Genomic DNA, 57,671 nt, shown 5'->3' with positions numbered 1-57,671 from the left:
AGCTGTTCGACGACCGGCCGGTCGTGGCGTGCGACCCGCGGCGGCTGCCCGCGGAACGACCCGGCCTGGCGATGGTGGGCAGCCTCGCCGAGGCCGCCGCCCTGCTCGACCCGAGCGACACGGTCGCGCACGTGTGCACACCGCCGTCCGTGCGCGCCGAGGTGATGGCCGAGCTGGCCGAGCGCGGCTTCCGCAACGTGATCGCGGAGAAGCCGCTGGCCGTGGACACCGACGACCTGGCCCGGGTGATCCGGCTGCGCCGCAAGCACGGCCTGCGGATCGCGGTGGTGGAGCCGTGGCTGACCAGCTCGCTCACCGTGCGGCTGATGGAGCTGGTGCGCGGCGGCACGCTGGGTGAGCCGCGGACGATCTCGATCGTGCAGAACAAGCCCCGCTTCCGCCGGTCGCTGACCAGGCCGAGCCACCAGACCGCGTTCGACGTGGAGCTGCCGCACGGCGTGGCGCTGGCCCTGCGGCTCGCGGGCAGCGCGCGGGTCACGCACGCGGCGGGCCACGACCTGACCGTGGGCGACGTGGTCGTGCCGCGGATGGGTGGCGCGCGGATCGGGCTGCGGCACAACAGCGGCGTGCGCACCGAGATCAACTCCGACCTCACCTCGCCGGTGCGGGAGCGCCGGATCACCGTGGAGTTCGAGAAGGGTCGGGCGGTCGGCCACTACGCGGTCAGCGACGACGACGACCACTCGCAGCTCACCGTCACGCTCAACGGCCGGCGCGAGCACGAGGTGCTGCGGGACGACTCGCTGACCGAGTGGGTGCTGCGCGCCTACCGGCTGTTCCACGCGGCGGGCGACCAGCACGCGCGCGGTTTCGCGTTCGCCACGGACGTGGTGCAGCTGCTGGCGGTGGCCAAGAACATCTGCGCCGAGCCGGTGATACCGGCGGCGCGCGGCGAGACGGCGCCCGGCTCGGTGGCCGCGCATGTCCGGTAGACCGCGGCCGGTGCTCGCCGGCATCACCGACGAGGCCGCGCCGGACCTGCCGGGGCAGTTGGCGGTGCTGGCCGAGCTGGGCTGGTCGCACGTCGAGCTGCGCACGGTGGGCGGGCGGGCGGTCGCGGACCTGGACGACGACGGGTTCGCGGTGGTGGCGAAGGAGCTCGCGGCGCGCGGGGTGCGGGCGGTGTGCCTGGCCTCGCGGATCGGCGGGTGGGCACGGCCGATCAGCACGCCGTTCGAGGACGACCTGGCCGAGCTGGACGTGCTGCTGCGCCGGTGCGCCGCGCTCGGGACCCGGTTCGTGCGGATCATGTCGTACCCGAACGCGGGCCTGTCCGAGCGGCGGTGGCGCGACCGGGTGATCACGCGGGTGTCGATGCTGGCCGAGCTGGCGGAGGCGGCCGGCGTCGTGCTGCTGCACGAGAACTGCTCCGGCTGGGCCGGCACGAGCGCCGAGCGGGCGCTGGACCTCCTCGACGCGGTGGACAACCCGGCGTTGAAGCTGCTGTTCGACACCGGCAACGGCGTCGCGCACGGCTACGACGGGTACGCGATGCTGCGCGAGGTGGTCGCGCACGTCGAGCACGTGCACGTGAAGGACGCGACGGGCGACCGGTTCGTGCCGCCCGGGTCGGGTGACGCGCGGGTGGCCGACTGCGTGGAGCTGTTGCGAGCCCACGGGTACCGGGGCGCGTGGTCGTTGGAGCCGCACGTGGCGCTGGTGCCCCACCGGTCGGGCGCGCTCGCCCCCGACGCGCCGGCCGCGTTCGTCGCGGCGGGCCGGGCGATGGCCGGGCTCGTGCGGTGATCGGGGAGGACCGCGACCTGCTGCTGGAGCTGCTCGCGCTGCCGACCGCCGGCCCGCTGGAGACGACCGACGAGGTGTGCCTGTGGGAGGCGGCGCACGCGTACTCGGAGGCGGCCGAGTCCTTCGGGATGCGGACGGTGCACCTGGGGCCCGCGCGGGAGGTCGACGTGCTGCGGCACGACGTGCCCGCGGTGGTGCGCGAGGCGATCGCCGAGGACCCGGACTTCCTGGCGCGGCAGCCGAACCTGGTGCTGCGGGTCGGTCGCGCCGAGCCCGTGGTGATGTTCAACGTGCACCTGGACACGGTCGCGCCGTTCGAGCCCGCCGGGTTCGACGGCGCCCGGTTCCACGGTCGGGGCGCGATCGACGCCAAGGGGCCCGCGGTGGCGCTGCTGGCCGGTGTCCGCGCCGCGATGGCGGACCCGGCGGTCGGGCGGGACGTGAGCGTGCTGATCCAGGCGGTGTCCGGCGAGGAGGGCGGCGCGATGGGCGTGTTCGGCACCCGTCCGCTGGTCGAGGCCGGGTACCACGGCAGCCTGAACGTGTTCTGCGAGCCGACCGGGCTGCGCTACCTGCCCCGGTCGACGGCCGCGATGACGGCGTGCGTGCGGGTGCGGGGCGAGGACGCGATCGACGACCGGCCGCAGGCCGGGCACAACGCGTCGGTCCTGCTGGGGTTCCTCGCCCAGCACCTGGCGGGCGCGTTGGCCGGGCGGGTGCCGGACGGCCGGGTGTGCGTGGCCGGGCTGCACACGGGCCACATGCACAACCGCGTGTACGGCAGCGGCGAGCTGCTGCTGAACCTGTCCTACGGCAGCACGGCCTCCGCGCGGGCTCTGGCCGCAGCGCTGGACGTGGCGCTGCGCGAGGGGCTCGCCGAGTTCACCGCCCGCTTCCGCGGCGTGCCGCCGTTCCACCGCACCGCCGTCGACGCCGCCGCCATCACCCGGCTGGAGTGGCGCAAGCGGGGACTGCCCGCGTTGCCGCCGCAGGACGTGCCGCTGCTGGACGCCGTGGCGCCGCGCTGGCCCGCGCACGAGCCCGCGTTCACCTGTGACGCGATCTGGCTGGCCGACGTGCCGGGCGCGCGCACCGCCGTCCTCGGCCCCGGATCGCTGGAGGCCAACAACGCCCACGCGCGCGGCGAGCACGCCGACGTCGCCGACCTCGACCGGTTCACCGACGTGGTCCGGGACATCGTCGTGCGGTTCGCGCGGAACGGAGGAACATGACCGTCCTGGTGCCCTACCCGACCCTGCTGGACACCGTCACCGGTGTGTTCCGGGCGCGCGGCGTGCCGCCGGACCGGGCGGCGACCGCGGCGGAGGCGTTGTGCCACGGCGACCTGACCGGGACGAGCACGCACGGGCTGGTGAACCTGACCCGGCTGTACCTGCCGCTGTTCGACTCAGGGCGCGCCGAGGCCGCGGCCGACATGGCGGTGCTGGCCGACCGGGGCGCGTCCGTGCTGGCCGACGCGCGGCGCACGCTCGGGCTGTGGTCGGCGTCGCAGGCGGTGGAGCTGGCCTCGGCGCGGGCGGCGCGCTACGGGGTCGGGGTCGTGGCGCTGCGCGGGGCGACGCACATCGGGTGCGCCGGCTACCACGCGGCCCGCGCGGCGGCGCACGGGATGGTGGGTCTGGTCGCCTCGAACTGCGGCGGGCAGCGCATCGCGCCCGCGCCGGGTGGCCGGGAGCCGCTGCTGGGCACGAACCCGTTGGCGGTGGCCTGCCCGGCGGGCGACCGGCCGCCGTTCGTGCTGGACATGAGCACCACGGTGGTACCGACGGGCCGGGTGCGCGCGGCGGCGCGGGCCGGTGAGCCGATCCCGCCGGGGTGGTTGGCCGACGAGGACGGGACGCCGGTGACGGACCCGACGGCGTTCGACCGGGGTGACGGGCGGCTGCTGTGGTTGGGCGGCGCGCCGGAGACGGGTGCGTACAAGGGTTTCGGGTTGGGGCTGCTGGTGGAGGTGCTGGCGGCGTTGGTGCCGGGCGCCGCGACGGGTCCGCTGTCGTCGGTGTCGCGGGACGACGACATCGGGGTGATGGCGCTGGTGTTCGCGCCGTCGGCGCTGCGCTCGGGCTTCGGCGCGGACGCGGCGGCCCTGTTCAGCGCGATCACCGGCACCCCGCCGCTCGACCCGCGCCGGCCGGTGACCTATCCCGGGTGGCGCGAGGGCGAGCGGGCCCGCTGGCGACGCGTCCACGGCGTCCCGCTGCCGGACGACCTGTACGAGGAGTTGCGCGGGATCGCGCCGGGCCTGCAGGCCGTCGGGTGAGCGGCCCCGTGGGGTCGGGACCGCAGCGGGACCGGGCGCAGCCGGATCGATCGGGGTGGCGCGGACCGTCGGGCACCGACCGGTCCGCGGTGATCCGGCTCGGGGTGGTGGGGCTGGGCGTGATCTCGCGGTTCTACCTGGCGGCGATCGCGTCCTCGCCCCGGTTCGCGCTGGCCGCCGTGTGCGACCTCGACGAACGCGCGTTGACCGACCACGGAGTGCCCGCTTTCCGCTCGCACGAGGCGATGCTCGACGCGGGCGGGATCGACGCGGTGGTGGTGACGGCGCCCAACGACGTGCACGCGCGGGTCGCGATGGACGCCGTCGAGCACGGGCTGCCGGTGTGCGTGGAGAAGCCGCTGGCCACCTCCCTGCGGGACGGGTTGGCGGTGGCCGAGGCGGCGCGGCGCCGTGACGTGGCGCTGTTCACCGCGTTCCACCGGCGGTACAACGCGAACGTGCTGGCGCTGCGGGACAAGCTGGCCGGTGCCGCGCCCGTCGCCGAGCTGACCGTGCGGTACCTGGAGCGGATCGAGGAGCACGTCGGCGCGGACCGGTGGTACCTCGACCCGGCGCGGTCCGGCGGCGGGTGCGTGGCCGACAACGGGCCGAACGCGCTGGACCTGGTGCGGCTGTTCCTGGGCGAGGTGACGCTGGAGTCGGCGCGCGTCACGCGCGTGGACGGCATCGACCGGCAGGCGGTGCTGCACGTGCGCGGCTCCGCGCCGGCGGTGGTGGACCTGGACTGGTCACACCCCGGCGAGACCAAGGACGTGACCGCGCGACTGGCCGACGGGACCGTGCTGCGGGCCGACGTGCTGGCGGGCTTCGACGGGTTCAAGGGCTCGCTGTGGCACGAGTACGACGGCGTGCTGCGGGACTTCGCGGCGGCCGTGACGGCGGGGTCGGGGTGGCGCGACGGCGGGTTGGCCGCGCTGGACCTGGTCGACGAGGTGTACCGACGAGAGGGTGCGTGATGCTGGAGGACGGCGAGAAGCGGGCGGTCGGCAGCCGGGTGGTGAAGGTGCTGGCGCACCGCCGCGACGACCGCGGCATGAGCCTGGAGCCGTTCGCGAGCCGCTGCGTGCGCCGCGGTGAGGTGCACGAGCTGGTGACCACCGACCACGACGACACGGCGGCCGGGGCGCGGATCGACCGGGTGGCGTTCCTCGGGTTCGTGGAGATCGGCAACGCGGGCGTCGTCGACCGGGGCGACGAGGTGTGGTGCGACGGCGAGCTGGTCGGCACCGTGCTCGGGTTCGACGCCTGCCACCACCCCAACCACTACAACATCCTGATCAGCACCCCGGTCCCGCGCACCGGGCCGGAACTCGGCCTGCGCCCGGAGGTGGAGGTGGTGTTCAGCCCGGCGGTCGTGCCGGCGCGGTGACCACACGACGACGACGCCCCGGAGGAAGTCCTCCGGGGCGTCACCGTCGTCAGGTCAATGACCGAGCAGCGGCACGTCCAGGGTGCCGAAGTGGTAGGCGCGCACCGCGGCCACCAGTTCGTCCACCGTCAGCGTCCCGTTGCCGTTGGTGTCGATGGTCCGGAACGACTCGACGGCGGACGAGTCGTCCACGCCGATGGCGTTCAGCCACTTGCGGAACTCCGACGGGTTCACCTCGCCGTCGCCGTCGGTGTCGGCCAGCCCGACCATGGCCGCGACGGTCGGCCGCACCACCCGGTTGAACCCGGCGTCGCCCTCGGCGAACACCTGCGCCTCGGCCACGTCGAGGAACTCGTTCTCGCTCATGGAGCCGTCCGGGCCGACACCGGCCTTGGTGGCCAGGAACTCGAACATGGACGTGTAGGCGTCGATCAGCGCACGAGCGCTCGGCAGCGACGGGTCCGCGCCGAACGCCGCGATGATGCGGTGCGCCTCGGCGATGTAGTCGGACTTCTCGATGCGACCGTTGCCGTCGACGTCCCACTTCTCGAAGCGCTTCTTGAGCCGATCGCTCTTGACCGGCGTGGACATGACCATTCGGACACTCCTATGAGTAGTGAGGTGGTTCCAGCGAAACCTGCGTTGGTCCGGGGTCCCCCCGCGTCGGGGGGTCTCAAAGGCGCATGACCTCCCCTCCCGGCACGCTGCCCGTGACGTCGAGCAGGCGCCGCGCGTTCCTGGCCAGGCGGCCGGGGTCGTACCCGCTGTGCGCGACGAGCAGCACGGTGGCGTCGCTCGTGCGCAGCGCGGAGTCCAGGTCGGTGGCGGGCGGCCCGAGCGCGGGCACCTCGCCGGCCACCGGGTCGTGGTGGACCACGTCGGCGCCGAGCGCCCTCAGCTCGGCGGCGATGCGGAAGGCGGCGGACTCCCTGGTGTCGGGCACGTCGGCCTTGTAGGACACGCCGAGCAGCAGGACCCGCGCGCCGGCCACGGGCACGCCGTCCCGGGTCAGCAGGCGCACCGCCCGTTCGACCACGTAGGAGGGCATCGCCGAGTCGACCCGCCGGGCCGCTTCCACCACGCCCAGTCGCGCGCCTTCGCGGTGGGCCTTGTCCAGCAGGTAGCGCGGGTCCACGGGGATGCAGTGCCCGCCGACGCCGGGGCCGGGCGTGAACGGCTGGAAGCCGAACGGCTTGGTGGCCGCGCAGTGGAGCACGTCCCACACGTCGATGCCGAGTCGGTCGCAGAACACGGCGATCTCGTTGACCAGCGCGATGTTCACGTACCGGTAGGTGTTCTCCAGCAGCTTCGCCATCTCTGCCTCGCGGGTGCCGCGGGCCACCACGACCTGGTCGACGAACCGGCAGTAGAAGGTGGCGCAGTGCTTGGCGCACAACGGGGTGTGCCCGCTGACGACCTTCGGGGTGTTGCGGATGCCGAACCGGCGGTTGCCGGGGTCGACGCGTTCGGGCGAGTAGCCCAGCGGGAAGTCCTCGCCGGCCACGAGGCCGTGCCGCTCCAGGATCGGCCGCACCACCTCGTCGGTGGTGCCGGGGAAGCTGGTGGACTCCAGGACCACCAGGGTGCCGGGCCGCAGGTGGTCGGAGACGGTCCCGGCGGCGGCGCGGACCGCGTCCAGGTCGGGTCGCCCGTCCGGGCCCAGACCGGTGGGCACGCAGATGACGACGGTGTCGGCGTCGGCGATGACCGCCGGGTCGGTGGTGGGGGTGAAACCCCTGGCGCGCAGGGCCCGCAGCTCGCTGTGCGGTACGTCCAGCACGTGCGAGCGGCCCTCGGTGAGGGTGCGCACCACGTCCGGGTCGGTGTCGTACCCGGCCACCGCCATGCCCGCGGCGGTGGCGGCCGCCGCCAGCGGCAGCCCTACGTAGCCGACTCCGACCACGACCAGATCGAACGACACGTGCGCCCTTTCCACGACATCGGTTGGGGTTGGGGGCCAAGGCGGTCAGATCTCGAACGTCCCGAGTGGAGTGACCTCCGCGGCGCTGAGCGGCACGCCGATCACGCGTTTCATCGTCGCCTCCTCACTGGATGTCATCACTGTCCGGAAACTAACAGTCACCGAGAGCAAGAAGCAGTAGTTGAACCGAACACCACTCGGGCAGGTTGCGTCACCGACCGGCTCGTTCATCCGGTCGGTCATCACAGCCGTGGCATGGGTGGGTGTCGGTGATCCGGGTACGGTCCGGATTCACGAGTTCGAGCGAAACCCCCGGTCGAGCCGACGGGTTAAGACGCGTTCCAGAAGCACGGCGTGACGAACCCGCAGAACGACGGTCACTGCCACGCACCTCACCGCACGGACGAGCACCCCACCCCGGACGCGCCGACGCCGCTGAGCGATCCCCGGTGTCCGATCACGAGAAGTGAGGGGTTTGGCCGACAGCACTCCACATCGGACTTGACGAGGGTGACGGGCCGCGGGGTCAGACGAGGGTGGGCAGCACGTCCGACGCCACCGCCTCCAGGAGCGCCTCGTCGCCGGCGAACGGGCCGTCGCGCCTCGGCCACGGCGCCAGCACGTCGGTGAAGCCGAGCTCGCCCGCCCGACCGAGGAAGTCGCGGTAGCACTCGACGCTCGACAGCGAGAACACCGGGGCCGCGTCGGTCTGCAGGAAGCGGCGGACCGCGGCGCGGTCGCGGGAGGCGGCGGCCAGCGCGTCGTCGAAGCGGGCGGACAGCTCGGCCAGCGACGCCCACCAGGACTCCAGCGAGTCGCGCGCGGTGCCGACGGTCACCCAGCCCTGGCCGTGCCGCGCGGCCAGGGCCATGCCGCGCGGGCCGTTGGCGGCCAGCACGAACGGCGTGCGGGGGCGTTGCACGCAGCCCGGCGCGGTGCGGGCGCCGACGGCGGTGTAGTACTCGCCCGAGTAGTCGACCCGGTCCCTGGTCAGCAGGGCGTCCAGCAGCTCCACGAACTCCAGGTACCGACGCGCCGGGCCGGCGACCCCCGCACCGCCGAGCACCCGCACGTCGTACCCGCCCATGCCGCCGGCGCCGATGCCGACCGTGATCCGGCCGTCCGACACGTCGTCCAGCGCCGACACCTCGCGCGCGAACGGCAGCGGGTGGCGGACGTTCGGGGAGGCGACCATGAAGCCCAGCTCGATCCGGGACGTCGCCGCCGACGCCGCGGTCAGGGTGGGCACCGAGCCGTACCAGCGGTGGTCGACCAGCGGACCCCAGCCCAGGTGGTCGAACGTCCAGGCGTGCGCGAACCCGTACGCCTCCGCCGCCTGCCACCGCGGCTTCGCCTCGGCCCAGCGGTACTCCGGCAGGATGGTGACCCCGGCCCTCATCGTCCCCCTGTCCGAACACGGCGTGAGTTCATTCGAACAGAGGGTGAGTGAGAGGTCAACTCCGGACCGGGCGGCCCGCTCCCCCGGCGCCCGCGCGAACGCCCGCCCTCCAACCCCCGGGCGAGGGTCGAGGACGGGCGTCCGGTGTGCTCAGCCCCAGATCGTCGCGGCCCACTCCGGGTGGTCGATGAAAGGGTTGCGGTTGCGCTGGAAGTTGTCGTAGATCACCTGGTTGCGTCGCTTCTCGAACGCGTCCGGCGGGTCCTGCGCGTGCCACTGCAGCAGCACGGACAGCTTGCCGTGGTAGGGCGCGGTGCCGTTGCCGACGCTGTTGTTCAGCTCCAGGTTCGGATGGCCGTCGTTGCCCTCGTACCGCACGGCCATGTAGAAGAGCATCCGCGCGACGTCGCCCTTCACCGCGTCGCGCGGCTCCCACGAGTCGGCGTCGGTGTAGTTGCCGGGCGCTTCGCCCACCGGCGAGCCGCCCAGGTCGAAGTCCTTGTTGCCGCGCGTCGCGTTCACCGACACGTCGGTGGGCCGCAGGTGGTGGACGTCGGTGCCGGGACCCGTCGCGGTGCCGAAGTCGCCGTGCGACTTGGCCCAGACGTGCTCGCGGTTCCAGTCGTCGGGGTCGCCGCCGTTGGTGGTCTTGCTCTGCGAGCGGCCGGTGTAGAGCAGGATCACGTTGGCGCTGTTGTCCGGGTCCTGGTCGGTGACCTTCAGCGCCTCCCACACCTGGTCGTAGGACAGCTTGGTGTTGGTGCGGATGATCCCGTTCAACGCGGTCTTCAGGGACGCGCCGGTCTTGCCGAGCGCGTTGCGGTAGTACGTGTCGTCGTAGTCGCCGCCGGGGGCCGTCGTGGTGCTGGTGGTGGGCGCGGTGGTGGTCGACGTCGGCGACGTGCCGGCGTCGGCGAACGCGGTCGGCGACGTGAGGCCGGGGTGGGAGAAGTACGCGCCGAGCGGGCCGGTGACGTCGATCCGCCTGCCGAGCAGGCCGGGGTTCGTCCGCAGGCCCCACTGGGCCCGGAACGCCGCCGTGATCTGCACGTACAGCATCCGGCCCGTGGCGGTCTGGCTCGGCGAGTCGGCCAGGGCGAGCGCGTGGTCGGACGGGAAGTTCGACCGCACGACGGTGGTGGTGGCGGTGGGCTGCCCGACGACGTAGCCGCGCACGGTGGCGGACGCGCCGTTCTGCCGACCGATGGCCTGGTCGACGGTGATGGGCGTGGCGCCGGCGGCGGTGGGGACGAGCAGGGCCGCTGCGACGGCGAGGACGGATACGACGACGGCGAGGGGGTGCAGCAGGGGTCGTAGTCGCACGATGGGGTGTCTCCTCCCGGGTGCGGCGGCGCAGGGTGGCCGCACGCAGGCAGGATCGCACGAAAGATCACTCGTCAGAGTGAATGATCACGGAACATTCGTGGTGGACCGGGACAGTTCTTCACTTAACACCGAGGCCGGACGCTCACCCGTCGGTGACGGTGGTGGCGCGCGTGATCAGCGCCGCGTCGGCGTCGCCGAGTCGTCCGGTCGACGCCGACAGGAGGTCGGCGATCTCGCGCTCCTCGTGGGTGAAGTCCCCCAGCGCGGCCACGCCGTCCACCTCGCGCGCCGGCGCCTCGGAGACGATCCGGTGCTCGCGGCCGAGCTCGTCCAGCGCGGCGCAGAGCGCCAGGCAGTGCGTCCGCAGGTGCACGACCCACGCGCCGTCGACCGGGCCGTCCCTCAGCTCCTCCAGCCGCTCGCGCAGCGCGATGCGCGCCTGCACGGGCTGGTTGCCGAACAACACCACGCGCGACGAAGGTTCGATGACGTGCTCACCTCCGGCCCCAGACCGCGATCGCGGGCATGGGGATCACCAGCCGGCCCGTCCCGTCGGAGAACCGCGCCGCGGTCTCCCGCACCCGTTGTTCGATCTTCTCGCGGTCGGCGTCGCTCTGGCCGTCGAGGAGCGCGCCGGTGCGCACGGTCGCCTGCCGGTAGGCCGGGAACAGCTCGTCCACGCTCTCCAGCCGCCAGTCCAGGTGCAGCACCTCGGCCCCGGTCTCGGCGAACCCCGCGTCGGCCAGCGCCGCGCGGCAGTTGTCCGGCTCGCTGTAGTGGTAGAAGTCGGGGCCCTCGGGCAGCGCGACGGGCTCGCCGAACTCCATGATCGCGTCCGAGAGCAGCGAGAACCCCACGGCCTCGTCGGGCGAGGCCCACACCGTGAAGCCGAACGCGCCGCCGGGCGCCAGGACGCGGAACGCCTCCCGGATCGCGCGTCCGGGGTCGCCCAGGTGCAGCAGGCCGAAGTTCATCACGGCCCGGTCGAACGCGCCGTCGGCGAAGGGCAGGTCGAGCGCGTCGCCCTCGCGGAAGTCGACGTCGGGGAAGAGCAGGCGCGCTTTCGCGATCATCTGCGCGGAGAAGTCCACGCCGACCGCCGCCGCCCCTCTTCGGGAAGCCGCACCGGCGACATATCCCGGCCCGGTCGCGATGTCGAGCAACCGCGTTCCGGGCGGCACGCCGATCGCGTCGAGGAGTCCCGAACCGGCCGAACCGGTCAACTCGCCCCAGGAGCGGTGATATCTGTCGACCACGCGTTGCCAGCGCGACAACTCGAAGGCGTGGAAATCCCGCGCATGCTGCGACAAACCCCCGGACAACGTGCCTCCCCAGTACCCGCACGACCATTACGACCACCGGTCGATCGGGTGGCCAAGGGTGCGTCGTCGGGATGCTAGCGGATCGCGCAAGTCCGACGGCGAGCCGGTGCATGCCACTTGACCTGGCCATATAGAGGGCGTATGCACGTCGTTGGGACAACCGGGTGAAGTATCGGACGGCGCGGTGTTTCGGATTTATTAATCTGCGTTAATCCCGATCTTCGCCGCTGGGCCGATACAGTGAACGTGCCCGACGACGTCGTAACGAAGTGCGACCGATCGGCGCATCAAGCCGTCCGATCGGCCGAGCCGGCCGCAAAAGTGCGGTCGCCGAACTTCGGGAACCGAGGTAATGTCCCCGACCGCGACATCATCTGTTGACTAGGGGGAACCGGTGTCTGTCGTTCGCGAGGAGTCCGCCTGTCCCGTCGATCGGGAACCGGACGCCGCTTACCCGGAAATTGTTCGGGCGGCGGAGAATGTGCTCGCGCCGCACGAGTCGGATTCGGCCGCGCTCGGTCTCGAGTGCGGCGCGGTGGTCCGCCGCGCCGCGGACCTCGCGGTGGGCGACCTGCTGGCGCTGGCGCGGCGGGACCCGGCGAGCCTGGGTTCGTGGCAGTACGTGCTGGAGGCGTACGCGTGCTTCCAGGCGGTGCTGTCCTACCGCGTCGCGCACGAGGTGCTGACCGCGCCGTGCGGCGACCCGTGGCGGCAGCGCGTGCTGGCCCGCAAGATCTCCGAGGCGGCGAAGGTGCGCACGGGGGTGGAGATCCACCCCGGCGCGACGATCGGGCCCCGGTTCATCGTCGACCACGGCATCGGCACGGTGATCGGCGAGGACGCGACGATCGGCGCGGACTGCTACATCCTGCAGGGCGTGGTGCTGGGCGCGCTGGGCATCGCGGACAACGCGGCGGGCAGGCGGCACCCCACGCTGGGCGACCGGGTGCAGGTCGGCGGGTTCGCCCGCGTGCTCGGGCCGATCACGGTCGGCGACGACGTGATGATCGGCAGCCACGCGCTGGTTCGGGCGGACGTGCCGGCCGGCGCGCAGGTGGCCGTGCTGCACCAGTACCAGATGGTCGCCGGGCCGCGGCCGATCACGGTCTACGGCGTGGAGGGGCTGGGTGAGTACCGGTTCCGGTTGCACGGCAACGACCTCGACCGCCCCGGCCTGGAGGTGCAGCTGCTCGGCCCGACCCAGTTGCCGCTGGCCGCGGGCGACTGGTCGGTGCTGCAGAACAACGCGAAGTGCCTCACGTTCCAGATCTCGCCCCGGGCGCGCGGGTTGCGCTCGGTGGCGCACATCCGGGTCCGCCACGGCGGGTCCGAGGTGACCGTCGGCATCCCGCTGGCCCGCAAGTCGCGGGTGGCGTCGCTGCCGCGCACCGCGGCGGGCTGAGCCGCCGCGGGTCCGCCGTCGCCGCACGACCAGCACACCCTTAATCAGTCTGGAGATCCCGCTCCATGTCCGCTCCTGAGATCGAGGCGTCGCGGTCCGCGGCCGCCGCCTCGACGCCCGGTCGTCCCCGCCAGCTGAAGGCGTTGGTCGCGGTGAGCTTCGCCGCGGTCGTGCTGATCTGGGGTTCGACCTGGATCGCGATCAAGCTCGCGATCACCGACATGCCGCCGCTCACCGCGTCCGGCCTGCGCTTCGTCGTGGCCGGTCCGGCGTTCATCGCGGCGTGCGTGGCGCTGCGCAAGCCGCTGCGCTACCCGCGCGGCATGGGCTGGTTCTTCGTGTTCATGGTGGGCTGCTACTTCACCGTGCCGTTCTTCCTGTTCAACTACGGCGAGCTGTACGTGTCGTCGGGCCTGGCGTCGATCTGCGTGTCGTCGGTGTCGATCCTGATGATCGTGTTCAGCGTGCCGATCCTGCGCACCCGCATCACCACGACGCAGGCCGCGGCGGTGCTGGTCGCGTTCGCCGCGCTGGGCACGCTGATCGTGCACTCCCAGGGCGTCGCGGTGACGAACGTGATCGGCGTGGCGGCGCTGCTGGGCGCGGCGGTGATCCACGCGCTGGCCTACATCATGATCAAGAAGCACGGCGGGAAGATGCCGGCGCTGACGCTGAACACCCTGCCGATGGCCGTGGGCGGTGTGCTGCTGACCGGGTTGGGCCTGCTGGTGGAGCGACCGGGTGCGGAGGCGTTCACCGCGCGCAGCATCGGCGCGACGATCTACCTGGGCATCGTGGCGTCCGCGATCGGGTTCGCGGTGTACTTCTGGCTGTTGCAGCGGATGGACACGGTGCTGGTGTCCTTCGCGTTCGTGCTGTTCCCGATCATCGCGCAGTTCCTGGCCGTGGTGATCGAGGGCGCGTCGTTCGGGTGGGTGGACCTGCTGCTGACGCTGGTGATCCTGGGCGCGTTCGGCGTGACGCAGTGGAACCAGCGCAAGGTGCTGCCGCCGCCCGCGACCCCGGCGGTCGTGCCCGCGGTCGACGAGGACGGGCGGCCGTCCGAGGCGGCGCTGGCCGAGGTCTACCGGCACGTGCTGGCGCGCTACCCGTCGGAGGCGTGCGGGTTCGTCCGGGCGAGCGGCGTGACGGACTGCGCCAACGCCATCGAGGACCGGCCGGAGGTCTACGACCGGGAGAGCCGGACCGGGTACGCGTTCGGCGTGGCGGACCTGCGGGAGCTGGAGGACTCGTTCGACGGCGACGACCCGGTCCGCGTGATCTACCACTCGCACCCGGACGCGGGCGCGTACTTCAGCGACGAGGACCACCGCTTCGCGGTCTACGAGGGCACGCCGGTGTACCCGGTGCGCCACCTGGTCGTGGACACCTCGCGGGACGAGGTCCTGGGCTCGCGGCTGTTCGACTTCGACGCGGCCCTCGGCCGCTACACCGCGATCGCGACGTTCGGCGCGCCGCGCGAGAAAACCGTCCCCCCGCACGTCACTCAGGAGTGAGCATGGGCAAGGGCATCGCCGACTCGGTCTTGGACGCGATCGGCGACACGCCGATCGTGCGGCTGTCCCGGCTGGAACCGGACCTGGACCGCGAGCTGCTGGTGAAGCTGGAGCTGCTCAACCCGGGTGGCAGCCACAAGGTGCGCATCGCGTTGAACATGATCCTGGAGGCGGAGAAGGACGGTGAGCTGGTCCGCGGCAGCGGGCAGACGATCATCGAGTCGACCGGTGGCAACACCGGCATCGGGCTGGCGATGGCGGCGGCGATCCTGGGCTACCGGCTGGTGCTGGTGATCCCGGACAACTACAGCCCGGCCAAGCAGCGGCTGCTGCGCGGCTACGGCGCCGAGGTGCGGTTGTCCGACCACACGCTGGGCAACAACTCGCACGCCGACATGGCGTTGGGGCTGCTGTTCGACAACCCGGACTGGGTGATGCTCAACCAGCAGGCCAACCCGGCGAACCCGGCGATCCACGAGCGGACCACGGCGGTGGAGATCATGGACGCGCTGGGGCCGCGGCTGCCGGACGCGCTGGTCGCGGGTGTCGGCACGGGCGGGCACATCACCGGTGTGGGTCGGGTGCTGGCGGAGCACCAGCCGTCGCTGCGGATCGTGGCCGTGCAGCCGGAGGGGTGTTCGTTGCGGGAGAACAGGTTCGTCACGCACCCGATCCAGGGGTTGGCGGTCGGCCTGGTGCCCGCGGTGCTGGACCTCGGCCTGGTGTCGGACGAGGAGCAGGTGTCGTTCGAGGACGCGCGGCGGATGATGCGGCGGGTGATGCGCACCGAGGGGCTGGCGGTCGGGATCTCGTCGGCGGCGAACCTGGTGGCGGCGTGCCGGGTCGCGCGGGCGCTGCCGGCCGGGTCGCGGGTGCTGACGTTCGCCTACGACGGCGTGCACGACTACCTGGACGCGCTGCCGGACGAGGACGTGGCGTTCGCCGAGGGCTCGCTCGCCGGGGAAGCGCGGTGACCCTGTTCCTGGACCCGGATCGGACGGTGCGGCCGTTCGCGCAGCACCGGCCCAGCGAGGGCGCGCGGTCGGTGCTGCCGGCGGTGCTGGGCGCGGACCTGCAGGTGCCGCTGGGTTCCGGGGCGACGGCGTCGTTCGCGAACTTCGACCACGCGGCCACCGCGCCGTGCATGGTGGCCGTGGCGGAGGCGGCGCAGGCGTTCCTGCCGTGGTACGCCAGCTCGCACGAGGGTTCGGGCACGCTGGCCGCGATCTCCACGGCCCGGTTCGAGGAGGCGCGGCGGGTGGTGCGCGCGTTCGTCGGCTGCCGGGACGACGACTACCTGGTGTTCACCCGCAACACGACCGACGCGGTGAAGCTGCTGGCGATGGCCGTGCCGGAGGGGACGACGGTGGTGGTGTTCGACAGCGAGCACCACGCGCTGCTGCTGCCGTGGCGGGATGTGCGCCGGTTGCCGATCCCGGCCTCGGTGGAGGAGATGCTGGCGTCGCTGGACGAGGAGCTGCGGGCGCTCGGCGGTGACGTGCTGGTGGCGGTGAGCGCGGTGCTGAACGTGACCGGCGAGCTGATGCCGTTGGAGGACGTGGTCGCGTTGTGCCGCCGGCACGGGGCGCGGGTCGCGGTGGACGCGGCGCAGCTGGCCGCGCACCAGCCGATCGACATCGCCGGGCTGGACGTGGACTACGTGGCGTTCAGCGGGCACAAGATGTACGCGCCGTTCGGGATCGGGGTGCTGGCGGGGCGGCCGGACTGGTTGGAGGCGGCACGGCCGCACCTGGCGGGGTGTGGCGCGACGGTGGACGTGGGCGACGGCGCGGTGACCTGGGCGTCGGGCGCGGCGCGGCACGAGGCGGGCGGGGCGAACGTGGTGGGCGCGGTGGCGCTGGCGGCGGCGTGCCAGACGTTGCGCACGGCGTGGAACTCGGTGATGCCGTACGAGTCGGTGCTGCTCAACCGGTTGCGCTCGGGGTTGGCCGAGGTGCCCGAGGTGGTCGAGGTGTCGTTGTTCGGCCCGGCCAGCGAGCGGGTGGCGATGGTGGCGTTCACCGTGGACGGGGTGGACTCGGCGTTGCTGGCGACCGCGTTGTCGGTGGAGTACGGCATCGGGGTGCGGCACGGCGACTTCTGCGCCCGGCCGCTGGCACGGCACCTGTCCGGCGAGCGGACGGCGGTGCGGGCGAGCCTGGGGCTGGGCATCGGGGTGGACCACGTCGACCGGTTGGTGGACGCGGTGCGCACGATCAGCGAGATCGGGCCGCGGCTGTTCTACGTGGCCGAGGACGGCGCGTGGTGGCCGAGCACGGAGGCCACGGGGTCGCGCCTGCACGTGCCGCCGACGCGGTAGTCGGAGTCAGCGCGCCGACGCCGTGACCTCCAGCGCGGTCCGAGCCGGGGTGGGCGCGGGCGTGGCGGGTTCCCGATCCCGCGCCCACTCGGCCAGGCGCGGGGCCAGCAGCCGGTACACCTCGGGGTCCAGGCCCATGCCGGTGTGCGAGCTGCTGACCTCGACGCAGTCGGCGCACGGGTCGGCGCACAGCTCCCAGGGCGCGATGAGGTCGTTGCGGGAGAACACCGCGATGGCGGGCACGGTCAGCGGCGCGGCCATGGCGGTGGAGTTGGTGTCGTAGCAGGTGCCGGCGAAGCAGTCCTCGTTCAGCAGCCCGGGGACGCCGGCACGGGACAGCCGCGCCAGGGTCCGCGCCACCCGCACGACGCTCGGGTGCGCTCCCAGTTGGTCGAGCACGGGGCTGGCGAGCATGACCAGGCCGCGCACCAGTTCGGGCCGGCGCACCGAGAGCAGGCGGGCCAGGCCGCCGCCGCGGCTCTGCCCGAACAGCACCACCGGGCCGCCGGTGGCCCCGACGTGCGCCTCGAGCCTGCGTTCCAGCCGGTCCACGAGGTCGGAGGTGCAGCCGACGTTCATCCCGATCCGGGCCCCGGTGGGCACGTAGCCGCGCTTGCGCAGCCAGGTGGCGGTCAGCCGCAGGCTCCAGTCCCCGAAGCCGAAGCCCGGCACCAGCAGGACTCCCAGTCCCCGTCCCTCGTCCGGGTCGGTGGCGCGCCACGCCCGGTCGGCGAGCAGGCTCGGTATGCCGAGCGCCATCGCGACCAGGACCTGTTCACGGGCCACCGCACGGGTCGCCTCCACCACGCGCATCCGACCTCCCTGCGTCCGGACCACCGGGGTTCCCCGTTCGGTGCGGATCGATTCCTGTCGTTTGCGGGCCGTGCCTCCGGGAACCACAGTCCTATGTGGTTGTTGAGGCCGCCGGGCGTGTACCGGCCCCAGGAAGACACGTGGCTGATGGCCGAGGCGCTGGCGCAGGCCGGGATGCCGCGCGGTGGTCGGGTGCTGGACGTGTGCACCGGCACCGGCGCGTTGGCGATCGCCTCGGCGGTGGCGGGCGCGGGTGAGATCACGGCCGTGGACCTGAGCAGACGGGCGTTGGCGGCGACCTGGGCCAACGCCCGGTTGCGCGGGTTGCGCGTGCGGGTGCGGCGCGGTGACTTCGGTGACCTGGTGGGTCGGGGCGAGTTCGATGTCGTCACGGCCAACCCGCCGTACGTGCCGAGCACGGGTGTGCCGGACCGGGGTCCGGCGCGGGCGTGGGACGCCGGGCTGGACGGGCGTTGCGTGCTGGACCGGCTGTGCGCGGTGCTGCCGTTGCTGTTGGCCGACAAGGGCATGGGCCTGATCGTGCACTCGGCGTTGTCCGACCCGGACGTGACGTTGCGGCAGTTGCGCGGCGGCGGGTTGAAGGCGTCCGTGGTGGCGCGCCGCACGGTCCCGTTCGGGCCGGTGATGCGCGGCCGGGCGGAGTGGTTGGCGCGGCGCGGGCTCATCGAGGACGGTCAGGAGCACGAGGAACTGGTGGTGATCCGTGCCGACGCGGCGTGAAGCCCGGGTGGTGACCGTGGTGCCCGGTGGGCCCGTCCTGGTGGAGGGGCCCGTGGAGCTGCGGGCGGACGACGGGACGGTGGTGTGCTCGGACCGGTTCGTCGTCGCGGTGTGCGCGTGCCGCCGCAGCAAGCGTTACCCGCTGTGCGACACGAGCCACCGCAAACGACGGTGACCGATGGGTCCTAGAGGGGCAGGCGCAACGCCGTCTGCCCCTTTTCCCACGCTCCGAGCAGGTGGTCGCCGAGGCGTTGTTCGAGCAGTTCGGTGGCCTGGACGCCGAACACGACCGACTCGGTCAGCTCCGGTTCGCGGGCCAGCAGGTCGCCGATGACGTCACGGCGCATCACCTGTTCGTGCACGGCGTCGGCTTCGATGTGCTCGGTGAAGAACTCGACGCAGTCGGGGTGCGCGTCCAGCCGCTGCAGGGCCTTGGCCATGCGGGTGGCGCTGGGGGCGGTGGTGATCTCGGCGGCGGCGAAGTGCCCGACCAGCGATCCGCGCAACGACCGGTGCAGGCCGCACAACGACATGAGGTTCACCGTCGCCAGCATCACGGCGGGCGCGTGCTCCAGGTAGCCGAGGTAGCGGTGGTCGAGCCCGGCGCCCACGAGCAGGTCGGCGAACAGCCGGGAGTGCATGCGGTCGCCGCGTCCGCCGCCGAACTCGTCGAACTCGACGGCCACGAGCGCGGCCTTGGCGGTGCCGCGCAGCCGCGGGATGACCCAGGCGTGCGGGTCTGCTTCCTTGAGGTGGTAGATCGAGCGCAGCGCCAGGTACTCGCGCATGTGCCACCACTCGCCCTCGTCCTTGAGGAAGTGGCTCACGCCGACGCCGTCGACCGGTTCGACCAGCAGTTCGTCGAGCACGCCGTCGAGGTCGGCGCCGCCGGGCACGTCGGCGCGCAGCGCGTCGAGGAAGACCCGTTCCAGGGCGGCGCGGAACCTCAGCAGCTCCGGGTCCCACTCCCAGTCGTCCGGCACGCCCGCGAAGCCCTGGTAGTGCAGCTCGTAGCACACGTGCAGGGCCAGTTGCAGGTCTTCGCCGTACGGGTCGGCCGACGCGATCGCGGGCAGGCCGGTGGCCGGCGGGTCGCCGCGCAGGGCGTCCAGGACGGCGGCGGACAGGGGGCCGCGCGCGGCGGGCAGCACGGCGCGGTCGAGGGCAGGGTCCACTGTGGTCATGGCCGTGGACTACCCGTTCCGGTGCGGGTGCACGCGAGCAGGTCTACGGCCGCCTCGGGTGATCCCGCCCTCAGTTGCCGTTGCGCGCCCGTGCCGTTGTCCAGCACGTCACGCACGAGGGCGTGGACGAGGTCGCGGTCGTCGCCCAGCGCGTCGGAGACGTGGTCGAGCAGCGCGTGCACCAGGTCGACGGCGGGCACCCGGCAGGCGCTGAGCGGGTCGACGCCGGGGCCGGACAGCCCGTGGCGGGCGGCGGACCAGACGGCGGCGGCCAGCACCTGCTCGTCCGGTTCCGGTGCCGGGGTGTCCCCCGCGGCGGCCACCAGCGCCATCGTGAGCCCGGCCTGGAGCAGGGCGTGGTCGACGGTGGCGGCGGTGTCGGCGACCCGGACCTCGACGGTCGGGTACCGGGGTGAGGGCCTGGCCAGCCAGAACGTCTGGCTGGCGTCGACCAGCGCGCCGCAGTCGACCAGCCGGGCGACGCGGGCGGCGTGGTCGGCGGCGCTGCGGCACACCGGGGGTACGCCCGAGCCGGGGAACCGCGCCTGGTCCATCATCCGCCAGCTCGCGTAGCCGGTGTCGCGGTCGTGGTCGAACGGCGAGTTGCCGCCCAGCGCGAGCAGGGTCGGCAGCCAGCGCCGCAGGTGGTTGACGACGTGCACGGCGGTTTCCGGGTCGGGCACGCCGACGTGGACGTGGCAGCCGCAGCATTGGTAGGCGTCGACCTGGCCGCGGTAGAGCGACTCGATGCGGTCGAACCTCTCCCCCGCGCTCAGCTCGGGTCGCGGGTCGGCCAGCGGCGGGGTGCCGGAGGCGACCAGCCACAGGCCTTCGGCGTGGGCGGCGTCGGCCAGCGCCTGTCGGCCCGCGGTGAGCTGGTCGCGCAGTTCGCGCAGGTCGGCGCACACGCCGGTGGCGAACTCGACCTGGACGCCGCTGAGCTCGCGGTGGACCCGCGCGCCGGCAGGCAGGTCGCGGACGCCCGCGAGGACGTCGGCGGCGCGGGCCACGGGGCGGCGGGTCTCCGGGTCCACGAGGAGGAACTCCTCCTCGACGCCGACCGTCATGAGGGGTCGCGTCGGGGCAGCGGCTTGGTCGCGGGCCCTTCGAGCACGGCGCCGTCGACGTCGAACCGCGAGCCGTGGCACGGGCAGTCCCAGCTGCGTTCGGCGGGGTTGAACCGGACCAGGCAGCCCAGGTGGGTGCAGCGCAGCGACACGCCGTGCACGCCGCCGGCCTCGTCGCGGTACACGCCGGCCTTGCCGGTGCCGTCGCGGACCACGCGCGCCTCGCCCGCGGGCACGTCCGCGACGGAGTCGACCTCGGCGTGCTTGAGCCGGTCTCCGACCAGGTCCGCGGCGACCTTGGCGTTGAGCTTGGCCAGCTTGGGCGTCGCGCCGAGGGTGAGCCGGTGCGGGCTGAACCGCGCCGCGAGGGGGTTGTCGCGGCCGACGATGAGGTCGGTGAGCAGCTCGGCGGCCATGGTGCCGTTGCTCAGGCCCCACTTCATGAACCCGGTCGCGCCGTAGAGGGTGGTCGAGCCCGGGGTGTAGGGGCCGATCATGGGCAGGTTGTCGTAGGAGGTGGGGTCCTGCGCGGACCAGCGGTGGGTCACCTCGGCGACGTCCCAGTGCTCGGCGGCGAACTTGGTCAGCTCCTCGTACGGCTCGCCGGGGGGCGAGCCGGTGGCGTGGCCCTGCCCGCAGACGATGAGCAGGTCGCCGGAGCTCGACAGCGACCAGGAGGGGCTGCCCGTGCTGATGGCCAGGCCGGTGGGCGGTGTGCCGGAGGCGAGGCGGACGGCGACGCAGTAGGACCGCATGGGTTCCAGGCGGGCGAAGTACAGGCCGCGGTCGAGGATCGGGTAGTGGGTGGCGACGACGACGCGTTCGGCGACGACGGTGCCCTGGTCGGTGTGGACGCGGCTGGGTGTGCCGTCCTCGATGCGCAGCACCCGGCCGGCCTCGTGGACGCGGGACCCGTCGCCGTCGACGGCTTCGGCGAGGCCGCGCACGTACTTGACCGGGTGGATCGCGAGCTGGTCGTCCAGCCGCACGGCGTCGGCGACGGGGAACGGCACGCCCATGAGCTCGCCGTGGTCGCGCGTGACGGGCAGGCCGGCCTTGGCGGCGGCTCGGGCTTCCCGCTCGACGGCGTCGCGGGACTCCCCGTCGAACGCGAAGGTGTAGGCGGGCAGCCGGCGCAGGTCGCAGTCGATGCCCAGTTCGGACACCAGCGAGGCGACGCGTTCGACGGCGGCCATGTTGCCGTCGGCGTAGTCGGCGGCGGCCTCGGCGCCCTGCTTGCCCTCGATGGTCGAGTACACGGTGGACTGCAGCGCGGTGACCTTGGCGGTGTTGTTGCCGCTGACGCCGCTGCCGACGCGGTCGGCCTCCACGAGCACGACGCGCAGGCCCGCGCGCTTGAGCAGCAGCGCGGTGGTGACGCCGGTGATGCCGCCGCCGACCACCGCCACGTCGGCGGTGGTCTCGCCGGTGAGGGCCGGGAACCGGCCGTGCGGGATCGAGTCCGACCACAGGGAGTGGCGGGCGGTCGTGGTCGCTTCGGTCATGCTTTAGCTCATACCCGCGCATTCCGCGTTCGAACCTCCGTCCACGCGGTAACCCGGGCGCATGCGCACCTTCGCCGATCTAGCCGACCTGGTCTCGTTGGTCGAGGACCGGGCACCCGCGCGCGAGCTGTACGTGCGCTGGTCGCAGGGCCCGGACGCGGACAGCGACCGGTGCAGCCGCGACGGGTTGAGCGGTGTGCGGCTGCCCGGGTTGTCCGCGAACTCGCTGGGGATCGAGCCGTGGTGGGGTGAGCGGCCGCTGCGGCTGTGGGTGGCCCGCCGCCTGCACGACTACCGACACCTGAAGGAACGCCGGGGTCCGGGCACGCGGCCGTGGATCCTGGAGGGCGCCGAGGTCGGCCGCGGCCCGGACAACGAGCCCCTGATCGAATGCCACCACCCGATCGGGTGGATCGCGGACGACGTGCTCGCCGAGTGCGAGCGCCTGGTGGACGAGCACGCCGCCACGAGCTGGGGCCCGCTGGACCGGGAGGGCTACTGACCTTCCGGCGCCGAGCTAGCCGACGGTGAAGGTCCTGGTCACGCCGGTGAACGGGGTGATGGCGCCGGTCCAGCCGCTCTTCCAGTCGCCGTGGTGGACGATGCGGTACTCCCCCGCCGGGGTGTCGGCGGGGATGGTCCAGGTGATCGTGGCGTTCGAGTTGGCCACGCCCTCGCGCTGCCAGCGGTAGCGGGTGGACCAGTCGCCGTCGTCGGCGTGCCGGGTCCAGGCGCCGTCGACGAGGCGTTGGACTTCGAGGAACGTGCCGTTGCGGCGCAGGTTGTTCTTGGGGTGGCCGGTGACGAACACGGCCGTCGCGGTCTGACCGCGCGCGTAGCCGGCGGCGGGTTGCGTCAGGACCTGGCCGAAGGTGTGCCAGGGCGCCTTGTCGTCGAACACCACCCCGGTCTGGAGGTTGATCTCGGTGAACGGCGGCTTGGTGGGCGTGGCGCCGGGCGCGAGGGGCGTGCCGGCGCGCAGGGACGCGGCGAGCTTGCCGAACTCCTGCTGGTAGGCGGGCAGGGTGTTGCGGCCGAACAGCGTGGAGCCGCCCTCGTACTGCTGGAGGTCGTACTCCTCGGGCGTGGTGACGTACTGGCTGTAGTCGTTGGCGTAGCCCTGCACCAGGACGTTCTCCAGCGGCACCCCGGCCTCGGCGGCGACCGCGCGGCGGATGCGCAGCCCGGCGACGATGGTGACCTCGCCGGGCACGGCGACCAGGTGCAGCGGTCCGATCTTGACGATCTGCAGCGGCAGGACGTTCGGCGTGGCCTGCACGAGGCCGGTGGGCACCAGGGACGCCTTGGGGTACTGGCAGTCGCGCAGCCACTGCGGCACCTCGACGTCCAGCGGCTCGAACAGGGCCTTGAGCGGACTGGTCATGCCCTCGCTGAAGCCGGGGATCGCCGGGCCGTCCTCGACGCTGCCGGCCATGGTGGACGCGCCGACCACGCCGGGGCACGTGGTGCCGGGTCGGCCGTCGGGGGTGTGGCGGCCGTCGACGGTGACGGCGGCCATGTCGACGAACCGCATGCGGTGGTCGACCGCGCCGGTGACGGGGGTCTGCGGGCCGGCGAACACCTGCTGTGCCTTGCGGTTCTGCCGCTCGCCGATGACGCGGGTGTTCTCGACCTCGTCCTCGGTGGGGCCGGAGCCGGGGCGCAGGTTGAGGTTGGGCGACATGTCGCCCGCGTTGGTGTTGGGGAACGCGGCGACGAACCCGGGCCGGTCCTCCAGGTAGCGCACGCCGCGGTCGTCGTGCTCCCACTGGTAGGAGGCGTAGCCCTTGTTGTCCGGGCTGATGAGGGTGTTCTTGTTGGTCATCGACGTGTTGTGGGTGGCGAACCAGCTGATGGCGCCGACGTCGGTCCCGTCGCGCCGGAACTTCAGCACGGTCATCGCGGGGTCGATGGCGAGCGGGAAGTGGCCTTTGTCGGGGTTGCGCTCGAAGGCGACGCGGGAGCGGTTGACGCTGGCGTCGGTCAGCTCGCCGCGGCCCAGGGACAGCTCGCCCGGCGCGAGGTCCTCGTGCGCGCGCACGACGGATTCGGTGATGCCGTCGGTGATCGCGGCCAGGGTCTGCGGTTGCAGGCCGAGGATCGAGAGGTTGTAGGCGAGGTTGTGGGAGTAGCCGCCGGGGCCGGCGTGGGTGTGGGTGGCGGACAGCAGCACGTTCTCGCGGGTGTAGAGCGAGCCGTAGCGGGCCTGGAGCTTGGCCAGCACGCCGTCCTGCACGGCGCGGAAGATCATGGCCAGGTCGGCGTTGACGTAGGCGACGCGCTTGCCGGTGGACCGGTCGACCACGACGTAGGCGCGGGAGCGCTGGCGCTGGTGGATGCCGGTGGTCTTCTGGTCGAACGCCGAGTAGCCCATCATCCCGTTCTCGGCGGCGGGTCCGGTGACGTCGGAGATGCCGCGTCCGATCAGGTAGTGCGCCGGCGCGGCGTCCGCCGCCGGCAGCCCGACCACGACCAGGGCGGCGACCAGCGCCGTCGCCGTCAACGACCGTCGTGAGACCCGCATCAGCACTCCCCGACATACGCGAAAGCTCTTCACCTTTACTCGACGGTAGGTGATCCGGGCCACTCGGGCAAGCCCTGGCGTGGCGGTGTCGTGACGGTGCGTGGGCGGGTGGGCGGCCCGGACGGTCGCGCCCGGTGAACGCCTAGCGTGGTCGGCATGCACACGGTGGCCGTTCTCGCCTTCGACCGGGTCGTGCCGTTCGACCTGTCCACACCGATCGAGGTGTTCACCCGCACCCGACTGGCCGACGGCTCGCCCGCGTACCGGGTGCTGGTGTGCGCCGCCACGCCGACGGTGGACGCGGGCGCGTTCGCGCTGCGGGCACCCTGGGGCCTGGACGCGCTGGTCGACGCGGACACCGTGATCGTGCCCGGCTGCGCGGACGCCTCCGCGCCGGTCGCGGACGAGGTGCTGGACGCGCTGAGGCTGGCCGCCGCCCGCGGCGCGCGGGTGGCGTCGATCTGCTCGGGCGCGTTCGTCCTGGCGGCGACGGGGTTGCTGGACGGGTCGCGGGCGACGACGCACTGGGCGGCCGCGGCGGCGCTGGCCGCCCGGTACCCGGCGGTCGAGGTGGACCCCGGTGTGCTGTACGTGGACAACGGGCGGCTGCTCACCTCGGCGGGCGCGGCGGCCGGGCTGGACCTGTGCCTGCACCTGATCCGCCGGGACCACGGCTCGGCGGTGGCGGCCGACGCGGCCCGGCTGTCGGTGATGCCGTTGGAGCGGGAAGGCGGGCAGGCGCAGTTCGTCGTGCACGAGCAGCCGCCCGCGCCGCGCGGCTCGGCGCTGGAGCCCGTGCTGCGCTGGGCGGAGGAGAACTGCGCGCGGGACCTGGGCCTGGCGGACCTCGCGGCGCGCGCCGGCATGAGCACCCGCACGCTCAACCGCCGGTTCCGCGAGCAGACCGGCACCACGCCCCTGCGGTGGCTGCACCTCGCGCGGGTGCGGCGGGCGCAGCACCTGCTGGAGGCCACCGACCACCCGGTGGACCGGATCGCCGCGGCGGCGGGCTTCGGCTCGCCCACCGCGTTCCGCGACCGGTTCAAGCGGGTGGTCGGCACCACCCCGCACGCCTACCGCTCGGCGTTCCGCGCGCCCGCTCAGTCGACGCCGGCGTAGGAGTGCAGGCCGACCGCGACCAGGTTGACGAAGAACAGGTTGAACAGCACCACGACCATGCCGATGACGTTGAGCCACGCCGAGCGCCGGCCGCGCCAGCCCGCGGTGGCGCGGGCGTGCAGGTAGGCGGCGTAGCAGACCCACGACACGAAGGCGACGGTCTCCTTCGGGTCCCAGCCCCAGAACCGGCCCCAGGTCTGCTCGGCCCACACCGCGCCGGTGATGATCGCGAACGTCAGCGTCAGGAACCCGACCGTGCCGGTGCGGTAGGCGATCCGGTCCAGGTGGTCGACCGGGGGCAGGCGGCGGCTCGGCCCGCCACCGCCCTTGCGGCGGAACTCCCCCGAGCTCGCCAGGTGCAGGGCGCTGACCACGCCGGAGAGCAGGAAGACGCCGCTGGCCATGATCGCCGCGGCGACGTGGATGATGATCCAGTACGAGCGCAGCGGCGGTACCAGGGGCGCGGCCTCGGCGTAGAGCCGGTTGCCCGCCAGGAACAGCAGCGACGCGATCGGCAGCAGCACGAACACCGACATGCGGCGCATGTCGTACCGGGACACCACGTACAGCCACGCGACGACGGCGACGAGCCCGACCGCCGACAGGTACTCGTACATGTTGCCCCACGGCACGCGGCCGGTGGCGACACCGCGCAGCACCACCGATCCCAGGTGCAGCAGTCCACCCAGGACGGTCAGCGCCACGCCGGAACGGCCCAGCCGCACGGCGAACGCGGGCGGGCTCGCCGCGTGGCGGGTCAGGGCGTACTCGGTCGAGCACAGCAGGGCGGCGAGCATGTAGACGCCGAACGCGCTGGTGAACAGCCAGTCGCTGAGCAGCGCGGGCGTGGCGAGGCGCTCACCCATGGCCGGCCCACAGCTGGTCGAGCCGCAGGTTCATCACCGGCACGCTCAGGCAGGCGACGGTGAGCACGCCCGCGCCCCAGCGGGACCGTTCGGCCACCGACCACACCGCCCCCAGCGGCAGCACGACCGCGACGCCGACCAGGTAGCCGGCGAACGTGGCGCGGTCCAGGTCGCGGTCGGTGCCCAGCAGCGCCACGACCCCGACCACGGCCTGCGCCAGCAGACCCACCTCCAGCAGCACCACCGCGCCCGCGAGCCCCAGCGTCGGCTTGGTGCGCAGGGTGATCGGGTGGTCGAGCACCGCCAGCACCACCGCCCAGACCGCGGCGGCCACCGCGACGACCGTCAGCGCGGTCGTCAGGACTTGGATCATCGGCACACCCCTCCGAAACGACTACTACGAAACGTAGCACTACGCGTTGTAGTAGTACTCGCGGAGGGGTCACCGGACCAGGAAGCTCACCGGGGTGCAGACCAGCAGCAGGCCGCCGACCAGGACGGACCAGCGGGCGAGGGCGGGCAGGGGCGGCAGGCCGGCCAGGCGGGCCAGCCGGGCCGCGACCGCGACGTCCGCCGCGCCCAGCGCGCCTTCGGGGGCGGGTGTCGAGCCGAACCGGCGCAGGGCCGCGGCGAGCGGCTGCGCGCCGTGGCGCAGGCTCGCGCTCTCGTCGGCCCGCATCTCCACCAGCAGCGCCACCGCACCGGCCACCGCCCGCACCAGGCGCACCTTCGGCAGCACCTCGCACAACGCGCTGAACGGCAGCAGCACCAGGTCGTGCCGCTCCCGGCCGTGCGCGTGCTCGTGCCCCAGCACGGCGTCCACCTGGTCGCGGGTCAACGCGGTCAGCGCGCCGGAGCTGAGCACGACCGCGGACCGGGTGCCCGGCACGCAGTAGGCGACCGGATGCGGGTGGTCGAGCACGAACGCGCCGGGCGCGGCGTCGTCGCGACGGGCCACCAGCGCCAGCACGTCGCGGTGCCGCCGGCGGACCCGCAGCACCGAGCACCACGTCCACAGCAGACCGATCAGCAGGTCAGACGCGGACAGCAGCCCGAGCACGACCAGCACCGACGCGGGCGTCACGTCACCGCGCACCGCGTCGTGCGCCCACCGTCCCAACGCGACCGGTATCGGCGCGTCGTAGGGCGCGAGGCCGAGCGCGAGCAGCAGCCCCACCGCGGACAGCGCCCACGACAGGCCCAGCATCTGCCACAGCAGGATGCCGATGCGCGGCGCGCGCCACACCCACCGGGCGCGCGCGAGCGGACCCGCGGCGGCCACGCACAGCACCAGCGTCGCCGCCAGGTGCAGCGCGGCGTTCACCGCTCGTCCAACGCCTGGCTCAACGCCTCCGCCTCGGGCGGGGTCATCGACTGCGCGAAGTGCGCCAGCGCGGTTTCCCGGTCCCCGGTCAACGACAGCGCGTCGAGCATCAGCCGGGCCACGTACTGCTCGCGGCTGGCCACCGGCGCGTAGTACCAGGCCCGGCCCTCGCCCGCCTCGCGGCGCACGAACCCCTTCTTGGTCAACCGGTTCAACACCGTCATCACGGTGGTGTAGGCGAGGTCGCGGTCGGCCAGCGCCCGCACCACGTCGCGCACCGCGACCGGCTCGCCGCGATCCCACAGCACGTCCATCGCGGCCCGTTCCAACTCGCCCAGCCCGGTCACCGCCACCCTCCGCCCGTCACGTGCCGATCGTACGAGGCGCGGTGGCGGCCGGGCTCACGTGCCGCTGATGTCGACCACCCACTGGACGCCGAACCGGTCCTGGCAGGCGCCGAACTCGTCGCCCCACATCTGCTTCTCCAGCGGCACGGTCACGTTGCCGCCGTCGGAGAGCTTGGCGAAGTAGCCGCGCAGCTCGTCGGCGTCATCGCCGCTGAGGCTGATGGTGACGGTGTCGCCGGGGTTGTGCGGCATGCCGGGCGGGGTGTCGGCACCCATCAGCGTGTAACCGCCGGACGTCTCCAACTGCCCGTGCATGATCTTCTCCGCCTCGGGCGCGTCGGCCCGGCCGTACTCGCCGAAGGTGGTGAGCCGCAGCGTGCCGCCGAAGACGGACTCGTAGAACTCCAGCGCCTCCCGGGCGTTACCGGCGAAGCTGATGTAGGGGTTGAGTCGAGAGGTCACCACGTCCTCCTCGAGGTCGTACGGGCGGGCCCATCCTGGCAGTACCACCGCCCGCCCGCAGCGGGAGCGGCCGCGACTACGGCACGTCCTGGACGTCGCCGGTGGTGGCCGAGCGGACCGGGCCGGTGGACAGGTCACCGGGCGGTATGCCGGGGTGGTGGCCGGTCCGCGCGCCGGGCGCGGGCGCGGACGCGGACGGGGCGAGCGAGAGCCGGGAGACGATCCGGTACCGGTCGCCGCGGTACAGGGAGTGGACGTACTCGACCGGACGGCCGGTGGTGTCGTTGGTCAGCCGCTCGAACAGCAGCGCGGGGGCGAACACCGGCACGCCCAGCAGCTCGGACTCGGCGTCGTTGGTGACGGTGGGCTCGATGGACTGCACCGCGTCGCTGACGTGCACGCCGTGGTCGGCCAGCCGGTCGTAGAAGTTGCCCGACTCCATGTCCTCGACCGTGAGGCCGGGTGCCACGGCCACCGGCACGTGCAGGTACTCGACGGCCATCGGCGCGCCGTCGACCAGCCGCAGGCGGGCGATGTAGGTGATCTCGGCGGCGGGCGACACGCGCAGCCGCCGGCCGACCCGCGCGCCGGCCGGGACGCGGGCGTGCTCCAGCACCCGGCTGCTCCACGCGCCGCCGGCCTGCGGCAGCGTCATGGCCCGGTCGCCCGACACCAGCTCCTGGGTGATCTTGGCGGGCGCGACGAACGTGCCGCGGCCGTGCTGGCGGACCAGCAGCCCGGTGGTGACCAGTTCGTCCACGGCGGAGCGCAGCGTGGGCCGGGACACCGCCAGTTGGCGGCACAGCACGCGCTCGGCCGGGATGGGCGCGCCCGGCGGGTGGGTCTCGATGAGTTCGAGCAGGTAGTCGCGCACCCGTTCGCGTTTGAGGATCGGTTCGGCCATGCCGCCTCGCTTCGTCTTGCCGGTCGCCGTCCAGTATGTCAGACCAGTGGTCAGGTCCGGTTGCCGCAAGATCGAGAGCGCTCTCATGGCTGTGATCTGGGTGTTGACTGCCACATTGGTCTATGCCATCTTCGGACAGGCTCCACCGAGGTTTACCAATTGGTCAGCTGAGAGGTGAGACGTGCCGCACCGCCCCGTCGCCCTGGTCCTCGCGTCGTTGCTCGTCCTGTCCGCCTGCGGCTCCGACCCGGACGCGTCCGGCGGCAAGCAGGACATCACCGTCTGGCTGATGAAGGACTCGGCCACCGACGAGTTCGTCAGCCGCTTCGAGACCGAGTTCGAACGCGACCACCCCCAACTCGACCTCAGGATCCAGATCCAGGAGTGGAACGGCATCACCCAGAAGGTCACCAGCGCCCTGGCCAGCACCGACCCGCCCGACGTCATCGAGGTCGGCAACACCCAGGTCGCCCAGTACGCCGCCAGCGACGGCGTCACCGACCTGACCGCGAAGGTCACCGAACTGGGCGGCGACGACTGGATCCCCGGCCTCGCCGAACCCGGCGCCGTGGACGGCAAGCAGTTCGGCGTCCCGTTCTACGCGGCCAACCGGGTCGTCATCTACCGCAAGGACCTCTTCGCGGCCGCCGGGGTGACGCCACCCAAGACGCGTGACGAGTGGCTCGCCACCACCGCGAAGCTCGACCAGGGCGACACCCAGGGCATCTACCTGCCCGGCCAGAACTGGTACGTGCTCTCCGGATTCGTCTGGGACGAAGGCGGCGACCTCGCCGAACGCGACGGCGACCGGTGGACCGGCTCGCTGAGCACACCGGAAGCGCTGGCGGCCGCGGACTTCTACAAGAGGCTGCAAGCCCTCGGCGACGGGCCGAAGGACTCCGACGAAGCCAAACCCCAGCAGACCGACGTCGTCGCCGCCGGCCAGGTCGCCCAGTTCATCGCCGTGCCCGGCGCGGCCAAGCTCGTCGCCAAGGCCAACCCCGACCTGGCCGACCACCTCGGCTTCTTCCCCATCCCCGGCAAGACCGCCGCCACCCCCGGCGCGGTGTTCACCGGCGGCTCCGACCTGATCATCCCGCTCGCCTCCACCCGCCAGGACGGCGCCTACGCCGTGGTCAAGGCGCTCGCCGGGGAGAAGTGGCAGGTCGAACTGGCCAAGGCGATGAACTACGTGCCCAACCGCACCTCGCTCGCGAGCGCCGTCGGCGACGACCCCGGCGCGGCGGCCATGGCAGCGGGCGCGGTCAACGGCCACGCCACCCCCAACTCGCCCAACTGGGCCGCGGTCGAAGCCCGCAACCCCATCAAGGAGTTCCTCACCGCCGTGCTGACCGGCGCCGACCCCGCGACGGCCGCCGCCGCCGCCGACCAGGTGATCACCCAGGCGCTCAACTCGGGCGCCTAGCATGGCCACGACGCTGACGCGGGCGGTCCCCCACCGCCCGCCGGCACCCCCGCCCCCACCACGCCGCCGCCGCACCTCCTGGTGGCCCTACCTGCTCATCGCACCCACGGTGCTGGCCACCACGTTCCTGCTGCTCTACCCGGTGGCGCGCAACCTGGTCATCTCGCTGCAGGAGTTCGGCCTGCCGCAACTCGTGCGCGGCGACGCCCGCTTCGTCGGCCTGGCCAACTACACGCGCGTGCTCACCGACCCCGAGTTCCGGTCGGTCGTCCGCCGCACGCTGCTGTTCACCGCCATCAACGTCGTGCTGATCATGGTGCTGTCCACGCTCGTCGCCCTGCTCCTGGTGCGCCTGGGCAGATGGACCCGCCTGCTGGTGATGTCCGGCCTGGTGCTCGTCTGGGCCACCCCCGTGATCGCCGCGACCACCGTGTTCCAGTGGCTCTTCCAGTCCCGCCTCGGCGTGGTCAACTGGGCCCTGGTCGCACTCGGCTTCGAGAGCTACCGCGACTACACCTGGTTCGCCGACGGACCCGCCACCTTCGCCATCCTCGTCACCCTCATCGTGTGGCAGTCCGTGCCCTTCGCCGCCCTGTCGCTCTACGCGGCGATGGTCACCATCCCCGCCGAGCTGTACGAGGCGGCGCGGATCGACGGCGCCGGCGCGTGGCGCGCGTTCACCTCCATCACGCTCCCCGTGCTGCGCGCCATGTTCGGCCTGATCACCTGCCTCGAAGTCATCTGGGTCGCCAAAGCCTTCGTCCAGATCTGGGTCATCTCCCAAGGCGGACCCGGCCGAGCCACCACCACCCTGCCCGTCTACGCCTTCCAGGTCGCCCAGTCGTTGCAGCGCTACGACCTCGGCGCAGCCGTCTCCACCCTCATGGTGCTGCTGCTCGTGCTCGCCCTGCTCGCCTACTTCCGCCGGCTCTACCGGCAGGAGGACCTGACATGACCAGCCGCCTCCTGCGCGGCGTCGCGGCCCTCGTCGTGTTCACCGTGTCGGTGTTCCCCGTGTACTGGATGGTCCTCACCGCCTTCAAACCGACCCGCGACATCCAAGCCGCGACACCCACGTTCCTGCCCCTGTCGCTCACCCTCGACCACTTCGGCACCGCCGTCGCCGCAGCCGGCTTCTGGTCGTTCTGGCGCAACAGCATCCTCGTCGCCGGCGGCGCGGTCCTGCTCTCCCTCGTCGTGGCGCTGCTCGCCGCGTTCGCCGTCGCACGGCTCAGGTGGAAAGGCCGACGCGGCTTCATCCTCATGGTCTTCATCGCCCAGATGACACCGTGGGAAGCACTCCTCATCCCCGTCTACGTCATCGCCCGCGACACCGGCCTGCTCGACACCCTCTGGATGCTCACCCTCGTCTACTTCATGATCACCCTGCCGTTCACCATCGTCACCCTCCGCGGCTTCCTCGCCGCCATCCCCGTCGACCTCGAAGAAGCCGCCCTCGTCGACGGCTGCTCACGCACCCAGGCGTTCCGACGCGTCGTGTTCCCCCTGCTCGCACCAGGCCTGCTCGCGACCTCCCTGTTCGGCTTCATCACCGCCTGGAACGAGTTCGCCTTCGCCAACGTGCTCATCATCAAAGACCAGGACGACCGCACCCTGCCCGTCTGGCTCTCGTCCTTCAGCAACACCTTCGGCACCGACTGGGGCGCCACCATGGCCGCCTCCACCCTGTTCATGCTGCCCGTCCTGCTGGTGTTCCTCGTCCTCCAAGGCCGGGTCACCACCGGGATCGTCGGCGGCGCGGTCAAGGGCTGAGGAACGGAGAAACCGTGATCGTGCCACGCCCCACCAGACTCGTCCGCCGACACGGCCGCTTCACGCTCGACCACGACACCGCCATCCGCGCCACCCCCGGCGCACACGGCGCGGCCCGGCTCCTGCGCACCCTCCTGCGCCCCGCCACCGGCCTGCCACTACCCCTGCACGACGACGGCCGGATCGTGTTCGCCCTCGACGACCGGCTCGTCGGCCTCGGCGACGAAGGCTACGCCCTCACCGTCAACGAACACGCCGTCGTCCTCCGCGCCGCCACCCGCCACGGACTCGCCCACGGCGTCCAAACACTCCGCCAACTCGTCACACCGACCGCACTCGGCACCCGCCCCGCACCCGACGCGCACTGGGCACTGCCCGGCGTCGACATCCGCGACGCACCCCGACTCCCCTGGCGCGGCGTCCTCCTCGACGTCGCACGCCACTTCCACCCCACCACCGTCCTGCGCCGCTTCATCGACCTCATGGCCCTGCACAAGCTCAACGTCCTGCACCTGCACCTCACCGACGACCAGGGCTGGCGCATGCCCGTGCCCCACCACCCCCGCCTCACCACCATCGGCGCCTGGCGCACCGAAACCACCGGCGACGGCACCCCCCACGGCGGCTCCTACACCACCGCCGAACTCACCACCCTCGTCACCTACGCCGACGAACGCGGCATCCGCATCGTCCCCGAGATCGACATGCCCGGCCACGCCCGCGCCGCCCTCGCCGCCTACCCCCACCTCGGCAACTTCCCCCGCCGACACCTCCCCGTCTGGACCCGCTGGGGCATCAGCCACGAAACCCTCGGCGTCGACGACACCACCCTGGACTTCTGCCGCGACGTCGTGGACGCCGTCGCCGACGTCTTCCCCGGCCCGCACCTGCACCTCGGCGGCGACGAATGCCCCACCACCGAATGGGAGTCCAGCCCCAGCGCCCTCCGCCGCGTCCGCCACGAGAACCTCGCCGGACCACACGAACTGCACGGCTGGTTCCTGCGCACCATCGCCGACCACGTCACGCAACGCGGACGCGTACCCGTCACCTGGGAACCCACCGGCGACCCCCGCACCGTCGTCATGCCCTGGCGCGACGCCACCGACGCCCGAACCGCACTCGACCTCGGACACGACGTCGTCATGGCACCACACCGCTCCACCTACCTCGACTACCCCCAGTCCCACGACGCCGACGAACCACCCGGACAACCCGGCCTCGTCGTCACCGCCCACGACGTCTACCACCTCCCGCTCCCCGACGGCGTGCTCGGCGCGCAATGCGCGCTGTGGACCGAATACGTCCCCACCGCGCACCACCTCGAACGCCTCGCCTACCCACGACTCGCCGCACTCGCCGACACCCTCTGGACCCGCCACCCCGACTGGACCGACTTCACCCGACGGATGCACGCGCACACCGGCCGCCTGAGCGCGCTGTCCGTACCCCTCAACGGAAAGGAGAACACGCCCACTCCCCTGTCCCACCCTGCCGACTAGAGGAGAGAACAAGTGCACGCACGCATGATCGCCGCGATCGGCGCCGCCGCGGTGTCCGTCGCCGCCCTGGTGGCCGCACCGATCGCCCTGGCCGCCGACGCGGTCACCGCCCAATACCGCACCAGCGCCTCCGGCGCCACCACCGACCAGGTCGAACCCTGGCTCAAGCTCGTCAACACCGGCGGCACCACCGTGCCCCTCAACGAACTCAAGGTCCGCTACTACTTCAAGAGCGAAACACCCGACGTCGGCTACCGCTACGCCTGCTCCTGGGCCGTGCGCGGCTGCGGCAACGTCACCGGCACGTTCGGCACCCTCACCGGCGGCCCCGCCGACCGCTACCTCGAAGTCGGGTTCACCACCGGCGCGGGCTCCCTCGGCCCCGGCGCCGACACCGGTGACCTCCAACTCCGCTTCTACCGCGCCAACTGGGGCCAGATCACCCAGACCGACGACTACTCCTTCCGCGCCGCGACCACCTACTCCGCCTGGTCCCGCGTCACCGTCCACCGCGGCGCCACCCTCCTGTGGGGCACACCGCCCGGCGGCACGGGCCCCACGACCACCACCACGACCACCACACCGCCCAACCCCAACGGCCCCGCGCTGTTCGACGACTTCAACTACAGCAACTCCGCCGACACCCGCATCACCCAACGCGGCTGGACCGTCCGCTCCGGCGGCGGCGGGCCCGGCGTCCCCGGCGCGGTGTGGGACCCCGCCCTCGTCACCTTCCCCACCGTCGACGGCCAGAAGTCCCTGCGCCTCGAATCGAGCAACAACGGCTCCAGCGCACGCCAGACCGAGCTCTACCACCAGCGCAAGTTCTTCGAGGGCACCTACGCGGCCCGCGTCAAGTTCTCCGACGCCCCCGTCTCCGGCCCCGACGGCGACCACGTGGTGCAGACGTTCTTCACCATCACGCCCCTCAACAGCAACATGGACCCGAACTACGGCGAACTCGACTTCGAGTACCTGCCCAACGGCGGCTGGGGCGAACCCGCGAACATCCTCTACGAGACCACCTGGGAGACCTACCAGAACGAGCCCTGGATCGCCGACAACATCCACACCGAGCAGCGGAAGAGCCACGCCGGCTGGCACGACCTCGTCATCCAGGTCTCCGGCGGCCGGGTCAAGTACTTCGTCGACGGCGCCCAGGTCGCCGACCACGGCGACAAGTACTACCCCGAGACCCCGATGTCGATCAACTTCAACCTCTGGTTCATCTCCGGCGGCCTCGTCGGCACCCCCGGTGACCGCGCCTACCAGCAGCACGTGGACTACGTCTACTTCGCCAAGGACCAGGTCCTCAGCCCCGCGCAGGTGCAGTCCCGCGTGACGGGCTACCGCTCCTCCGGCGTCGACCACGTCGACACCGTCCCCGCGAGCTAGTCGGGCCGGGGGTGCCGGGCGACGACCCGCCCGGCACCTCCGCGCCGGCTCGTAACACCATCGAAGGATGTATGCGAGCGCGGTCCACTCCGGAGGTGAACGCGGTCGCGTCGGCCCCTGCGATGGTTGGCTTGTGGTCAACCCTGTCACTCTTTGGTGTGCACTGAAGTTATCAAGAACACTGCGAGCACTGTCGATGAGCGGCGTGGTCGGTCGCCGGATGGCGGGCTCGCCGAAGTCGCTCTCGCGCAGGTAGCGCACGGAATGCGAAACTCTTCCGCCTATGCGGAAGATCACGGGCCAGGTCCGGGTCGGGTACGCGACCGGGTCGTTCGTCACCGGCGCGTTCGGCACCGTGCCCGGACTGCTCCTGCTCCCCTACCTGACCGACGAGCTGGCCGTGCCCGCCGCGGTCGCCGGAACGCTGGTGCTCGTGCCGAAGGCCTGGGACGTGGTGTTCAACCCCGTGGCAGGCCGGATCAGCGACCGGGCCGGCGTGCGGCGGCCGTTCCTGCTGCGCGGCGGCCTCGTCACCGCCGTGCTGTTCGCGCTGCTGTTCGCCGGGCCGTCCACCGGTGCCGGCGCGGCGGTGTACGTGGCGCTGGTGTTCTTGGCGTGCGCGATGGCGTACGCGTTCTTCCAGGTCCCCTACGTGGCGATGGCCGCCGAGATCACCGAGGACTACGACGAGCGCACCCGGCTCATGGCGTGGCGCATGGCGTTCCTGGCGTTGGCGATCCTGGTCAGCGGCGCGGGCGCGCCCGCGGTGCGGGACGCGGTCGGTTACCCCGGGATGGGCGTCGCGGTCGCGGCGCTGATGGCGGTCGGCGCGGTGGCCACGGTCGTCGGCACGCGCGGCGCGCCCGCGTCCCGCCGGGTCCCCGCGGCGGCCGGCATCGGCGAGCTGGTGGCGGCCGTGCGCGAGTCGCGGCCGTTCCGGTTGCTGCTGACCGTGTTCGTGGTGCAGGCCGTGGGCCTGGGCACGATGCTGGCCGGCGTCGACTACTTCGCCCGGCTGGTGCTGGGCGAGCAGGGTCTGCAGCCGGCGTTGTTCGCCGGGTTCGTCGGGCCCGCACTGCTGGTGATGCCGCTGTGGCAGCGCGTCGGGCGGCGGCACGGCAAGCGCGTCGGGCTGGTCGCGGCGTCGGTGCTGTTCGCGGCCGCGGTGGCCGGGTTGACCGCGGCCCGGGTGCTGCCGGTGGCGGTGGTGCTCGGGCTGATGGCCGTGATCGGCGTGGGCTACGCGGGGATGCAGGTGTTCCCGCTGGCCATGCTGCCGGACGTGATCACCGCGGCGGAACGGCGGACCGGCACGACCCGGGCCGGCCTGTTCTCCGGCGTGTGGACGGCCGGCGAGACGCTGGGGCTGGCGCTCGGCCCCGGCGTGTACGGCCTCGTCCTGGCCGTGGGCGGCTACGTCGCGAGCACCGACGGCTCGGCCGTGCAGTCCCCCGGCGCGGTGACCGCCGCGCTGCTCGGTTTCACCGTCATCCCGGCCGTGCTGGCGTTGGCGGCCCTGCCCCTGCTGCGTGAGGAGACCGCGTGACCGAGGACGTCCTGGCCGAGCTGCGCGCGTTGCGTGCCCGCGACCTGCCCACCCACGGCGGGCGGACCTTGGCGTACGTGTACGACAGCGCGCTGCCGGGGCTGGACGAGCTGGCCGCGTCCGCGCACGCGCTGGCGTCGTCGGTCAACGGGCTCGACCCGACGGCGTTCCCGAGCCTGCTGGAGCTGGAGAACGGTGTGGTCCGGACCGCCGCACGGCTGCTGGGCGGCGGTGATGCGGCGGTCGGCACGGTGACGTCCGGCGGCACCGAGTCGTGCCTGCTGGCGGTGGTCGCCGCCCGGGACTCGCGGCCGGACGTCGAGCGGCCCTCGATGGTGTTGCCCGAGACCGCGCACGCGGCGTTCCACAAGGCCGCGCACTACTTCGGCGTGCGGGTGGTCGCCGTGCCGGTCGACCCGGACACGTTCCGGGCCGACCCGGCGGCGATGGCGGCGGCGATCGACGACTCCACCGTGCTGGTGGTGGCGAGCGCGCCGTCGTACGCGCACGGCGTGGTCGACCCGGTCACCGAGATCGCCGCCGCCGCCCTCGCTCGCGGTGTGCGCTGCCACGTGGACGCGTGCATCGGCGGGTGGGTGCTGCCGCACGCCCGGGACGTGCCGCCGTTCGACTTCTCCGTGCCCGGCGTCACCAGCATCTCGGTGGACCTGCACAAGTACGCGTACTGTCCCAAGGGGACGTCCGTGCTGCTGCACGCGTCGGCCGACCTGCGCCGGGCCCAGTACTTCGCGTCGGCCGCCTGGCCGGGCTACACGATGCTCAACTCCACCACCCAGTCGACCCGATCGGGTGGACCGCTGGCCGCCGCGTGGGCCGTGCTGCGGCACATCGGTGACGACGGCTACCGCACGCTCGCGCTCCGGGCGTTGGAGAGCACGCGGGTGTTGCGCGAGGGCATCGGCAAGATCGACGGGCTGCGGGTGCTGGGCACACCGGCCTCGACGCTGCTGGCCGTGACCGCGGCCCGGGACGACTTCGACGTGTTCACCGTCGCCGACGAGATGAAGGCGCGGAACTGGTACGTGCAGCCGCAGTTCGCCCACCGCTCCTCCCCCGCCAACCTGCACCTCACCGTCACGGCCGCGAACGCGGGGCACGAATCGGAGCTGCTGGCCGACCTGCGGGCGTCCGTCGAAGCCGCCGTCGAGGCCGGGCCGGTGCGGGTCGACCCGGAGGTGGTGGCGTTCGTCGGAGGGCTCGATCCCGACTCGCTCACGCCGGCGGAGTTCGCCGGGCTGCTCGCGGCGGCGGGCATGGGCGGCGGTGGCGGCGGTGTGCTGCCCGAGCGGATGGCGACGGTGAACACGCTGCTCGCCGCGGCCACGCCCGCGCTGCGGGAACGGCTGCTGATCGAGTTCCTGGGCGCGCTGTACTCGTGACCGGCGGCATCGGGCCGGTTGCGCGATCATCGTCGGCATGCAGCTGGATCTGAGCGGGAAGACGGCGTTGGTCACCGGTTCCACGCAGGGCATCGGCGAGGCCATCGCGGCGGCGTTGGCGCGGGCGGGAGCGCGGGTCGCGGTGAACGGGCGCAGGGCCGACGCGGTCGACGAGGCGGTGGCGCGGCTGCGGGCGGTCGTGCCGGGCGCCGACGTGGTCGGCGCGGCGGCCGACGTCTCGACCGCGGAGGGTGCGGCGTCACTGGTCTCCGCCCTGCCCCGGGTGGATGTGCTGGTGAACAACGTCGGCGTCTTCGGCGCCCGGCCCGCGTTGGAGATCAGCGACGACGAGTGGCGGCGGTACTTCGAGGTGAACGTGCTCGCGGCCGTCCGGCTGACCCGCGCCTACCTGCCGGGGATGCGGGACCGGGGATGGGGCCGGGTGCAGTACATCGCCAGCGACTCGGCCGTGGTGATCCCCGCGGAGATGATCCACTACGGCGTGTCCAAGACGGCGCTGCTGGGCGTGTCGCGGGGGTTCGCCAAGGAGGCGGCGGGCAGCGGCGTCACGGTGAACTGCGTGATCGCGGGCCCCACCCACACCGGCGGCGTGGAGGACTTCGTCTACCAACTGGTGGACCGGTCGCTGCCGTGGGAGGAGGCGCAGCGGGAGTTCATGCGCGTGCACCGGCCGCAGTCCCTGCTGGGCCGGCTGATCGAACCGGAGGAGATCGGCAACCTGGTGGTCTACCTGGCCTCACCGCAGGCCTCGGCGACGACCGGCGCGGCGGTGCGGGTGGACGGCGGCTACGTCGACTCGATCCTGCCGTGACCCGTGCGATTCGCCGTGCACGATCCTGATCGACACGCCGTCGAAAGGGTGATGTTCCTCGGTGGATCGCCGATCGCCGATCGGCGCGCCGCGCTGCGGTCCGGCGTGCTACGGTCACGCTCCGCAATCGGTGAGCGGAACGGCGGAAGCACGTTCGACCGCAGGGAGAAACCGAATGAACCCGGGGGACTTCTTACGTCCGGCCGGACCGGCCGTCAACTTCCTGGTCAAGGCCATGCGGCAGCTCAAAGGCGCCGAGACCGTGTCCGAGCCGGTCCGGATGGACCCGAGGATCACACTGCCGGGCCTGCCGCCTTTGACGCGCATAGAAGGAAAGCGCGTCGAGGAGTTCGCGGCCAAGGTCATCGGCCAACTGGCCGAGTTCCGCGCCACCGAACTGCGCGGTCTTCCCGACCACGACTGGAACGCCGCGATCGAGGCGGCCCAGGCCACTTTGAACCGCAGCGCGCCGCTGGACGTCACCCTCGCCCTCGATGCCGATCTCGACGCCCGGAGATTGGTCGAACGCCTCGTCGACAACGATTCCGAACGTCCGCGCATCGCCCAGTTGGCCGGGGGCGCGCGTGACGCGTACGGACTGATCCTCGTCGCTTGTGCCGCCCACCTCATCGAGTTCGCGAGCTCCCGTCCGCACTTCGCCGCCCGGGTCGATGTCGAACTCATCCGCCGGACCGGCGCGCTGCTGAGGGAACGGCTGACCGAGTCCTCGGAGTTCGAGCTGCGGTACCGCGAGGCGTTGCGGCGGAAACTGCGCAATCTGCGCCTGTTCGGCCTGCACCTCGGTCACGTCCGAGCCGACTACCCGCTCACGACGGCGTACATCAGCCTCAGCGCCGCGCCGGAGGGGCGCCGCGCGGCCATCGACGACCTGGCCCTGGCCGATCCGGTCGCCCGCAACAGCAGGGTGCGGCTGTCGCACCTGACCTCCGCGCGACGTCGCCTGCTGATCCGCGGTGAGGCCGGGTCCGGTAAGACGACCCTGCTCCAGTGGCTGGCGACGGCCGCCGCGACGGGATCGGACGAAGTACCGGACCTCGCGGGCAAGGTGCCGTTCCTGATCCGCCTGCGTGACTTCGCGGACCGAGCCCTGCCCGCTTCGTCCGACTTCACCGCGCAGATCAGCCCCGAGCTCGCCGACCGGGACGGCTGGGCCCGCTCGGTGTTGCTCGAAGGGCGCGGCCTGGTGCTGGTGGACGGCATCGACGAACTGCCCGAGGACCGGCGCGACGCCGTTCGCGACTGGTTGGACGACCTCACGACCCAGTACGCCGCCAACCACTTCGTGGTGACCTCCCGTCCGGCGGCGGCGTCCGCCGACTGGCTGGAAGCGCCGGACTTCACCACGTTCCGCATCCTCCCGATGGACATGACCGACATCGCCGACTTCATCGCGCACTGGCACAACGCCATGCGCGACCAGGCGAGGTCGGACCAGGACAAGGCGGAGATCAGCCGGTTCCAGTCCGACCTCGAGAAGACCTTGAGCACGCGGCGCGACCTGCGCAAGCTCGCGACCAACCCGTTGATGTGCGCGCTGATCTGCGCGTTGCACCTCGACCGGCTCCGCGAGCTGCCGCGAGACCGTGTCAAGCTCTACCAGGCCGCCCTGGAGATGCTGCTGTCGGAGCGCGATCGACAGCGCCGGGTGCCGACCTTCATCGACGCGATATCACGGGACACGCAGGAGACCCTGCTCGCCCACCTCGCGTACTGGATGATCCGCAACAACCGCCTCAACGTGACCCACGCGGAAATCGAAGAGCGGATCACCCACGAACGCAGGGGCATGCCACACCTCTCGGTGGACACCCCGGACCTCGCGTCCTATCTGGTGCTCCGGTCCGGGGTCCTCCAGTTCGTCACGGCGGACCGGGCCGACTTCCTGCATCGCACCTTCCAGGAGTACCTGGCGGCGCAAGCCGTCCTCGACCACGGTGACCTGGATTTCCTGGTGCAGAACGCGCACCTCGACCAGTGGCGCGAAGTCGTGCCACTGGTCGTGAAGCTCGCGAACCGACGTGACAGCGAGCAGGTGGTGAAGGGCCTGGTCGAACGAGGTGATCGCGAGCGGAAGAACCGTCACACCCTGCACTTGCTCGCAACGCTGTGCCTCGACACGGTTTCCTACCTCTCGCCCGCGGTCATCGCCGACGTGAAGGAGCGGACGGCGCGGTTGTTCCCCCCTACCACCGCGGAGCGCGCCCGCGACCTCGCCAAGGCCGGCGACCTGGTGCTGGACCTGATCCCCGACCCGCAGTCGCTGAAGCCCCGGAGCGCCGAACTCCTCCTCCGCACCGTGCGGGACATCGGCGGAGACGGCTCACTGCTCGTGCTCGCCAGGTTCGCCAAGCTCCAGGCCCGGTCGATCCGACAGGATCTCGGCTCGCAGTGGCCCGACTGCCACCCGATCGACTACGTGCGACACGTGCTCGAGTCGATGTCGCTGGACGACCTCACGGTGTACGCCTACACGATGGGCCAACTCGACGCCATCACCAGTCGACGCCTCCGCGTGCGCAGCCTTGACCTGCGCATCGACCGTGACCTCGACAAGGGAATCCTGTCCTCGTTGGACCAATTGGACTCTTTGACCCTGAGAGCCGTCAGCAAAAAACGACTCTTCGCCGAGCTCGAAACCTTGGAGGTGCACACCCTCCGGGTATTCGGAGTGCACCCCGTCGGCACCCATACAATGGAGAATCTGGAGGTTCTGTCGTTTTACGGCGACATCCCCATTTCCCGCCTGTCACGACCACCGAAACTTCGCTCACTCGCCCTGGACAATGAAGCCAGGACTGCCGAGATGTTGGTCATACCGGATCTCGGCATGTCCACCCGACAGGGCCGACTGTGGCATCGATCGAATCTGGCGGAATTCTCACCGGAGTCGAGCGTGGAACGCGTCACCCTGCTCGGGTGGCCCTCGGAAGACGAACTCCGGACGCTCACCGGGATGGCCGCGCTGAAGCAGTTGCACGTCGCGATCTTCGATGACCGGATGCGGAATGCGGCCCTGTCCTCCAAGGGAGGAATCTACCCGTACCAGCCGGTCGCTGCGTCCTTCGCCACCACTTCACGCATGCTCCCGAAGCACGTCCAGGTCCACGTGAACCTCATCCGGGAGATCGGCACGGAACGGCCTGCCGAGGCGACCTCCGAGACCGTGCGATCGATCCTGCACGAGGACAACCCGGCACGGACGGTTTTCGTACAAGGCGCCGAAGTCCTCGCGACCGACCGCTGACCCCTGTTCACCCGGCCAGGAGCATCGATCCCGCCACGCCGAGCGCGACAACGTCGGGGCGCCGGCGGTCAACCGCGGTTCGGACCGGTAGGTCGCCTCGCCGGTGGACGGCATGCCCGAACGGCCGTTCGCACCCGGCACGCGACCTTCGTCATCCGTCGCGACCAAGCGCTGAACAGCGTGACTGCGACCGCGCGGGTACGGGTGAACGACTCGTCCTGCGAGCAGCCGGCCAGGCCAGGCGACCGCCCGAGTTTCGGCCGTTCGCGGGGCCGTGCCCCCGTATCGGGTGCTTCCCCTGTGCCGACCCGCCATGCGACGGGTTGTCGCAGCTCAGGGGTATAACCGCCCTGGTAGGGCTGCGGTGGGCGCGGCACGCCGCCGAGGTGTCGCGCCCACCGCCCGGCCGGTCCGACCTGTGGGGTCAGTAGCCGACCTGGAACGTGGCGTCCGCGCGATCCGCCGTGGTGCTGATCGGGTCGATGCGCAGGACGTAATCGGCGTGCCTGATGTACCGGTCGGCGAAGTTGTGCGACCGGAACGACGTCCACGAGCTGTCGGCCAGGCCCGCGACGCGGTGGAACGTGGCGTCCGCGGCGAAGGTGGGGCTGCCGTCATCGGCCGCTCGGTCGCGGTGATGCCGCAGATCGTGGGGTGCTTGGCGTTGAGCGGCTGGGTGTAGTGCGCCTTGGTCAGCGGCGTCCACGAGTTGCTGTCGATGTCACCGCTGCGCCACGCGTACAGCTCGCCGTTCACCGGGGAGAACGAGTCACCCCACAGCCACCACTCGTCGCGGTTGTGCGCCTTCACCACGATGGGTGCTTCGATGCCGCCGCTGACCACGCCACTGGTGTACGTGCCGCGGTCGAAGCCGCGCGGGGTGAGGGTGGTGGACCGGGCACCGTAGAGGCGGCCGTCGGCGAAGCTCTTGTAGTACAGGTAGTTCATCCCGCTGCCGACGTGCATCGTCGCGTCCAGCACGTCGAAGCCGGGGTCGAAGAACAGCTGCGGCGCGCTGACGGTGACGAAGTCGGTGGTGTAGTTGACGTAGAAGGCGTCACGGCCGCCGCTGTTGGCCGAGTAGAGGATGCCGTACTGGCCGCGCGAGGCATCCCAGAACGCTTCCGGCGCCCACGTGTGGGTCGGCATCGAGTGCATCTTCAGCCGCCGGTACCCGGTGAACGAGCGCAGGTCGGTCGAGTCCCAGGCGTGGATGTACTGGTTCTGCCGGGTGAAGTCGGTGCCGGTGAGGTCGGTGGCCAGCACCACGAACCCGCCGTTCCGCTTGCGCATGATGAACGGGTCGCGCAGGCCGCCGGTGCCCGCGGTCGGGGTGGCGACCGGCTTGCCCTGGTTGAGCGGGGTCCAGGTGAGGCCGTCGGTGCTGACCGCCAGGTGCAGGGAATACCGGTCGGCGACCTTGTTCGGCGACTCGGTGAAGTAGCCCATCACGTAGGCCGAGTCACCCGGCGCGGCCGCGGCGGTCCCGGCCCGGGCCGGCGCCAGCAAGGCCAGTCCTCCGGCCAGCAATGTGCGTCGTTGCAGCATGGTGCGACCTCTGTTCACGGGGAGGGGTGGCCGGCGGCGGGAGACGGGCCGCCGGCCACCGGGCAGGGAGGACGGTCAGGACGCGGGCTCACCGGACGGCGCGGGCAGCGTCGTGCCGAGCCGGACCGGGGTGCCGAAGTTCGGCGTGCCGTCGGAGTTCCAGGTGAACTTCTGCGCGCGGGTCGAGCGGTTCATGTCGCAGCCGCCGGAGGCGGAGTCGTTGGCGTGGTAGACGATCCAGTCCTCGGTGCCGTCGGGCGACTTGAAGAACCCGTTGTGGCCGGGCGCGAAGACGCCGTTGGCGTCGTTGCGCTGGAACACCGGGTTGGGCGACTTCGTCCAGTGCGCCCGGTTGAGCGGGTCGGTGCCGGTCAGGGTGAGCAGGCCGAGCTTGTAGTCCGGGCCCCAGCAGGCGCTGGCCGAGTACACGATCATCGTGCGGCCGTTGCGGTAGAGCGGCTCACCGCCTTCGTTGACCGGGTGGGTCTGCCGTTCCCAGGACAACGTCGGCTGGGAGATGGTGCGGCGGGCGCCGCTGATCGTGTACGGGTTGGACAGCGGGGTGATGGTCAGCGACTGGCTGCCGTCGGTCGCGCTGCCCAGCAGGTACAGCCTCCCGTTGTGCTGCAGGATGCTCGGGTCCAGCTCCCACGTGCTGCCCAGGTCGGCCTTGAACGAGTACGGGCCCATCGGGTCGGAGCCGGAGGACTCCAGCACGTGCAGCCGCTGCGTCGGGTTGAAGTCCTGGACGTTCTGCCCGGCCACGTAGTACAGGTACCAACGGCCGCCCAGCAGGTGGAACTCCGGCGCCCACATGTTGCAGCACCCGTTCGGGCGGGTCAGGTTGAAGATCACCTGATCGGCCGCGGTCGACAGCCCGGCCAGCGTCCGGGACCGGCGCATGGTGATCGTGGAGTTCCAGGTCGTCGTGGCCAGGTAGTAGTACCCGTTGTGGTACTGCATCCACGGGTCCGGGCCGTTGCGCTTGATCGGGTTCGTGAACGTGCCCGGCGACGGGGCACCCAGCTTGACCAGCTGCCACTGCTGGTTGGTGCCGCCGGTGTCGGGCCACTGGATGAGCTGCGCGCCGTCGGCGGTGGAGAAGTCCAGCACGTCGACGGCCTTGTTGCTGGCGCGGTTGACCAGCCGCACGTACCCGCCGGACGAGTCGGCCAGCCGGAACTGCTGGTTCGTGCCGTTGTGGTCGGTCCACTGCGTCAACCCGGTGCGGTCGGCGGTGTTCGCGAAGTCCAGCACCTTGCCGCTGTGGCGTGACTTCAGCCGGTAGTACCCGCCGCCGGAGTCCACGAACTGCCACTGCTGCCAGGCGCCGTCGTTGCGGGTGTACTGGGAGATCCGCGCGCCGTCGGCGGTCGCCAGGTCGTACACGTCCAACGCCTTGCCGCTGTTGCGGTTCACCAGCACGTACGAGGCGGCGGTGTCGACCACCGCCGCCGATGCCGTCGGCGGCAGGGCCGCGGTCACCCCGCCCAGCAGCGTGGTGACGGTGGCGAGGACGACGCCGCTGCGGCGCGCGCCCCGATAAGTCGATCTCATGGTTGCTCTCCCTGCGACGCTGCATGGACGAACACGGTCGGCCCTGGGCGTGGAAGCCGGTGCGGGCCGGTGGGACGAACGTGGCGGCGGATCGCGGGTACGGACGGACGGGATCACCGGCCACCGCAGCGCGCCTGTTAACGCTAACAGCACGATCGCGGGAGGTTCAATAGCCGAGCCGTCGCGACCTCACCGCAACGCTGTGTGGTCGAAGGGGTTCGACACGCTGGACCGTTCAGCGGTGTCACCACCATCTGTTAGCGATAACAACCTTGCCGATTCCAACCCTGCTCGAAATTGGCTGCGGACCGCGTCAAGAATGCCTGCGGTAACCAGTCGGACACGGCGCGCGACGTTCCATAGGAAGGGCGAATAGTGCGCGCACCGCATAACGAATGACCGGTTCGACCGTTCAGTGGATTCCACATTCCGAGACGCGCCGCGTAACGTTGCGCGAACCGGCAACCCGCCCGCATCCGCCTAGGGCAGGAGAGCACTGCATGACTGACGAGAACACCGATCACCACGAATTCCTGGTCGTGCTGAACGACGAGGAGCAGTACTCGGTCTGGTTCGCCGACCGGGACCTCCCGCCGGGATGGCGGGCCGAGGGAACGCGTGGCACCAGGGAAGACTGCCTGGCCCACATCGAACGGACGTGGACGGACATGCGGCCTCGCAGCGTCCGCGAGCACCTCGCCGCCCACCGCGGCTGACGCTCCGCCCGAACTCGCCCTCGCGTTTTACCGCACGTCCGCACCAAAAGCGGTCGACCCTGCCCTGAAATGGTCGCCGGGAATTGTTCCCGGTGGCCGGTTCGGTCGTGCGCGCCGAAAACACGTTCGTCGGGGAGGTTTTGTGCACACGGATTCTGCGCCGCGGCTCGCGCCGGCTCTGCCGTTGCAGAGCGGAATGATCGCGGCCGGCTTGCGCGACCCGTCGGCCGGGACGGACGTCATCCAGTGCGTGCAGCACTGGCCGCACGGCCTGGACACCGCCGCGTACCTGGCGGCGTGGCGGGCGGCGGTCGCGCGGCACCCCGTGCTGCGGACCCGCTTCGCCTGGCGCGCCGACGGCGGGATGGAGCAGTGGCCGGGACCGGCCGAGGACGTCCCGGTGCTGGTGGACGACTCGGTCGCGGACCTGGACGCGTTCCTGGCGGCCGACCGGCGGGCCGGGGTGGACCCGGTGGCCGGGCCGCCGCTGCGGGTCGTCGCCCTGCCCGGTGACGTGGTGGTGGCGACGTTCCACCACGCGATCCTCGACGGCCGGTCGCTGGCGATGCTGCTGGCCGAGGTCGACGACGACTACGCGGCCCGGCGCACGGGCGGCGCGCTGGAGTTCCCACCCCGGCCGGACTTCGCCGACTACGCCCGGTGGCACGGCGCACGGGTCGCGCCCGACCACCCGGAACTGCGGGCCGACGAACGGTTCTGGGCGGCGGAACTGGCGGGCTCGGCCGAACCCGGTCCCCTGCCGCTGGAGCACGCCGGGCCGGACACGCCCGTCATGGCCACGGCCGCGCTCGACCTGTCCGCGGCCGAGACCGAGGCGGTGCGGGCGTTGGCCGCTCAGGCGGGCGTCACGGTGAACACGGTGGTGCTGGCCGCGTGGGGCTTGCTGTCGACCACGCACGCGCACGCCGACGAAGCCGTGTTCGGGGTGACCAGGGCGGCGCGGCACGGCACCGTCGAGGGCGCGCAGGACATGCTCGGCCTGCTGCTGGCGACCGTGCCGCTGCGCGTGCCGGTGGACCGGGACGCGGCGGTGGTCGACTGGCTGCGCTCGGTGCGCGAGCGGTCCGTGCGGGCGCGCGACCACCAGTTGTGCCCGTTGCCGGTCATCCAGCGGGCGTCCGGGCACGACGTGCCGCTGATGCGCAGCCTGGTGCTGTTCGAGCACCGCGAGCTGGGCACGGTGCTGGCCGCCCGGCCGTCCGCCCCGCCCGGCAGGCGGGTCCGCATCCTGCGCACCCCCGGCTACGCGCTGACGCTGTACGCGTTCGCCGAGCCGCACCTGAGCTTCCGGCTCATCCACGACACCGGCCGGTTCCCGGCCTGGGCGCCGGACGCGCTGCTGGCCCAGGTCCGCGACGTGCTGGCGGGCATGGCGGAGGCGCCGGACCGGCCGGTGCGGGAACTGGGCGGGCCGCGGGACCGCGCGCGGGTGCTGCGGGCGTGGAACGACACCGCCGTCGACTTCCCGGCGGACGCGACCGTGCCGGAGCTGTTCGCCGAGCAGGTGCGGCTGCGGCCGGACGCGGACGCGGTGTTCGACGGCGTGCGGTGGCTGTCCTACCGCGAGCTGGACGAGCGGTCGAACCGGTTGGCGCACGTGCTGGCGGCACGCGGCGCGCGGGTGGACCGGCCGGTGGCGCTGGCACTGCCGCGCGGCGCGGACTTCGTGACCGCGGTGCTCGCCGTGCTGAAGACCGGCGCGGCCTACCTGCCGCTGGACCCGGCGAACCCGCCGGCACGTGAGGCGGTCGTGTTGCGCGAGTCCGGCACACCCCTGGTGGTGTCCGAACGGCCGCGTGCCGTGCCGGACGGTGTGGTGTCCGTCGTGCTGCCGGGGTTGGACCTTTCGGAGCAGTCGCCGGTATCCCCCGCGGTCCGGGCGCATCCATCAAGCGTGGCCTATGTCAATTACACGTCCGGGTCGACCGGCACGCCCAAAGGCGTGGCGGTGCCGCACCGGGGTGTGGTCCGGCTGGTCACGCGTCCCTCGTTCGGCCGGTTCGAGCCGGGGCAGACGTTCCTGCACCTGTCCGCGACCGCGTTCGACCTCACCACGCTGGAGGTGTGGGGCGCGCTGCTGACCGGCGGGCGCGTGGTGGCCGCGCCGCCCGGTCCGCTCGACCCGGCCGTCCTGGCCGAGCTGCTGCGCGTGCACCGGGTGAGCGTGCTGTGGCTGACCGCCGGGCTGTTCCACCAGCTCGACCCGGCGGTCCTGGCCGACGTGGACCAGCTGCTGGCCGGCGGTGACGTGCTCGCGCCGGACGCGGTGCGCGCGGCGTTGGCGGCGCGCGGCGGGAAACCCGTGGTCAACGGGTACGGGCCGACGGAGAACACGACTTTCACCACGTGCCACGTCGTGCGGTCGGCCGCCGACGTGGGCGCGACCGTGCCGATCGGGACGCCGATCCAGCGGACGTCGGTGTACGTGCTGGACGAGGCGATGCGGCCGGTGGCCGTGGGCGTGCCCGGCGAGCTCTACACCGGCGGTGACGGGCTGGCGCGGGGATACGTGGGGGCGCCGGGCATGACGGCGTCGAAGTTCGTGCCGGACCCGTTCGGCGACGTGCCGGGTGGGCGGCTGTACCGGACGGGCGACCTGGCCCGGTGGCGACCGGACGGCGTGCTGGAGTTCCTGGGTCGCGCGGACCGGCAGGTGAAGGTGCGCGGGTTCCTGGTGGAGCCCGCCGAGGTCGAGGCCGTGCTGCGGGCGCACCCGGCGGTCACCGCGGCGGCCGTGCTGCCGTTCGGCGAGGACGACGCCCGGCACCTGGTGGCCTACGTCGTGCCGACCGCCTCGTGGGAGATCGACGACGTGCGCGCGCACGTCGCGGAACGGCTGCCCGCCTACCTCTGCCCGGCGCGGTACGTGCCGCTGCCGGAGCTGCCGCTGAACCGCAGCGGCAAGGTGGACCGGGCGGCGCTGCGGTCGGTCCGTGCCCCGGGCGCGCGGGGCACGGACCGGACCCTGCCGTCGACCGCCGCGCAGCGGCGGCTGGCGGCGTTGTGGCAGCACCTGCTGGGCACACCGGAGGTGTTCGCGGAGGACGACTTCTTCGCGGTGGGAGGCAACTCGCTGCTCGCCGTGCGGCTGGCGTTCCGGGTGCGCGAGGAGTTCGGGGTCGAGGTGCCGGTCGCCGACCTGCACCGGGCGCGGACGCTGGCGGCGTGCGCGGCGGTGCTGGACGCCGCGGTGCTGGACGCGGCGGGATCGGACGCGAAGGCCGGGACGCCGCCGAGCCGTGCCCCGATCACGCGCCGGGACCGGTCGGCGTACCTGGTGCCCGCGCAGCGCACGTCGGCCCGGCCCGTCGCCGATCACCTGGTGCTGCCGCGTGACGGTCACTGGGCGGCGTGGCGGTGGGTCGAGCTGCGCGCGACGGGCTTCGGCGTCGAGCCGCTGCTGGCCGTGGCGAGCCCGGAGGCCGCGCGGGCGGCGGAGGCGGTGCTCGCGGCCGAGGACGCGGTGGCCGAGGCGCGGTGGGCGGCCTTCCGGGTGCTGCGGGAGGTGGAGGACGCGGCGCGCGGTGAGCGGCGGTCGGTGTTGCGGCGGATCGGGCGGCTGGTGCGCAAGGGGCGGTTCGCCGAGGCGCGGTCGGCGCTGGCCGCGGTGCCGCCGACCGACCCGGTGACGGTCGCGCTGCCGATCCCCGACCCGGGCTCCGTGCCGCCGGGTGCGGAGGCCGCCGCGGTGGAACCGGCAGCGCCGGTGGTGGACCCCGACCCGGCAGCTCCGACCACGCTGGTGGCCGACGCCGCGGTGACCACCGGGCTCCCGCCCGACCCGGCGGCGGAAGCCGTGCCGCCGGCGAGGACCGGACCCGACACCGGACCGGCCGCGCTGCTGGTCGTCGGCGCGGGAGCGGCGTCCGACGCGGAGGTCGACGCGGCGCTGGCGGCGGCGGCCGAGGCCGCGGCACGGTACGAGGCCGCGGTCGCGGAGTACGGGACCCGGTTCGAGGCCGGGCGGCAGGCCGCCGCCGAGGTGCTGCGGGTCGTCAGCGGCGACGCCAAGTTCCGCGAAGCCGTGGCGTGGCAGAACCCGCGCGCCCTCCAGACCGCCGTGGACGCGCTGCACCAGGCGCTGTCCGGCGACCGGCCCGCCTCCCGCAACGTCGACTACCGCCGGTGGGAGCACACGGTCGTCAGCTACCTGCAGCGGTACTGCGCGAAGAACGACACCATCGGCTTCTTCGGCCCGGTCGGCTGGGCCCGGATCACCGACGACGCCCCCGCCGCCATCACCGCGCGACCGGGGCCGGACCTGGTCGACAGGCGCACCACCTACCTGGAGAACTGGGCCGTCCAGCAACTGGCCGAAGCGTTGACCACCGACGCCGTGCGGCCGTGGGCGGTGCCCCGGCGGATGCCGTTCCTCGACGTCGTGGGCGACACCCTGCACGTGCCGATGACCGACCCGGTGCGGCTGCCCGCACCGGACGCGGCCGTGCTCGCCGCCTGCGACGGCCTGCGCCGCGCCGCCGAGATCGCGCGGGACCTCGACCGGTCCGTGGACGACGTGCTGGCCACCCTCGAACGGCTGCGGCAGGCCAAGCGGATCGCGTGGACCCTGGAGGTGCCGCCGGAGGCGTTGGTGCCGGAAACGGCGCTGCGCGAGCAGATCTCGGCCATCGGCGACCCCGAAGCCCGCGCCGGGGCCGAACGGGCGCTGCACGAGATCGAGCGGGGACGGGACGCGGTCGCCGCCGCCGTGGGCGACCCGGACCGGCTGGTGGGCGCGATCGGCGAGCTGCACGAGAAGTTCACCGCCATCACCGGCACGGCGGCCGTGCGCCGACCCGGCCTGTTCTACGCCGGCCGCACGCTGGTGCACGAGGAGTGCCGGCGCGACCTGGACGTCACCCTCTCCCCCGCGTTGGCGGAAACGCTGTGGACGCCGCTGTCCCTCGTCCTGGAAGCCGCACGGTGGTTCACCTCCGCGGGCTCGGCCCTGTACGGGCGGGCGTTGCGCGAGGTGTACCGGGAGCGGGTGGCGGCGACCGGCTCGGACCGGGTCCGCCTGGCCGACTTCTGGCTGTGGGCCAACGACACGATCTTCCGCCTCGACGAGCGGCTCATCGGCAGGCTCGTCCGGACCCTGCAGGACCGCTGGGCCAAGGCGCTCGGGCACGCCCCGGACGGCCGCGAGGCCCACTACCGGGTGGACGACGTGCGCGACGCCGTGCTCAAGGCGTTCGCCGTGCCCCGGCCCGGCTGGCGCGGCGCGGTCCAGCACAGCCCGGACGTCCTCATCGCGGCACGGGACGAGGACGCCATCCGGGCGGGCGACTACCGGTGGGTGCTGGGTGAGGTGCACCCCGGCGTGAACACCATGCGGTCGGCGTTGTTCGTGTCCCAGCACCCGGACCCGGCCCAGTTGCGGGCCGCGATGCGGCACGACATGGCCGGGCCGCGGATCGTGCTGGCCACCACGCGCGAGGAGGGCGGCACGCCGCAGCGGCTCGCCGACGCGCTCGTCTCGCCGGACGACCTGAAGATCGTGTCCGGGCACGACGCGTGCGGGCCGGGGTTGCGCGACGCGGTGCCGGTCGGCGCGTGCGAGGTGACCGAGAGCGGCGGGCGGCTGGTGGCCCGCAGCCGGGACGGCCGGGTGGACGTCGACCTGGTCGAGCTGCTGAACGAGCAGGTCATGGCGCAGTTGGTGCAGCACTTCCGGCTGCTGCCCGCGGGCGAGCACACGCCGCGGGTCAGCCTGGACCGGCTGGTGGTCGCCCGGGAGGGCTGGCGATTACCCGCCGCGAGGTCGGCGTTCGCGTTCGCCCCGGACGAGGCGACCCGCTTCCTGCGGGCGCAGGCGTGGCGACGCGAGCACGGCATGCCGAGGTTCGTGTTCGTGAAGAGCCCGGTGGAGCACAAACCGTTCTACGTGGACCTGGAGAGCCAGCCGTCGGTCGAGCTGTTCGCGCACGCGGTGCGGGCCCTGGACCGCGGGAAGCCGGACGCCCCGATGGGCGTGGGCGAGATGCTGCCCGGTCCGGACCGGCTGTGGTTGACCGACGCCGCGGGCGCTCGGCACACGGCGGAGTTCCGGGTGGTGGCGGTCGACCGGAGGGGTTGGCCGGAGCGTGTCGGTCTGAGGGGGGAGGGACCGCGGTGAGCGCGGTGACGAGTCAGGACGAGGTGTTCCGGTTCCCGGCCTCGTCCGGGCAGCGCAGGTTGTGGTTGGTCGACCAGCTGCTGCCCGCGAGCCCGGTCTACAACATCGGCTGGCGGATCGGTGTCGACGGCCCGCTGGACGCCGAGGCGTTGCGGGTGGCGCTGAACGCGCTGGTCGCGCGGCACGAGGCGCTGCGGACGCGGTTCGCGGCCGAGGACGGCGTGCCGGTGCAGGTGGTGTCGGCGGCGTTGACCGTGCCGCTGGCGCGGCTGTCCGGCGACGTGGACGCGGTGGTGCGCGAGGAGGTCGGCCGCCCGTTCGAGCTGCACGGCGGGCCGCTGCTGCGCGCCGGCCTGGTCGAGGCCGGGCCCGAGCGGCACGTGCTGGTCCTGGTGCTGCACCACACCATCGCGGACGGCTGGTCGTGCGCGGTGCTGTTCGACGAGCTGGCCCGGCTGTACGAGGCCGAGGTCGCCGGTGAGCCGCACGGGCTGCCGGACCTGCCGGTGCAGTACCCGGACTACGCGGTGTGGCAGCGGGAGCAGGTCGAGGGTGGCGCGTTCGCCGCCGACGCGGAGTACTGGCGCGAGGCGCTGCACGGCGTGCCGACCGTGCTGTCGCTGCCGACCGACCGGACGCGACCGGTGACGCCGACCGGGCGCGGCGCGGAGCTGCGGGCCGGGCTGGACGTGCCGGACGGCTCGTTCGCGCGGCTGCTGGCGGTCTTCCAGTGCGTGCTGCACCGGGTGACCGGGCAGGCGGACTTCCTGGTGGCCACGCCGGTCGCGGCCCGCACCCGGCCGGAGACCGAGGGCCTGGTCGGCTTCGTGGCCAACACGCTGCCGCTGCGGGCGACGTTCGAGCCGGGGACGACGTTCGGCGAGGTGGTCGCGGCGGCCGAGGAGGCGACCGTGGCCGCGCTCGCCCACCAGGACCTGCCGTTCGAGCAGGTGGTGGACCTGGTCGCGCCGCAGCGGACGCTCGCGCACGCGCCGCTGGTGCAGGTGCTGTTCGCGGTCGAGCCGGTGCCGCCCGCGCGGGCCGCCGGTCCGGTCACGCTCCGGCCCGAGCCCGTCGCCAACGGCGGGGCGAAGTTCGACCTGTCGCTGACCGTCGAACGGGCCGGTGAGCGGTGGTTCGCCCGGTGGCAGTACGACTCGGAGCTGTTCACGCCGGAGACGGTCGCCGCGCTGCACGCGGTGTTCGCCGCCGCCGTGCACGCCTCCCCCGCCGACCGGGTCGCCGAGCTGTGGCTCGGGGACCACGCGCCGCAGGAGGACGCCGTCGAGGTGCCCGCCGAAACCGCCGCCGACCTGGTGTTCGCCGGGTTGGCCGAGCACCCGGACGCGGTCGCGGTCGAGGGCGCGCTGACGTGCGGCGAGCTGGACCGGGCGGCGAACCGCCTGGCGCACGTGCTGCTGGCCGCCGGCGCGCGGCCGGACCAGCCGGTGGCGCTGTGCCTGGACCGGGGCGCGCCGATGGTGGTCGGCATCCTGGCCGCGTGGCGGGCGGGCGCGGGCTACCTGCCGCTGGACCCGTCGTGGCCACCGGCCCGGCTCACCGCCATGGCCGAGGGGTCCGACGTGCCGGTGCTCGTCACGGACGGCGCGTCGCGCGCGGTCACCGGACCGTTGACCGGGCCGTGGACCGAGGTGGACCTGGACACCGCCGACCTCGACGCGCACCCGGACACGCCACCGCCGGCCACCCCGCGGCACCCCGGCATGCTCGCCTACGTCATCCACACGTCCGGGTCCACCGGCAGGCCGAAGGGCGTGCGGTGCACCCAGGGCGGGCTGGCCGCGTTGCTGCGCGCGATGGGCGAGCTGATGGAGCTGACGCCGGACGACCGGCTCGCGTCCATCACCACGCCCGCGTTCGACGTGTCCACGGTGGAGATGCTGGCCCCGCTGGTCAGCGGCGCCACGCTCGTGGTCGTCCCGGCGGACGACGTGGCCGACGGCGCGCTGCTGCGGGCCCGCGTCGAGGAGACCGGGGCGACGGTCGTGCAGGGCGGTCCGGCGAGCTGGCGGATGGTCGTCGCGGCCGGAGGCGTGCCCGCGCGCGTGCGGCTGCGGATCAGCGGCGGCGAGGCGATGACCCGCGACCTGGCCGACGACCTCCAGACCGACGGCGCGACCCTCGTCGACGGCTACGGGCCGACCGAGACCACGGTCTACTCGGCGGCGGGGGTCGTGTCGCCCGCGCCGGACCCCGTCCGGCTCGGCCCCGCGGTCAAGGGCACGTCGCTGCACGTGCTCGACCCGGTGATGCGCCCGGTGCCGCCGGGGGTGATCGGCGAACTGCACATCGGCGGCGCGGGCGTGGCCCGCGGCTACCACGGGCAGCCCGGCCTGACCGCCGAGCGGTTCCGGCCGGACCCGTTCGGGCCGCCCGGCGGGCGCCTCTACGCCTCGGGTGACCTGGTCCGCCGGCACGCCGACGGCAGGCTGGAGTTCCTGGGCCGCGCCGACCGGCAGCTCAAGGTGCGCGGCTACCGGATCGAGCCGGGTGAGGTCGAAGCCGTGCTGCGCGCCCACCCGGACGTGGCGCAGGCCGTCGTGGTCGCCTGGTCGGCGCACGCCGCCGACGTGCGGCTGGTCGCGTACGCGGTGCCCGCCGACGCCGGCCTGGGCGACGACGAGCTGCGCCGCCGGGTGCGCCCGCACCTGGCCGCGAGCCTGCCCGACTACATGCTCCCGGCGGCGGTCGTCGTGCTGCCCGCGCTGCCGCGCACCGGCACCGGCAAGATCGACCGCGAGGCGCTGCCCGATCCCGTGTGGACGACCGACGACGTCGAGCTGGTCGAGCCGCGGGACGACGACGAGCGGCGGCTGGCGCAGATCTGGCGCGAGGTGCTGAGCATGCCCGCGGACGCGCCGCTGGGCGTGCACGACAACTTCTTCGCCCTGGGCGGCCACTCGCTGACCGCGACCCAGATGCTGGCCCGGGTCCGGGTCGCGCTGGACGTCGACCTGCCGCTGGCGACGCTGTTCGCCGCGCCCACCATCGCCGAGCTGTCCGCGAACCTCGGTCGCGGCACGGGCGCGGCCGCGCGGGGACCGGTGCCGTTGCTGGACCAGCTCGACGAGCTGTCCGACGAGGAGATCGACCGCCTGCTCGGCGCCCTGGTCGACGAGGACGAGGCATGACCCGGGAAGCGCTGGTCGTCGGCGCGGGGCTGGCCGGCTCGCTCACCGCCGTCTACCTGGCCCGCCGGGGGTTCCACGTGCGGGTGCTCGAACGGCGGGGCGACCCGCGGGCGCCGGGCGCGCGCGAGGAGGGCAGGTCGATCAACCTCGGCCTGTCCCAGCGGGGCATCGTGGCATTGCGCGAGATCGGCCTGCTGGAGCGGCTCGCGCCGCTGACCGTGCCGATGCGCGGCCGGGTCGTGCACCTGCCGGACGGCACGCTGCGGTTCCAGCCCTACGGCGTGGCCGAGGACCAGATCCTGCACTCCGTGCTGCGGCACGACCTGAACGTGGCGCTGGTGGACGAGGCCGACCGGCTCGGCGTCGGGTTCTCCTGGGGCCGCCGGGTGACCGCCGTCGACCGGGCCGAGCCCGCCGTCACCACCGACGACGGGACCGCGCACACGGCGGACCTGGTCGTCGGCGCGGACGGCGCGTTCTCCGCCGTGCGCACCCACCTGGGCCGCGGTCGGCGGATGGACCTGCACCAGGAGTTCCTGGAGTGGGGCTACAAGGAGCTGCTGATCGGCGTCGGCGACGACGGCCGGCCGCGCACCGAGCTGCGGGCGCTGCACGTGTGGCCGGGCGACGAGGGCCTGATCGTGGCGCACCCGAACGTGGACGGCTCGCTCACCGCGACCGTGTTCCTGCCGTTCGACGGCCCGCACGGGTTCGCGGGGCTGACCGGGGCCGAGCGGGTGCGGTCGTTCTTCGACCGCCGGTTCCCGGACACGCTCACCCTGATCCCCGACCTGGTGGAGCAGTTCCTGGCGCACCCGCCCGCGAGCCTGGTCACCGTGCGCACCGCGCCGTGGCACGTCACCGCGGACGAGGGCCGGGGCATCGTGCTCGTCGGCGACGCGGCGCACGCCGTGTACCCGTTCTTCGGGCAGGGCATGAACGCCGCGTTCGAGGACTGCTCGGTGCTGGACCGGTGCCTGGCCGCGCACCCGGACGACCTGCCGGCCGCGTTGGCGCGGTTCGAGACCACCCGCCGGCCGCACACCGACGTGCTGGCGGACCTGTCCAAGCGGAACTTCGTGGAGCTGCGCGACAAGGTGCGCTCGCCGCTGTTCACCGCCCGCAGGAAGGTCGACCTGGCGCTGCACCGGCTGTTCCCCAACACGTGGGTGCCGCTCTACACCCTGATCTCGCACACCACGGTCCCCTACGGCGAGGCGTTGACCCGGGCACGGCGGCAGGACCGCGTGCTGGGCGGCGTCACGGCCGCGGTGGCCGGTGCGGCGCTGGCGGGCCTGGCCCGCCGGTCCCGGAACAAAGGCAGGTGGAGTTGATGCTGATCCATCCGACCCACCGGGCCCACCCCCTGGTCGAGCCGGCGGACTTCGCCGCGCCTCGGCTGCCCGACGCGGTCGCGGCGCACGAACCGCCGCTGCGGACCGTGTTCGCGTGGGCCGGTGAGTACCTGTGCGGACCGCACCCCGACCTGGGTCGCCGGGGCGCGGTGTGCCCGTTCACCGACACGTCCCTGCAACGGGGGCTGTTCTACCTGTCCGTGCACGCCGGCACGCCCGAGGAGCCGGACGAGCTCGCCGCGCTGCTGCTGCACTACCGCGACTGGTTCGCCGAGCTGGAGCCGAAGCGGGGTCCGGGCGCGCAGTTCAAGACCATCGTGATCCTGTTCCCGGACCTGACCGAGTTCGGCGTGGTCGACCGGGCCCAGGAGCTGCTCAAGCCGCAGTACACCCGCGACGGGCTGATGCTGGGCGAGTTCCACCCCGGTCCGCCGCAGAAGGCCGGCCTGTGGAACCCGGGCTTCCGCCCGCTGCACAGCCCCGTGCCGCTGCTGGCGATCCGGCACATGGTGCCCACCGACTTCCCGTTCCTGCGGGACGACGACACCACCGTGGCCGCCTACCTCC

At 72.7% G+C, this 57,671-nt stretch carries 48 protein-coding genes (2 of these 48 cut by a window edge); 28 read left to right on the top strand and 20 right to left on the bottom strand.

Features of this window, described 5'->3' with window-relative positions; translation table 11 throughout:
• From FHX81_RS00995 to FHX81_RS00970, 6 genes are all read left to right on the top strand, one after another.
• Positions 1-953: the 3' portion of a Gfo/Idh/MocA family protein gene (locus FHX81_RS00995; protein ID WP_246107554.1), read on the top strand. The gene continues 70 nt to the left of window position 1, outside the view; 953 of the gene's 1,023 nt are visible here — the last part of the coding sequence; the start codon falls outside the window, past its left edge; the stop codon is at positions 951-953.
• Positions 943-1,767: a sugar phosphate isomerase/epimerase family protein gene (locus FHX81_RS00990; RefSeq protein ID WP_141974768.1), complete on the top strand. Its 825-nt coding sequence runs from the start codon at positions 943-945 to the stop codon at positions 1,765-1,767. Before FHX81_RS00995 ends, FHX81_RS00990 begins: the two co-directional genes overlap by 11 nt.
• On the top strand, positions 1,764-2,999 hold the full coding sequence (locus tag FHX81_RS00985; RefSeq protein WP_141974767.1) for a M20/M25/M40 family metallo-hydrolase: 1,236 nt from the start codon (positions 1,764-1,766) through the stop codon (positions 2,997-2,999). Before FHX81_RS00990 ends, FHX81_RS00985 begins: the two co-directional genes overlap by 4 nt.
• Complete coding sequence (locus FHX81_RS00980) at positions 2,996-4,048, top strand: Ldh family oxidoreductase (RefSeq protein WP_141974766.1); 1,053 nt, start codon at positions 2,996-2,998, stop codon at positions 4,046-4,048. The genes FHX81_RS00985 and FHX81_RS00980 overlap by 4 nt, the downstream gene beginning before the upstream one ends.
• Before the next feature lie 89 nt (positions 4,049-4,137).
• A complete protein-coding gene (locus FHX81_RS00975; RefSeq protein ID WP_246107553.1) occupies positions 4,138-5,025 on the top strand; it encodes a Gfo/Idh/MocA family protein in 888 nt (295 codons plus the stop codon).
• The gene (locus tag FHX81_RS00970; protein ID WP_141983645.1) at positions 5,025-5,438 is read left to right on the top strand and encodes a DUF6917 domain-containing protein; all 414 of its coding nucleotides are present in this window, start codon (positions 5,025-5,027) and stop codon (positions 5,436-5,438) included. The genes FHX81_RS00975 and FHX81_RS00970 overlap by 1 nt, the downstream gene beginning before the upstream one ends.
• A gap of 54 nt (positions 5,439-5,492) precedes the next feature.
• Here FHX81_RS00970 and FHX81_RS00965 read toward each other — a convergent pair whose 3' ends face one another.
• From FHX81_RS00965 to FHX81_RS00935, 7 genes are all read right to left on the bottom strand, one after another.
• Entirely contained in the window at positions 5,493-6,035 is a 543-nt protein-coding gene (locus tag FHX81_RS00965) for an EF-hand domain-containing protein (protein WP_246107552.1), read from the bottom strand.
• Positions 6,036-6,111: 76 nt separating this feature from the next.
• Positions 6,112-7,359, bottom strand: a complete 1,248-nt coding sequence (locus tag FHX81_RS00960) for a nucleotide sugar dehydrogenase (RefSeq protein ID WP_141974764.1) — start codon at positions 7,357-7,359, stop codon at positions 6,112-6,114.
• 45 nt (positions 7,360-7,404) lie between these two features.
• Positions 7,405-7,602 carry a hypothetical protein gene (locus tag FHX81_RS00955; protein WP_141974763.1) on the bottom strand — a complete coding sequence of 66 codons (198 nt, stop codon included), beginning with the start codon at positions 7,600-7,602 and terminating at the stop codon, positions 7,405-7,407.
• Between the two features lie 283 nt (positions 7,603-7,885).
• Positions 7,886-8,758: an LLM class flavin-dependent oxidoreductase gene (locus FHX81_RS00950; RefSeq protein WP_141974762.1), complete on the bottom strand. Its 873-nt coding sequence runs from the start codon at positions 8,756-8,758 to the stop codon at positions 7,886-7,888.
• A 150-nt stretch (positions 8,759-8,908) separates the two neighbouring features.
• Positions 8,909-10,081 carry an endonuclease gene (locus FHX81_RS42905; RefSeq protein WP_425473794.1) on the bottom strand — a complete coding sequence of 391 codons (1,173 nt, stop codon included), beginning with the start codon at positions 10,079-10,081 and terminating at the stop codon, positions 8,909-8,911.
• Positions 10,082-10,226: 145 nt separating this feature from the next.
• The gene (locus tag FHX81_RS00940; RefSeq protein ID WP_141974761.1) at positions 10,227-10,553 is read right to left on the bottom strand and encodes a hypothetical protein; all 327 of its coding nucleotides are present in this window, start codon (positions 10,551-10,553) and stop codon (positions 10,227-10,229) included.
• A gap of 25 nt (positions 10,554-10,578) precedes the next feature.
• Positions 10,579-11,340 carry a class I SAM-dependent methyltransferase gene (locus tag FHX81_RS00935; protein ID WP_170231874.1) on the bottom strand — a complete coding sequence of 254 codons (762 nt, stop codon included), beginning with the start codon at positions 11,338-11,340 and terminating at the stop codon, positions 10,579-10,581.
• Positions 11,341-11,887: 547 nt separating this feature from the next.
• Between FHX81_RS00935 and FHX81_RS00930 the strand changes: the two genes are divergently transcribed.
• The 4 genes from FHX81_RS00930 (at position 11,888) to FHX81_RS00915 (ending at position 16,645) form a co-directional block, all read left to right on the top strand.
• Positions 11,888-12,808 carry a serine O-acetyltransferase gene (locus FHX81_RS00930; protein WP_211363341.1) on the top strand — a complete coding sequence of 307 codons (921 nt, stop codon included), beginning with the start codon at positions 11,888-11,890 and terminating at the stop codon, positions 12,806-12,808.
• A 65-nt stretch (positions 12,809-12,873) separates the two neighbouring features.
• Positions 12,874-14,325 carry an EamA family transporter gene (locus FHX81_RS00925; RefSeq protein ID WP_141974759.1) on the top strand — a complete coding sequence of 484 codons (1,452 nt, stop codon included), beginning with the start codon at positions 12,874-12,876 and terminating at the stop codon, positions 14,323-14,325.
• A 2-nt stretch (positions 14,326-14,327) separates the two neighbouring features.
• Complete coding sequence (locus FHX81_RS00920) at positions 14,328-15,299, top strand: PLP-dependent cysteine synthase family protein (RefSeq protein ID WP_141974758.1); 972 nt, start codon at positions 14,328-14,330, stop codon at positions 15,297-15,299.
• Entirely contained in the window at positions 15,296-16,645 is a 1,350-nt protein-coding gene (locus tag FHX81_RS00915; RefSeq protein ID WP_246107551.1) for an aminotransferase class V-fold PLP-dependent enzyme, read from the top strand. The genes FHX81_RS00920 and FHX81_RS00915 overlap by 4 nt, the downstream gene beginning before the upstream one ends.
• Before the next feature lie 6 nt (positions 16,646-16,651).
• On the opposite strand, the gene FHX81_RS00910 is transcribed toward FHX81_RS00915, so the two are convergent.
• A complete protein-coding gene (locus FHX81_RS00910) occupies positions 16,652-17,458 on the bottom strand; it encodes an alpha/beta fold hydrolase (RefSeq protein ID WP_246107550.1) in 807 nt (268 codons plus the stop codon).
• A gap of 93 nt (positions 17,459-17,551) precedes the next feature.
• Here FHX81_RS00910 and FHX81_RS00905 point away from each other — a divergent pair, with 93 nt between their 5' ends.
• Together FHX81_RS00905 and FHX81_RS00900 are read left to right on the top strand one after the other, a co-directional pair.
• A complete protein-coding gene (locus FHX81_RS00905) occupies positions 17,552-18,199 on the top strand; it encodes a HemK2/MTQ2 family protein methyltransferase (protein WP_141974757.1) in 648 nt (215 codons plus the stop codon).
• On the top strand, positions 18,183-18,374 hold the full coding sequence (locus FHX81_RS00900) for a CDGSH iron-sulfur domain-containing protein (protein ID WP_141974756.1): 192 nt from the start codon (positions 18,183-18,185) through the stop codon (positions 18,372-18,374). Before FHX81_RS00905 ends, FHX81_RS00900 begins: the two co-directional genes overlap by 17 nt.
• Before the next feature lie 10 nt (positions 18,375-18,384).
• On the opposite strand, the gene FHX81_RS00895 is transcribed toward FHX81_RS00900, so the two are convergent.
• Genes FHX81_RS00895 through FHX81_RS00885 form a run of 3 tightly spaced genes read right to left on the bottom strand, consistent with a single transcriptional unit; the run spans position 18,385 to position 21,955 of the window.
• Positions 18,385-19,383 carry an iron-containing redox enzyme family protein gene (locus FHX81_RS00895; RefSeq protein WP_141974755.1) on the bottom strand — a complete coding sequence of 333 codons (999 nt, stop codon included), beginning with the start codon at positions 19,381-19,383 and terminating at the stop codon, positions 18,385-18,387.
• Positions 19,380-20,450, bottom strand: coding sequence for a carboxylate-amine ligase (locus FHX81_RS00890; protein WP_141974754.1), 1,071 nt, complete (start codon positions 20,448-20,450; stop codon positions 19,380-19,382). The genes FHX81_RS00895 and FHX81_RS00890 overlap by 4 nt, the downstream gene beginning before the upstream one ends.
• Positions 20,447-21,955 (bottom strand): FAD-dependent oxidoreductase, encoded by a 1,509-nt coding sequence (locus tag FHX81_RS00885; RefSeq protein ID WP_141974753.1) that lies wholly within the window; start codon positions 21,953-21,955, stop codon positions 20,447-20,449. Before FHX81_RS00885 ends, FHX81_RS00890 begins: the two co-directional genes overlap by 4 nt.
• Before the next feature lie 61 nt (positions 21,956-22,016).
• Here FHX81_RS00885 and FHX81_RS00880 point away from each other — a divergent pair, with 61 nt between their 5' ends.
• The gene (locus tag FHX81_RS00880; protein ID WP_141974752.1) at positions 22,017-22,457 is read left to right on the top strand and encodes a DUF6098 family protein; all 441 of its coding nucleotides are present in this window, start codon (positions 22,017-22,019) and stop codon (positions 22,455-22,457) included.
• A gap of 15 nt (positions 22,458-22,472) precedes the next feature.
• Here the strand turns inward: FHX81_RS00880 and FHX81_RS00875 are convergent, their stop codons facing one another.
• Positions 22,473-24,479 carry a neutral/alkaline ceramidase gene (locus tag FHX81_RS00875; protein ID WP_141974751.1) on the bottom strand — a complete coding sequence of 669 codons (2,007 nt, stop codon included), beginning with the start codon at positions 24,477-24,479 and terminating at the stop codon, positions 22,473-22,475.
• A 156-nt stretch (positions 24,480-24,635) separates the two neighbouring features.
• On the opposite strand from FHX81_RS00875, the gene FHX81_RS00870 reads away from it, so the two are divergent.
• Positions 24,636-25,598, top strand: coding sequence for a GlxA family transcriptional regulator (locus tag FHX81_RS00870; RefSeq protein ID WP_141974750.1), 963 nt, complete (start codon positions 24,636-24,638; stop codon positions 25,596-25,598).
• On the opposite strand, the gene ccsB is transcribed toward FHX81_RS00870, so the two are convergent.
• The 6 genes from ccsB to FHX81_RS00840 all read right to left on the bottom strand — a co-directional run bounded on the left by ccsB (position 25,580) and on the right by FHX81_RS00840 (position 29,501).
• Positions 25,580-26,464 (bottom strand): c-type cytochrome biogenesis protein CcsB, encoded by an 885-nt coding sequence (gene ccsB / locus FHX81_RS00865; RefSeq protein WP_141974749.1) that lies wholly within the window; start codon positions 26,462-26,464, stop codon positions 25,580-25,582. The genes FHX81_RS00870 and ccsB overlap by 19 nt on opposite strands.
• Positions 26,457-26,837, bottom strand: a complete 381-nt coding sequence (locus tag FHX81_RS00860) for a hypothetical protein (protein WP_141974748.1) — start codon at positions 26,835-26,837, stop codon at positions 26,457-26,459. Before FHX81_RS00860 ends, ccsB begins: the two co-directional genes overlap by 8 nt.
• Positions 26,838-26,906: 69 nt before the next feature.
• Positions 26,907-27,788, bottom strand: a complete 882-nt coding sequence (locus tag FHX81_RS00855; protein WP_211363340.1) for a M56 family metallopeptidase — start codon at positions 27,786-27,788, stop codon at positions 26,907-26,909.
• Positions 27,785-28,102, bottom strand: coding sequence for a BlaI/MecI/CopY family transcriptional regulator (locus FHX81_RS00850; RefSeq protein ID WP_246108210.1), 318 nt, complete (start codon positions 28,100-28,102; stop codon positions 27,785-27,787). The genes FHX81_RS00855 and FHX81_RS00850 overlap by 4 nt, the downstream gene beginning before the upstream one ends.
• Positions 28,103-28,189: 87 nt before the next feature.
• Positions 28,190-28,597, bottom strand: a complete 408-nt coding sequence (locus tag FHX81_RS00845; RefSeq protein ID WP_141974746.1) for a VOC family protein — start codon at positions 28,595-28,597, stop codon at positions 28,190-28,192.
• A gap of 76 nt (positions 28,598-28,673) precedes the next feature.
• The gene (locus FHX81_RS00840) at positions 28,674-29,501 is read right to left on the bottom strand and encodes a GntR family transcriptional regulator (protein WP_141974745.1); all 828 of its coding nucleotides are present in this window, start codon (positions 29,499-29,501) and stop codon (positions 28,674-28,676) included.
• Positions 29,502-29,682: 181 nt separating this feature from the next.
• Between FHX81_RS00840 and FHX81_RS00835 the strand changes: the two genes are divergently transcribed.
• The 9 genes from FHX81_RS00835 to FHX81_RS00795 all read left to right on the top strand — a co-directional run bounded on the left by FHX81_RS00835 (position 29,683) and on the right by FHX81_RS00795 (position 42,640).
• A complete protein-coding gene (locus tag FHX81_RS00835; protein ID WP_141974744.1) occupies positions 29,683-30,927 on the top strand; it encodes an extracellular solute-binding protein in 1,245 nt (414 codons plus the stop codon).
• A 1-nt stretch (position 30,928) separates the two neighbouring features.
• Positions 30,929-31,882, top strand: coding sequence for a carbohydrate ABC transporter permease (locus FHX81_RS00830; protein ID WP_141974743.1), 954 nt, complete (start codon positions 30,929-30,931; stop codon positions 31,880-31,882).
• Entirely contained in the window at positions 31,879-32,700 is an 822-nt protein-coding gene (locus tag FHX81_RS00825) for a carbohydrate ABC transporter permease (RefSeq protein WP_141974742.1), read from the top strand. The genes FHX81_RS00830 and FHX81_RS00825 overlap by 4 nt, the downstream gene beginning before the upstream one ends.
• Before the next feature lie 14 nt (positions 32,701-32,714).
• On the top strand, positions 32,715-34,202 hold the full coding sequence (locus tag FHX81_RS00820) for a beta-N-acetylhexosaminidase (protein ID WP_211363339.1): 1,488 nt from the start codon (positions 32,715-32,717) through the stop codon (positions 34,200-34,202).
• 12 nt (positions 34,203-34,214) lie between these two features.
• Positions 34,215-35,597, top strand: coding sequence for a cellulose binding domain-containing protein (locus tag FHX81_RS00815; protein WP_211363338.1), 1,383 nt, complete (start codon positions 34,215-34,217; stop codon positions 35,595-35,597).
• A gap of 283 nt (positions 35,598-35,880) precedes the next feature.
• On the top strand, positions 35,881-37,143 hold the full coding sequence (locus FHX81_RS00810; protein ID WP_141974741.1) for an MFS transporter: 1,263 nt from the start codon (positions 35,881-35,883) through the stop codon (positions 37,141-37,143).
• Entirely contained in the window at positions 37,140-38,543 is a 1,404-nt protein-coding gene (locus FHX81_RS00805; protein WP_141974740.1) for a pyridoxal phosphate-dependent decarboxylase family protein, read from the top strand. Before FHX81_RS00810 ends, FHX81_RS00805 begins: the two co-directional genes overlap by 4 nt.
• Positions 38,544-38,580: 37 nt before the next feature.
• Positions 38,581-39,375, top strand: coding sequence for an SDR family NAD(P)-dependent oxidoreductase (locus tag FHX81_RS00800; protein ID WP_141974739.1), 795 nt, complete (start codon positions 38,581-38,583; stop codon positions 39,373-39,375).
• Positions 39,376-39,550: 175 nt separating this feature from the next.
• Positions 39,551-42,640 (top strand): NACHT domain-containing protein, encoded by a 3,090-nt coding sequence (locus tag FHX81_RS00795; RefSeq protein WP_141974738.1) that lies wholly within the window; start codon positions 39,551-39,553, stop codon positions 42,638-42,640.
• A gap of 333 nt (positions 42,641-42,973) precedes the next feature.
• On the opposite strand, the gene FHX81_RS42900 is transcribed toward FHX81_RS00795, so the two are convergent.
• Positions 42,974-44,188: a glycoside hydrolase family 43 protein gene (locus tag FHX81_RS42900; protein ID WP_425473793.1), complete on the bottom strand. Its 1,215-nt coding sequence runs from the start codon at positions 44,186-44,188 to the stop codon at positions 42,974-42,976.
• A gap of 75 nt (positions 44,189-44,263) precedes the next feature.
• Positions 44,264-45,745, bottom strand: coding sequence for a family 43 glycosylhydrolase (locus tag FHX81_RS00785; protein ID WP_246107546.1), 1,482 nt, complete (start codon positions 45,743-45,745; stop codon positions 44,264-44,266).
• Between the two features lie 500 nt (positions 45,746-46,245).
• On the opposite strand from FHX81_RS00785, the gene FHX81_RS00780 reads away from it, so the two are divergent.
• The 5 genes from FHX81_RS00780 to FHX81_RS00760 form a co-directional block, all read left to right on the top strand.
• Positions 46,246-46,461: an MbtH family protein gene (locus tag FHX81_RS00780; RefSeq protein WP_141974737.1), complete on the top strand. Its 216-nt coding sequence runs from the start codon at positions 46,246-46,248 to the stop codon at positions 46,459-46,461.
• A 142-nt stretch (positions 46,462-46,603) separates the two neighbouring features.
• A complete protein-coding gene (locus FHX81_RS00775; RefSeq protein ID WP_141974736.1) occupies positions 46,604-52,597 on the top strand; it encodes a non-ribosomal peptide synthetase in 5,994 nt (1,997 codons plus the stop codon).
• A 5-nt stretch (positions 52,598-52,602) separates the two neighbouring features.
• Complete coding sequence (locus FHX81_RS00770; RefSeq protein WP_211363337.1) at positions 52,603-55,749, top strand: non-ribosomal peptide synthetase; 3,147 nt, start codon at positions 52,603-52,605, stop codon at positions 55,747-55,749.
• Positions 55,746-57,083, top strand: a complete 1,338-nt coding sequence (locus tag FHX81_RS00765) for an FAD-dependent oxidoreductase (RefSeq protein ID WP_141974735.1) — start codon at positions 55,746-55,748, stop codon at positions 57,081-57,083. The genes FHX81_RS00770 and FHX81_RS00765 overlap by 4 nt, the downstream gene beginning before the upstream one ends.
• Positions 57,083-57,671 carry the 5' portion of a DUF6875 domain-containing protein gene (locus FHX81_RS00760; protein WP_141974734.1) on the top strand. Its footprint extends 89 nt past the window's final position, so the window shows 589 of its 678 coding nt (coding positions 1-589); the start codon lies at positions 57,083-57,085; its stop codon lies off the right edge, out of view. Before FHX81_RS00765 ends, FHX81_RS00760 begins: the two co-directional genes overlap by 1 nt.

The sequence above is a fragment of the Saccharothrix saharensis genome, assembly GCF_006716745.1.
GTDB classification, from domain to species: domain Bacteria; phylum Actinomycetota; class Actinomycetes; order Mycobacteriales; family Pseudonocardiaceae; genus Actinosynnema; species Actinosynnema saharense.
The sequence above is the reverse complement of the archived record's forward strand: the minus strand, read 5'-3'. Positions and strand labels throughout refer to the sequence as shown.

What these genes read in the sequence shown, in the direction of transcription:
- FHX81_RS00990 (WP_141974768.1), top strand. Translation starts at nt 943, where the DNA reads ATGTCCGGTAGACCGCGGCCGGTGCTCGCCGGCATCACCGACGAGGCC.
- FHX81_RS00980 (WP_141974766.1), top strand. Translation starts at nt 2,996, where the DNA reads ATGACCGTCCTGGTGCCCTACCCGACCCTGCTGGACACCGTCACCGGT.
- FHX81_RS00970 (WP_141983645.1), top strand. Translation starts at nt 5,025, where the DNA reads ATGCTGGAGGACGGCGAGAAGCGGGCGGTCGGCAGCCGGGTGGTGAAG.
- FHX81_RS00965 (WP_246107552.1), bottom strand. Translation starts at nt 6,035, where the DNA reads ATGGTCATGTCCACGCCGGTCAAGAGCGATCGGCTCAAGAAGCGCTTC.
- FHX81_RS00955 (WP_141974763.1), bottom strand. Translation starts at nt 7,602, where the DNA reads ATGACCGACCGGATGAACGAGCCGGTCGGTGACGCAACCTGCCCGAGT.
- FHX81_RS00950 (WP_141974762.1), bottom strand. Translation starts at nt 8,758, where the DNA reads ATGAGGGCCGGGGTCACCATCCTGCCGGAGTACCGCTGGGCCGAGGCG.
- FHX81_RS00925 (WP_141974759.1), top strand. Translation starts at nt 12,874, where the DNA reads ATGTCCGCTCCTGAGATCGAGGCGTCGCGGTCCGCGGCCGCCGCCTCG.
- FHX81_RS00920 (WP_141974758.1), top strand. Translation starts at nt 14,328, where the DNA reads ATGGGCAAGGGCATCGCCGACTCGGTCTTGGACGCGATCGGCGACACG.
- FHX81_RS00910 (WP_246107550.1), bottom strand. Translation starts at nt 17,458, where the DNA reads ATGCGCGTGGTGGAGGCGACCCGTGCGGTGGCCCGTGAACAGGTCCTG.
- FHX81_RS00905 (WP_141974757.1), top strand. Translation starts at nt 17,552, where the DNA reads ATGTGGTTGTTGAGGCCGCCGGGCGTGTACCGGCCCCAGGAAGACACG.
- FHX81_RS00895 (WP_141974755.1), bottom strand. Translation starts at nt 19,383, where the DNA reads ATGACCACAGTGGACCCTGCCCTCGACCGCGCCGTGCTGCCCGCCGCG.
- FHX81_RS00890 (WP_141974754.1), bottom strand. Translation starts at nt 20,450, where the DNA reads ATGACGGTCGGCGTCGAGGAGGAGTTCCTCCTCGTGGACCCGGAGACC.
- FHX81_RS00885 (WP_141974753.1), bottom strand. Translation starts at nt 21,955, where the DNA reads ATGACCGAAGCGACCACGACCGCCCGCCACTCCCTGTGGTCGGACTCG.
- FHX81_RS00880 (WP_141974752.1), top strand. Translation starts at nt 22,017, where the DNA reads ATGCGCACCTTCGCCGATCTAGCCGACCTGGTCTCGTTGGTCGAGGAC.
- FHX81_RS00875 (WP_141974751.1), bottom strand. Translation starts at nt 24,479, where the DNA reads ATGCGGGTCTCACGACGGTCGTTGACGGCGACGGCGCTGGTCGCCGCC.
- FHX81_RS00870 (WP_141974750.1), top strand. Translation starts at nt 24,636, where the DNA reads ATGCACACGGTGGCCGTTCTCGCCTTCGACCGGGTCGTGCCGTTCGAC.
- ccsB (WP_141974749.1), bottom strand. Translation starts at nt 26,464, where the DNA reads ATGGGTGAGCGCCTCGCCACGCCCGCGCTGCTCAGCGACTGGCTGTTC.
- FHX81_RS00860 (WP_141974748.1), bottom strand. Translation starts at nt 26,837, where the DNA reads ATGATCCAAGTCCTGACGACCGCGCTGACGGTCGTCGCGGTGGCCGCC.
- FHX81_RS00850 (WP_246108210.1), bottom strand. Translation starts at nt 28,102, where the DNA reads ATGGACGTGCTGTGGGATCGCGGCGAGCCGGTCGCGGTGCGCGACGTG.
- FHX81_RS00840 (WP_141974745.1), bottom strand. Translation starts at nt 29,501, where the DNA reads ATGGCCGAACCGATCCTCAAACGCGAACGGGTGCGCGACTACCTGCTC.
- FHX81_RS00830 (WP_141974743.1), top strand. Translation starts at nt 30,929, where the DNA reads ATGGCCACGACGCTGACGCGGGCGGTCCCCCACCGCCCGCCGGCACCC.
- FHX81_RS00825 (WP_141974742.1), top strand. Translation starts at nt 31,879, where the DNA reads ATGACCAGCCGCCTCCTGCGCGGCGTCGCGGCCCTCGTCGTGTTCACC.
- FHX81_RS00810 (WP_141974741.1), top strand. Translation starts at nt 35,881, where the DNA reads ATGCGGAAGATCACGGGCCAGGTCCGGGTCGGGTACGCGACCGGGTCG.
- FHX81_RS00800 (WP_141974739.1), top strand. Translation starts at nt 38,581, where the DNA reads ATGCAGCTGGATCTGAGCGGGAAGACGGCGTTGGTCACCGGTTCCACG.
- FHX81_RS00795 (WP_141974738.1), top strand. Translation starts at nt 39,551, where the DNA reads ATGAACCCGGGGGACTTCTTACGTCCGGCCGGACCGGCCGTCAACTTC.
- FHX81_RS42900 (WP_425473793.1), bottom strand. Translation starts at nt 44,188, where the DNA reads ATGCTGCAACGACGCACATTGCTGGCCGGAGGACTGGCCTTGCTGGCG.
- FHX81_RS00785 (WP_246107546.1), bottom strand. Translation starts at nt 45,745, where the DNA reads ATGAGATCGACTTATCGGGGCGCGCGCCGCAGCGGCGTCGTCCTCGCC.
- FHX81_RS00780 (WP_141974737.1), top strand. Translation starts at nt 46,246, where the DNA reads ATGACTGACGAGAACACCGATCACCACGAATTCCTGGTCGTGCTGAAC.
- FHX81_RS00765 (WP_141974735.1), top strand. Translation starts at nt 55,746, where the DNA reads ATGACCCGGGAAGCGCTGGTCGTCGGCGCGGGGCTGGCCGGCTCGCTC.